Below are 57,671 nucleotides of genomic sequence, written 5' to 3' on the forward strand. Positions count from 1 at the left end.
CCGGAACGTCAGCGACTCCCAGTCCTCGGGCAGTCGCGGGTCGAAGCTCCACACCCCGAGGTAGTCGCGCATGCCGCCGAAGCCGCCCACCAGCGCGTTCCACACGCCGCCGAGCGAGGCGACGTGCACGCCGGCGTCGGCGTTGTGGTGCAGGTCGGCGAGGTCGACGTAGACCGCGGAGGAGAAGTACGCCGCCGCGAGCTCGGAGTAGCCGACCTCGGCCGCGACGATCGACTGCACCACGGCCGACAGCGTCGAGTCACCGGTCGTCAGCGGGTCGTAGTACTCGAAGTCGGCCAGCTTCTCCTCGGGCGTGAACTCGTCGCCCTGGAGGTAGAGCGCCAGCACGACGTCGGCCTGCTTGAGCACCTGGTGGCGGTAGATCACCAGGGGGTGGTAGTGCAGCAGCAGGGGCCTCTTGCCGGGCGGGGTGTTCGGCAGGTCCCACAGCTCCTTGGACAGGAAGTCGTCGTCCTGCGGGTGGATGCCGAGGTTCTCCTCGAACGGCACGTGCATGCCGTCGGCCACGCGGGCCATATCGAGGATCTCCTCCTCGGTGAGCGCGAGGCGGGTCAGCACGCGGGCGTACACCTCGCCGTCGCGCTCCGCCAGCGCGCGCAGCTCGCGGACGGCGGCGCGCAGGTTCGCGCGGGCCATCACGTTCGTGAACAGGTTGTCGTTGACGACGGCGGTGTACTCGTCCGGCCCGGTGACGCCGTGGATGTGGAACACCGGCTCGGTGTCGTCGCCCGTCTCGCGCCAGAAGCCGAGGTCGGCCCACAGCCGTGCGGTCTCCACCAGGATGTCGATCGCCTCGCGGTCGAGGAACCCGGTGTCGCCGGAGGCGGCCACGTACTGGGAGACGGCGTGGGAGATGTCGGCGTCGATGTGGTACTGCGCGGTCCCGGCGGCGTAGTAGGCCGAGGCCTCCTCGCCGTTGATCGTGCGCCAGGGGTAGAGGGCGCCGCGCTGGTTGAGCTCACCGGCCCGGCGGCGGGCGGCCTCGAGCAGCGAGTAGCGGAAGCGCAGCGCGTTCCGGGCGTAGGTCGGCGAGGTGTAGGTGAGGAACGGGAGCACGTAGATCTCGGTGTCCCAGAAGTAGTGCCCGTCGTACCCGGACCCCGTCACGCCCTTCGCGGGGACGCCCGTGCCCTCGGCGCGGGCCGAGGCCTGGATGAGGTGGAACAGGTTCCACCGCACGGCCTGCTGCAGCGCGGGCTGGCCGGCGATCTCGACGTCGCTGCGGTCCCAGAACTCGTCGAGCCACGCGCGCTGCTGCGCGACCACGGCCCCCACCCCGGTCTCCTTCACGCGGTCGAGCGTGCGGCGGCAGCGATCCACCAGCTCGACCGCGGGCACGCCGCGGGACGTGTGGTAGCTGACGACCTTGGTGATCCGCGTCGTCGTGCCCCGCGTGGCCGCGATCCGGAAGACCTGCTTGGCGAGGTCGTCCTCGACGGACGAGCGCACCTCGTAGGAGTCGGTCGTCTCGATGGTGTGGTCGGCGGCGACGGCGAGCGTCATGCCGGACGTGGTCACGCGGTAGCCGAGCACGCTGCGGCCGTCGCCCTCCCACGCCACCGACGGCTGCAGGATGCGGCCCTGGAGGTTGGCGGCGCGACGCGGGTCGAACCCGGACCCCATCGCGGCGGCCTTGACGAAGTACTCGTCCTGACCGTCCTGCCGGTTGAGGATCTGGCACGAGACGGCGACCGGGGCGTCGTGGTCGAGCATCGTGATCTCGTAGTCCATGACCGCGAGGTGTCGCTCGGCGAAGCTCACCATCCGGCGCGTGCGCAGGTGCACCCGCTTGCCCGACGGCGTGCGCCAGACGATCTCGCGGGTGAGCACGCCGTCGCGGAAGCTGAGGCTGCGCTCGTAGGACTCGAGGTCGGCGACCGTGAGCAGCAGCGGCTCGTCGTCGACGTACAGCCGCATGATCTTGGCGTCGGGGGCGTTGACGATCGTCTGCCCGACCTTGGCGAACCCGAACGCCTCCTCGGCGTGGTGGATCGGCCAGATCTCGTGGAAGCCGTTGACGAACGTGCCGTGCGCGTAGGAGTCGCGGCCCTCCTCGAGGTTGCCGCGCAGGCCGAGGTAGCCGTTGCCGACGGAGAAGAGCGTCTCGGTCTTGCCGAGGTCCTTCCCGTCGTAGCGCGTCTCGCGCAGCGCCCACTCGTCGATCGGGAACCGGGAGCGGTCGAGCGGGTCGGCCGTGGTGGCCGGCTTCACGCCTGGGCTCCGTCGGTGAGGTCGGCGACGAGCTCGTCGAGGTCGTCCACGACGACGTCGGCGCCGTGGTCCAGGAGATCCTGGGCGCCGGTGCCGCGGTTGACGCCGAGCACCAGGCCGAAGTCGCCCGCGCGGCCCGCGGCGACGCCGGAGGTGGCGTCCTCCACGACGACGGCGCGGCTCGGGTGCACGCCGAGCTGGGCCGCGGCGTCGAGGTAGGTGTCCGGAGCCGGCTTGCCGGCGATCCCGCGCTCGGCCGCCACGGCGCCGTCGACGATCACCTCGAACCGGTCGATGAGACCGGCGGCGGTGAGCACGGAGCGCGCGTTCTTCGAGGAGGAGACGACGGCGACCGCCACCGCGTCCTCGCCGGTGCGCGCGGCGAGCGCGTCGAGGAAGGCGACGGAGCCCGGGTACGGACTCACGCCGTCGGACTCGAGGACGCTGGTGAAGACGCTGTTCTTCCGGTTGCCCAGGCCGCAGACCGTCTCGAGGTCGGGGGAGTCGGACGCGTCGCCGTCGGGAAGCACGATGCCGCGCGAGGCGAGCAGCGTGCGGACGCCGTCGTAGCGCGGTTTGCCGTCGATGTGGTCGAAGTAGTCGGAGTCGCGGTACGGCGCGACGCCCTTGCTCCGGAGGTAGGGCTCGAACAGGCGGGCCCAGGCCAGCATGTGCACCTCGGCCGTCGGCGTCAGCACGCCGTCGAGATCGAAGAGCACGGCGTCACGTGGATCGAAGCGGGTCACGGCATCCCTCGCGGTCGGAAAAGTGGAGACGTTCGAGGCTAGCGCGCACCCGGGGCCCCCGACCGACTCCGGGCCGAACGGTTCGTGTGTGCGAGAGTTGGCGCGGCGAAGGGAGCCACGTGGCGAACCAGCACAGGGCCGCACTGGTCTACAACCCGGTGAAGATCGACGAGCAGGTGGTGCGGGCGTCGTTGACGGCGCTCGAGGAGGAGCTGGGGTGGGCGGAGACCCTCTGGCTCGAGACCTCGGTCGAGGACCCCGGACAGGGACCGGCCCGCGAGGCGCTGGAGGCCGGGGTCGACGTCGTGCTCGCCGCCGGTGGTGACGGCACCGTCCGTGCCGTGGCCGAGGCGCTGCGCGGCAGCGGGACCGCCCTGGGGCTGCTGCCCTCGGGCACCGGCAACCTCCTGGCGCGCAACCTCCAGCTCGGGCTCGCCGACGTCGACCACTCGCTGCGGGTGGCGCTGACCGGCCAGGACCGCGCGATCGACGCCGCCACCATGAAGATCCGGCGCGAGGACGGCTCCTCGAGCGAGCACACGTTCGTCGTGATGGCGGGCATGGGGCTCGACGCGCGGATGCTCTCCGAGACCGACGACGACCTCAAGAAGAAGGCCGGCTGGCTCGCCTACGTGCAGGCCATCGGCCGCGTGATGCGCGACCCGAACGAGCTGAAGGTGCGCTTCCGGCTCGACGAGAACGAGCCCAGGCAGGTGCGCGCGCACACGATCATCGTGGGCAACTGCGGGACGCTGCCGGCGAACATCCTGCTGCTGCCCGACGCCGCCGTCGACGACGGGGTGCTCGACATCGTCGTGCTCCGCCCCGAGACCGTCCTCGGCTGGATCCAGGCGCTGAGCAAGATCATCTGGGAGAACGGTGTGCTGCGGCGCCTGCCCGGCGGGAAGAACATCCCCAAGTCGAAGGTCCAGGCGCTCGTCTACTCCACGGGCAAGGAGCTCGACCTGCGGCTCAGCAAGCCCGAGGAGGTCGAGCTCGACGGCGACCCGTTCGGGCTCGCCGTCGGCGTCCGGGTGAAGGTCGACCCGGGCTCGCTCGTGGTGCGGGTGCCCCAGGACTGACCTGTCGCGAGGCCCTTCGGGCCGTTCGCGAGGCCGTTCGGGCCGTTCGCGAGGCCCTTCGGGCGCGTTCGCGAGGCCGTTGCGGTCACGCGAGCAGCGCGCGCAGCTCGCTCTCCGCCGACGGCGCGCGCCGCGGGTCCATCGTGACGCCGTCGGAGTACAGGTCCACGAGCCGCGGGTCGACGTAGCTCGCGCGGGCGATGCTCGGGGTGTTCCCGAGCTCGCCCGCCGCGGCCTCCATCGCGCGCACGACGGCGCGGCGGCGCGCCGTCCTCGTGGGCTGCGGTCCCTGCCGCGCCAGCTCGACGGCGGCCGCCACCGTCCCGTGCAGCGTGCGGAAGTCCTTGGCGGTGAAGTCCCCGCCCGTCCGACGGCGGACGTCCTCGTTGATCTCCTCGGCGCTCAGCGGGTGCCACGTGCCGTCGTCCTCGCGCCACGCGATGAGGCGTGCCCGCGGACCGCGGCGCTTGAGGCGGCCCACGAGGACAGCGAGGTCGGGGTCGGTCACCTCGCTCGACCACTCCTGACCGCTCTTCGCGGGGAACTGGAGGCTGACGACCTCGCCGCCGCTGACGGTCGCGTGCGAGCACAGCAGCGTCGTCAGCCCGAACGAGCCGTGCTTGGCGGCGTAGCGCTCCGAGCCGACGCGCAGGTTCGCGGAGTCGAGGATCCGGAACGCCCCGGCGAGCACGCGCTCCCGAGACAGGTCGTCGCGGCGCAGGTCGATCGTCACGCCGCGGCGGGCGGCGGGCAGCGTGGCCGCCAGCTCGAGCGCGCGGGCGTACTTCACGCGGTCCCGGCGCTCGCGCCAGGCCGGGTGGTAGAGGTACTGGCGGCGTCCGGCGTCGTCGATCCCGGTCGCCTGGACGTGGCCGTTGGGGTACGGGCAGATCCACACCTCGCGCCACGCGGGCGGGATCGCCAGGGCCCGGATCCGCTCGCGGGTCTCGGGGTCCTCCAGGCGCGAACCGTCGGGGTTGCGGTAGGTCCAGCCGGTGCCGGAGCGGGCACGCGTGAGTCCCGGACCGTTGGTGGTGCTGCGCCGCAACCTCATGCCTCCGAGCGTAGGGCGGCGCCACGCCGGTGCCCAGGACGGCGTCGCGCCGAGGATTCACGTGCGCGTCACCGTGGTGTCGCCCGCCGGCCGCCGCCGCGTCGGGCGCTGCTCGCCGGCCGGTCACCCGCGCCTCCTAGCGTGCCGACGTGACCTCCCTCCTGACGCCCTCCGGCGACCGCGCCCCCGCGGCCCGCCGTCGCGCCCTGCTTCTTCCGACCCCGTCGACCCGCCGTCGCACCGTCGCGGGCCTCGCCTGCGCCGGTGTCGCCGGCGCCCTCCTGCTCGTCGCCCCCGCGACCGCGACCGCCGAGCCGGCGACGAGCGCCGCCGTCGAGCCGATCGTCCACTCCGCCCCGGGCGCCGCGCTCGGGCTGACCCCCGTCGCCACGCACCTCGACGGCACGTTCGACGAGAGCGCGGCCGAGATCGTCGCGTTCCACGCCGCCACCCAGCAGGTGTTCGTCGTCAACGCGAAGGCCGGTGTCGTGGACGTGCTGTCCACGGCGGTCGAGGGCGAGCTGACGAAGGTCGCGACGCTCGATGCCACCGCCGTCGAGGGTGTCGAGCCCGGCGCCGTCGCCAACTCGATCGCCGTCCGCGCGGACGGCCTGATCGCCGTCGCCGTCGAGAACCCCGTCAAGACCGAGCCCGGCTGGGTCGCGTTCTTCGACGCCACCACGCGCGGGCCGCTCGGCGCCGTCGAGGTCGGCGCGCTGCCCGACATGGTGACGCTGACGCCCGACGGCACGAGCGCCGTCGTGGCGAACGAGGGCGAGCCCGCGGACGACTACAGCGTCGACCCCGAGGGCTCGATCGCCGTCGTCGCGCTGCCGAGCACCGTCGCCGCGCCCACCGCGGCCGACGTCCGCATCGCCACCTTCCACGCCTGGGAGGCCGACGGGACGCGCGAGCTGCCCGACGGCGTCCGGATCTTCGGCGAGACCCCGCACGGCGAGGACCACCCGATCTCGCGCAACCTCGAGCCGGAGTACGTCACGATCGCGGCCGACGGCGCCACCGCCTGGGTGACGCTGCAGGAGGCGAACGCCCTGGCCGTGCTCGACGTCGCGACCGCCGAGGTGACCGACCTGCTCCCGCTCGGCACGGTCGACCACTCCGTCGCGGGCTCCGGCATCGACCCGAGCGACCGCGACGGCCGCATCGACATCCGCACGGTGCCGGTGCACGGCCTGCCGATGCCCGATGCGATCACCTCGTACACCGCCGCCGGAGAGACCTACCTCGTGACCGCGAACGAGGGCGACGCGCGCGAGTGGGGCGACTACGTCGAGGCCGAGCGCGTCAAGGACCTCGGCAAGGGCGACCTGCCGCCCGTGTGCGCCACCTCGCCCGCCTTCGGGCTGCGCGGCGACGCCGACCTCGGCCGCCTCGAGGTGACCATCGCCGACGGCCTCTCGGCCGACGGCTCCTGCTACGAGCAGCTGCACTCCTTCGGCACCCGCTCGTTCTCGATCTGGACGGCCGACGGCGAGCGCGTCTTCGACTCCGGTCAGCAGATCGAGGAGATCGTCGCCGAGGCGATCCCGGAGTTCTTCAACTCCGGCCACACCACGAGCGACTTCGAGTCCCGCAGCGACGCCAAGGGCCCCGAGCCCGAGGGGGTCGCGGTCGGCACCATCGAGGGCCGCACGTACGCCTTCGTCGGGCTGGAGCGCGTGGGCGGCATCGTCGTCTTCGACGTGACCGAGCCGAGCGCGGCGTCGTTCGTCACCTACGTCAACAACCGCGACTTCTCGGTCTCGGCCGAGGACGCGATCGACGCCGGCGGCGACCCCGCCGAGGTGCTGGCCGCCGCGGGCGACCTCGGCCCCGAGGGCCTGACGTTCATCCCGGCCGGCGACTCGCCCACCGGCGGTCCGGCGCTCGTCGTCGGCAACGAGGTCTCCGGCACGACGACGCTGTTCGCGATCGACGTCCCGATCCGGTTCACGGACGTCGCGGACAACCAGTTCGCCGTCGAGATCGCGTGGCTCGCCGAGAAGCGCATCTCCACCGGCTGGGTGACCGCCGACGGCTCGCGCGAGTTCCGCCCGCTGTCCCCGGTGGCGCGCGACGCGATGGCCGCCTTCCTCTACCGCTGGGCCGGATCGCCCAGGTTCGAGGCCCCCGCGGTCTCCCCGTTCACCGACGTGGCCACCGACGACCTGTTCTACGAGGAGATCGCCTGGCTCGAGCACGAGGGCTACGCCACGGGGTGGGTGGCCGCCGACGGCACCGCCGAGTTCCGGCCCCTGGCGCCGATCGCGCGCGACGCGATGGCGGCCTTCCTGCACCGGGTCGCCGGGTCGCCCGAGGTGGACCTGCCGGCGACGCCGCGGTTCGTCGACGTCGCCCCGACGGACGCGTTCTACACCGAGATCACCTGGCTCGCGCAGTCCGGGATCGCGACCGGGTGGGAGGGCAACGACGGACGCGACCTGTTCCAGCCGGTCTCGCCGGTGGCCCGGGACGCGATGGCGGCGTTCCTGAACCGGTTCGGGACGCCGGGGGTCTGAGGTTCTGCCCGAGGTCCTCCGAGGCTCGCTGATCCACCGCGGGCCCACGAGGCCCTCCGACGCCCCGTCGTCGCCGCCCATCCGGCGGTGGCGGCGGGGCGTCGTCGTGGCTCCGGACTCGTAGGGTCGAGGGATGGAGACCGCGCTCGAGATCGCCGCCGCCGTCCGCGCCCGCCGGGTGTCCGCCGTCGAGATCACGACGGCGGCGCTGGAGCGGGCCGAACGGTTCGGCCCCGCGGTGGGGGCCTTCGCCGTCGTGACGCCGGGGCTCGCGCTGGACCAGGCGCGGGCGGTCGACGCCGCGGTCGCGCGGCTCGGTGCCGACGGCGCGGGGGCGCCGGGGCTGGCGCTCGCCGGGGTGCCCGTGCCGATCAAGGACCTCAACCAGGTGGCGGGGGTGCCGCTGCGGGCCGGCTCGCGCGTGCTCGCGGCCGAGCCGGTGGTGCCCGAGGTCGACGACGGCACGGTGGTCCGGCTGCGCGAGGCCGGCACCACGATGATCGGCAAGACGGCGACGCCGGAGTTCGGCTTCCCGCCGTACACGGAGCCGCGGACGGGCCCGGACGGCGCCGTCGTCGCGGCGCGCACGCCCTGGGACCTGGGCCGCGGCGCGGGTGGGTCGAGCGGGGGCGCGGCGGCCGCCGTCGGATGCGGGATTGTGCCGGTCGGGCACGCGTCCGACGGCGGGGGGTCCATCCGGATCCCGGCCGCGAGCTGCGGGATCGTCGGCTTCAAGCCGTCGCGCGGGCTGGTGAGCACGGGGCCGTGGGGTGTGGAGGGCAACGGGCTGGCGACGCAGGGCGTCGTCTCGCGCACGGTGCTCGACACAGCGCTCGCGCTCGACGTGCTGCGGGAGGGCTGGCCGGGGGACGGGCCGTCACCGTGGTCCGGTGAGCGAGGTTCGCTGCTGGACGCGGCGCGGGACGGCCAGCGGACGACGACGGCGCGCGGCCTGCGTATCGGGATCCTGACGGAGCCGGTGGTGGCGGGCGACGCCGTCGTGCACCCGGAGGCGGTGGCCGCCGCCGAGCGCGCGGCGCGGACGCTCGAGGAGGCCGGGGCCGTGGTCGAGCCGGCGCCGGTGCCGTTCACGCCGGAGGAGTGGCTGGCGTTCATGCCGCTGTGGGCGGTCGGGGCGCTGGGTCTGCCCGTGCCGGACGAGGCGGAGCCGCTGCTGGAGCCCCTCACCCGGTGGCTGCGCGAGGTGGGCCGCGGGGTGTCGGGGGCGGACTACGCGCGGGCGGTCGGCGATGCGCAGCGGGTGGCCCGGAAGGTGGCGACGGCGTGGGGCGCCTTCGACGCCGTCGTGACGCCGTCGCTGGCCGGGCCGCCGGCGCCGGTGGGGTCGATCCGGGACGACGCCGACCCCGCACGCGACTTCGAGGACCAGAAGCGCTTCACGCCGTGGACGTCGATCGCGAACATCGCTGGGGCGCCGTCGGTGTCGCTGCCGGTGCACCGCGCGGTGGTCGACGGCGTGGAGCTGCCGTTCGGGGCGATGCTCACGGCGCCGTTGGGGACGGACGGGGCGCTGCTGGCGCTCGCCCGTCACCTCGAGCTGGCCGACCCGTGGCCGGCGCCGCCGCTGCCGCAGGTCTGACGTCGGTCGCCGGGCCCGGGACCCCACACGCCGAACCCCAGACCGATGCTGCGGAGGTTGCGGATGGGGGTCAGTCATCCGCAACGAGCGCAGCGGCGGTGTGGGGGCCGGGAGCGGTGTGGGGGCCGGGGCCGGGGGCGACTGGCGCGTTCGGCGCGGATGGCGGGCCTTTCGCGCGCGAGTTGCGCCAGTCGTCCGGGTGATCCGCGCGAGGTGCGCCAGTCAGGGGCGGCGGCCTCGTCGATCAGGGCGAGCACCTGGGCCACGACGGCGTCCCGGTCCCCGCTCGCGTCGACGCGGCGGAACGTGGCGTGCTCGGGCAGGGCCCGGTAGGCGGCGTCGTAGGCCGTCAGGTGCGCGAGGGTCTCGGTGTCGCGACCCCGGAGCTCGACGCGGCGCTGCGCGAGGGCCGGCTCGACGTCGAGGAGGCAGGTCAGGTCGGGGCGGGGATGCCGCGGTACCGCGCACGCGCGGGTGCGGGGTCGGAGCCGCGGGCGGCCATCGCGGCGTACTGGCAGAACGTCCAGCGGTCGCCGACGGCGATGCGCCCCGGGCGTCTCGCCGCCCAGCGCAGCGTCCGCCGCATCGCCAGAGCGCGGATCCGCATCTCGACCGCTTCGAACCGCGCGCGGCCGAGGAGGGCGACGGCGTCCGGCCGACCCAGCAGGCGAGCCAGCGCGTTCAGCGGCGGGCGTCCGCCGGCGTTCTCGAGATAGCGGGCGTCGATCCCGCGCGCGCGAAGCTCGCGCGCCACGGCCCTGGCGGCCGTCGTCTTCCCCGCGCCGTCGACACCGAGCAGGGCGACGACGAGAAACGGGTCGGAGGCGGGTCTGGGCACCGGCGCAGGATGCCACGGCTGAGGCTTCGACCGGCGCGTTCGGCGCGGATCGCGAGCCGTTCGCGCGCCGGACGCGCCAGTCGGTCCGGTGATTCGCGCGAGCTGCGCCAGCCGTTCCCCAGACCGATGCTGCGGTGGTTGCGGATGACCGGCCGCCATCCGCAACGGGCGCAGCAGCGGTGTGGGGGTGGGTCGGTGAGTCGGGAGTCGGGGTCGACGGAGCCGAGACGGTCGGTGGGCCGGCCCGGCGGGTCCGCCCGGATCTGGGAGAGTTGCGGCATGGACATCCCCGTCACCGACCGCCTGCTGCACGCCTACGGCTTCGCCACCGACACGGGGGCGCACCTGGCCGCTCTCACGGGGGACGACGTCGAGGCCCAGGAGGCCGCCGTCGAGCACCTGGCGAGCGCGATCATGCACCAGGGCACCCCGTGGCCGGCCACCGGCCCCGTCGCCGCGTACGTCGCTCACCTCGTGACCACCTCGGCCACCGACGGCGCCCTGCACGAGGCCCTCCTCGACTTCCTGGTCGAGGTGGACGACGCGATCGCGACGGCGGAGGCGGACGGCGGCGAGGAGGTCCAGCGCGCGGATCTCGCCGAGCTGGGCCGGGACCTCGAGGCTGAGCTGAGCGCGATCTCCTCGACCAAGGACCTCGACATCCAGTTCGTCGACGAGGACTTCACCGACCTCGTCCTCACCCACGCCTACCTCGGCGTCCTCGCCGTCGCCCCGCAGGTTCGCGCGGCACTGGGGGACTGAGCCCCGCTGCCGTCCCTCGCTGTCAGGGGCGCTCGAGCACCAGCGTGACGCGCTCCGTGAGGTAGCGCCCCAGCGGCACGGCCGGGGCGCCGGCCGTCCACACGAGCCCGACCTCGCCGTCGAGCATCGTCAGCGGCTCCTCGCCCACGACGACGACGCGCCAGCCGAGGTGCACGACGACGCCCGGCGGGATCCCGCCCCGCCTCGCCTCCTCGCGCAGCCCGGCCCGGCGTCGCGCCGACTCGGCCGTGTAGCCGCGGGTGCTCTCCGCCTCGGTGCGCACGCTCTCGCCGGGGACGGCGAGGGTGCCGTTCGCCAGCAGCAGCAGTCCTCCCAGTCGCCAGGCCTCACCGACGGCCTCGATGCGTGCCCCGCGGCCGACGCCGAGGACCCGGCGCGGGATCCGCCGCTCGCCGAGCACCTCGGGGGCGACACCGCCCGCGCGGAGGCGCCCGACGGCGTCGCGAACCAGCTGCTCCATGCGGGAGATCGTCGCACGCGGGTCGCCGTCGGCCCCTGCCCGAACCCGAAGGTCGGGCCCGAACAGTCAGGCTCCGACGGCCCTGGCGTACACGACGCGGTTGTCGTCGTGGCGCTGGGTGTCGGTGTCGAACTCGCCGGTGCAGGTGATCAGGCGCAGCTCGTCGATCGGGATGGCGCCGAACACGCGCGCGGTCGGGTAGTCGTCCTTGGGGACGTCCTCGACCTGGTAGACCTCGTAGTCGTGCACGACGCCGTCGACGTCTGTGACTTGGACGGCGTCACCGACCTCGAGCTCCGTCAGGCGGAAGAACACGGCCGGGCCGGTCCGCGAGTCGACGTGGCCGGCGATGACGGTCGGGCCGCGGCCGCCGGGGCGTCCGCCGCCCGTGAACCAGCCGGCGCGGTCCCAGTCCTCCGGCGTCTCCATCGTGCCGTCGTCCTGCAGACCCAGGTCGACGAGATCCTCGGTGAGCTCGATGCGCGGGATGGTCACGGTGGCCGGGGCGATCCCCTCACCGATGACGGCCGGTGCGACCTCCGCGGCGGGGGGCTCGGCCGGGGCGGCCTCGGGGGCCACCGGCTCGACCGGGTCGACCGGCTCGGCCGGCGCCTCGGTCTCCTCGGGCAGCTCCGTCGCCGCCTTGGTGGCGGGGGAGGTGGGGGTGGCCGAGGACGTCGGGTCCTCGGCCGGGGCTCCGGCGCACGCGACGAGCAGCGCGGCCGCGGTCAGGACGACGGCGACCGCACGGCCCCGACGCGCCGGGCGGCGCGTCGGGGCGTGCGGCGTGCTCATGCCCGGGTCGAGCGGACGCGGTGGGCGGCGAAGCCCGCCGCGGCGACCGCGAGGACGCCCGCGCCGACGAACGGCAGGACCGGCGTGCCCTGCTGGGACGCGCCGCCGCCACCGGTCTCGAGACCGCCGACGGGGATCTGGGTCAGCTGACCGCGCACGACGCCGGCCGGGAAGTCGACCGTGTGGGAGTCGCCCGTGAAGCCGGCCGGGTTGGCCTCGATCTGCGCGAGCGTGAAGCCCTCGCCGGTGTCGGCGCCCGCGTCGCTGGTGACGCCGGTGGTGAAGGGACCCTGCATGCAGCCGGAGCTGGTGCGCGGCCCGTCACCGACGGGGGCCGGGTTCGGGAACGCCAGACGCGGCGGTCCGGGCTGGCCGATGGCGGCCTCGTGGATGTGCGTCGCCGTGCGCGCGGGGCTCTGGTAGTCGCCCGTGACGCCGGTGAGCGTGATGTCGTAGCAGATGATGTCGAGGTCGGAGTTGATGCGGAAGGTGAACTCGCCCATCGCGCCCTCCTCGCCCGGGACGGCCACGCCGTCGTTGTTGATGACGGCGCCGGGGGTCGCCATCACGGTGAACGCGCTGGTGAAGGAGTCGGGCTCGGCGACCTCGGTGTCGGCGGAGGCGGGCGCGGCGACCATGGCCAGCCCGAGGGCGGCGACGCCGGCAGCACCGGCGAGGGCGGTGCGGCGACGGGTCTGACGGCGGGAGGACATCTCGGTCATGGTTCGTACCTTCCGTGGGGGGCGGGGCGGGTACCCCGTCTGTCTCCAGGAGTTACGTGGCTCACACGGCCCGCGTTCACGCCGTCGTGAAGAAATTTTCGGAGCGACGAAATTTTCTGCTCGTGAACGCCGGCGGGGGTGAGGACGTACCCCCTCGTGACGGCTCCTTCGCGACGACGCCTTCGTCGCGACGACGGGCCGCGGGCACCGATAGCGGCGGGAGGGGAGGAGCATGCCTACGATGACGGTCCTGGACCGCCCACCACCGACGGGGAGCGTGATCACGCTGACCGGCCTGCACGACCCCCGGCCCCGGCCGCGGACGGTTCCCGCACCCCCGGGCGGCACGCGGCCCCGATCCCGCACGACGTGGACCCGACGGCGTTCGACGTCGCCGACGCCTACGACCGGTTCGGCGGTGAGCTCTTCGGGTTCTCCCTGAACGCGGTCCGCGACCGCGGAGCCGCCGAGGAGGTCGTGCAGGAAACCTTCCTGCGCGCGTGGCGCGCCCGCGAGCGCTTCGACGCGACGCGCGGCGGCGTCCGGACCTGGCTGTACGCGATCGCCCGCAACGTGGTGGCCGACAGCTTCCGACGCGGCGCACGGACGCCGGAGCCGGTGGACCTCGACCGGCTCCCGGAGCGGGCGGCCCCCGCGGACGACCCGGTCGAGCGGCTGGCGATGGTCGAGGCGCTCGCGACGCTCAGCCAGGAGCACCGGCAGGCCGTCGTGGCCATCCACGTCCTCGGGCTGGGCTACGCCGAGCTCGCCGACTCGCTCGGGGTGCCGGTGGCCACGCTCCGCACCCGCACGTACTACGGCCTCAGGGCCCTCCGGCGTCACCTGGAGAGCCAGCGGGAGACCGGATCGACGACGACATCGACGCACGGGGAGGTGGCGGGATGACCCCGCAGGAGGAGCAGCGGGCCGGGCTCATCGCCGGCGCGCTCGCGGACGACCTCGACGCGACCGAGCGGGACGAGCTGGCCGCGCTGATGGCCGCCGACCCCACGGTCGCGGCCGAGATCGCGGAGCTCGGCGGCACGGTCGCCGGGCTGCGGCGAGACATCCCCACCTGGGACGACGAGCCGCCGTCGCCCGAGCTGCGCGAGCGCGTGCTCGAGGCCGTGGCGCACGAGGAGTCGGCTGTGACGTCGGAGGTGCGGTTCGAGCCCGCCCCGCTGACGACGACGCCCCGCACGCCGTCGCGAGCCGTCCGTTCCGTGTGGGTGCCGGCCGCCTGCTTCGCGGCCGGCGTCGCCGTCGCGCTCGGCGGCGTGATGGCCACGCAGGAGCGTCCGGCCGGTGCGCCCGTCGGCCCGCCCGGGACGCTGGGCGCGGAGGAGGACGTCAGCTTCAGCGACCCCGCCGACGGCGTCCGGATCGACGGCGTGCTGGTCGCCCACACCTGGGGCACCGAGACCGTGCTGGAGATCGACGGCCTCCCGGCGGGCGAGGGCTACGTCGTCGTGCTGGTCGGTGAGGACGGCCAGGAGTACGACTCCGGCACCTTCCTCGGCAGCGACGTCGTGATCGACTGCCGGATGAACGCCGCCGTGATGCGGGCCGACGTCGAGCGGCTGGAGATCCGGTCGGACGACGGCGCCCTGGTCACCGCGGCCTCGCTCCCCGAGGCCGTGGACGACGGGGCCTGACGCCCGACCTACCGGCCCGGCGCAGGGGCCGGCGGCACGAGCGCCAGCAGGTGGTCGGCCGTCAGCGGGGCGAGCGGCAGCGCGCGGGCGTCCGCGACGCTCGCCCAGACCGCCTCGGCGATCTCGGCGGCCGGCGCGACGGCGTCGACCTCCGCCGGCGTGAGCAGCAGCGCGTAGGAGTGACCCAGCACGTGGTGGTCGGCCTCGTTGGCCGCGTCGGCCGTGAAGCTGCCGAGGGGCTCGAGCCGCTCGGGCGCGACGGCGATCCCCAGCTCCTCGGCGACCTCGCGCACGAGGGCGGCGTCCGGCGCCTCCCCGGGGTCGAGCTTGCCGCCCGGCTGCATGAACGCCGTCGTCCCCCGCTTGCGCACGAGGAGGAGGCGCCCGGCGCCGTCGTGGAGCAGTCCTGCTGCGACGACGATCGTCGGCACGCGCTCAGCCGTCGTGGCGGCTGCGGACCGCGACGGTGATGAGGCCGGCGATCGCCAGCACCACCACGCCGCCGACGCCGTAGACGAGCGCCTTCCAGATCCAGTCGGGGAACGCCGAGGAGGTGGCCGAGGCGGTGGCGTCGAGCGTCACGGGGACGTCGTAGGTCGTCTGCCACGTGACGGTCCGGCCGTCCACGACGGCGAGGTCCTCCGAGCCGCGCACGTCCTCCACGTTGCCGGGGAAGGTCAGCGAGAGGCTCACGCTCGACTCGGCGGCGCCCGCCGGTCGCTCGCCCTCGACGGCCGGGATCGGCGTCTCGGGCTGGGCCGCGGGGTCGATGGTTCCGGCCACGACGAAGTCGTCGCCGTCGCGCGTGACCAGCGGCGTCGTGCCGAGGAGCACCCACGCGATCGGGACGCCGTCGAGCGACAGCTCGGTGCCGTACCAGCCGGGCTCCGGCGTCACGGCCGAGGCGGTCACGCCCGGCAGGTCCCGCAGGCCCGGGAGGGCGCGGCTCTCGATCAGGGTGACCTGGTCGGCGACCGCCTGACGCGAGGCGTCGCTGTCGTCGGCGAGGGGGGCGACGATCTGGATCGTGCCGGTGATCGTGTCGTCCCTGGCGACCTCGAGGTCCGCCTCGGTGCGGACGCATCCGGTCAGGGTGAGCAGCGCCAGCGCGCCCGCGACGACAGCCTGCTTCCAACGCCTGTGCATGGGGTGATCGTGGCACACCGTTTGCCTCCCGGCCCAATGGCGCCGCGATGAGAGCGGCGACGAGCGCGCCGGCCAGGGTTGAGCGGAATAGACTCAACTTCGTCCGACGTTGACCCTGGCAGAAGAGTTCTCTACGACGGAGGAGAGTCGTGAACGACAAGCTGACCACCAAGTCGCAGGAGGCGATCGCCTCCGCGCTGCAGGCCGCGACGGCGGCCGGCAACCCCCACCTCGAGCCGACCCACCTGCTGGCCGCGCTGCTCGGGCAGGCGGACGGCATCGCCGTCGCGCTCCTGACGGCCGACGGCGTGGACGTCCCGGCGCTCGTGCAGCGGGCCGGTGGCGTGATCGCCGCGCTGCCCAGCGCGAGCGGGGCGACGGCGAGCCAGCCGCAGGCGTCGCGCCAGCTGCTCGGCGTGCTCACCCAGGCCGGCGAGGAGGCGCGGGCGCTCGGCGACGACTACGTCTCGACCGAGCACCTGCTGCTCGCGCTCGCGGCCGACCAGGGCAGCGCCGGGGAGATCCTGCGCGCCGCCGGCGGGTCGCGCGAGGCACTCGTCGCCGCGCTGCCGGGCGTGCGCCGGGGACGCGTCACCTCGCCCGATCCCGAGGGCACGTTCCAGGCGCTGGAGAAGTACGGCCAGGACCTCACCGCGCGGGCCCGCGAGGGCCGCATCGACCCCGTCATCGGGCGCGACTCCGAGATCCGGCGCGTGGTCCAGGTGCTGAGCCGTCGCACCAAGAACAACCCGGTGCTGATCGGCGAGCCCGGTGTCGGCAAGACGGCCGTCGTCGAGGGCCTCGCGCAGCGGATGGTGGACGGCGACGTCCCCGAGTCCCTGCGCGGCAAGCGCCTCATCTCGCTCGACCTCGGCTCGATGATCGCGGGCGCCAAGTACCGCGGCGAGTTCGAGGAGCGGCTCAAGGCCGTCCTCGAGGAGATCCGCGGGAGCGACGGCGAGGTCGTCACGTTCATCGACGAGCTGCACACCGTGGTGGGGGCCGGCGCGAGCGAGGGCGCGATGGACGCGTCCAACATGCTCAAGCCGATGCTCGCGCGCGGCGAGCTCCGCATGATCGGCGCGACGACGCTCGACGAGTTCCGCGAGAACATCGAGAAGGACCCCGCGCTGGAGCGCCGGTTCCAGCAGGTGTTCGTGGGGGAGCCGACGGTCGAGGACACCGTGGCGATCCTGCGCGGCATCGCGCCGCGGTACGAGGCGCACCACAAGGTGACGATCTCCGACGGCGCCCTCGTCGCCGCCGCGACGCTGTCCGACCGCTACATCACGGGGCGTCAGCTGCCCGACAAGGCCATCGACCTCGTGGACGAGGCGGCCTCCCGGCTGCGCATGGAGCTCGACTCCTCGCCCGTCGAGGTCGACGTGCTGCGCCGCGCCGTCGACCGGCTGCGGATGGAGGAGGCCTACCTCGCCGACGGCGGCTCCGACGACGACGCCACGACCGAGCGCCTGGAGAAGCTGCGCCGCGACCTCGCCGACCGCTCCGAGGAGCTCGCCGCGCTCACGGCGCGGTGGGAGGCCGAGAAGGCCGGCCACAACCGCGTGGGCGACCTGCGCGTCCGGCTGGACGAGCTCACGACCGAGTTCGAGAAGGCGATGCGCGAGGGCGACTACGAGCGCGCCGGGCGGCTGAAGAACGGCGAGATCCCGACGATCGAGCGAGAGATCGCCGCGGCCGAGGCCGAGGAGGACGACGCCGTCGAGGTCGCCGGGGACCCGGGGATGCCGCCGATGATCGCCGACAAGGTCGGCACCGACGAGATCGCCGAGGTCGTGGCGATGTGGACCGGCATCCCCGCCGGCCGCCTGCTCGAGGGCGAGACCGCCAAGCTGCTGCGGATGGAGGACGTGCTCGGCGAGCGGCTCATCGGACAGCGCGACGCCGTCGCGGCCGTCTCCGACGCCGTGCGGCGCTCGCGGGCCGGCGTCGCCGACCCCGACCGTCCGACGGGCTCGTTCCTGTTCCTCGGCCCGACCGGCGTCGGCAAGACCGAGCTCGCCAAGGCGCTCGCGGACTTCCTGTTCGACGACGAGCGCGCCATGGTGCGCATCGACATGTCGGAGTACTCCGAGAAGCACGCCGTCGCGCGGCTGGTCGGGGCGCCCCCGGGCTACGTCGGCTACGAGGAGGGCGGCCAGCTCACCGAGGCCGTCCGCCGCCGGCCGTACTCGGTCGTGCTGCTCGACGAGGTCGAGAAGGCTCACCCCGAGGTCTTCGACATCCTGCTCCAGGTGCTCGACGACGGTCGGCTCACCGACGGCCAGGGCCGCACGGTCGACTTCCGCAACGTCATCCTCGTGCTCACCTCGAACCTCGGTTCGCAGGCGCTCGTGGACCCGACGCTGGACGAGGCCGCCAAGCGCTCCTTCGTCATGGACACCGTGCGGGCGAGCTTCAAGCCGGAGTTCCTCAACCGGCTCGACGACGTCGTCATCTTCGACGCCCTCTCGCTCGAGGAGCTCGGCTCGATCGTCGACCTGCAGATCGACCGGCTCGGCGCCCGCCTGGCCGACCGCCGGCTCCGGCTCGACGTCTCCGCCGGCGCCCGCGAGTGGCTGGCGATCGAGGGTTTCGACCCGGCCTACGGTGCGCGGCCGCTGCGCCGCCTCGTGCAGCGCGAGATCGGCGACCGGCTCGCCCGGATGCTGCTCGGCGGCGAGGTGCGCGACGGCGACACGGTCGTCGTCGACCTGGGTGGCGGCGAGGGGAGCGGGAGCGACGGGCGGGGCGACGGGCGTACGGGACTCACGCTCGCCGTCGCGCGCTGACGCGAGGCCTCGCGGGGCTCTCGCGAGGAGCGGGACGAACGACGGCGCGGGCCGGGGAGATCGCTCTCCCCGGCCCGCGCCGTCGTGCTGCTGCTGCTGCCGGTGGGCAGGTCAGCCCATGTCGGGCATCTCGGTGATCTGGTCGGCCGGCGGGGCCGTGATCTCGACGGGCTCACCGAACGAGGTGAACGTCATCGAGGTGTTCACGGTCATGCCGCTCGCCTCGACCTCGTTGACCATCTTGACCGTGCGGCCCTCCTCGTCGAGCCAGAGGTCGTAGGTGAGGGTCGCCGGCAGGCCGGCGGCCGCGGCGGCCTCCATCGTCGAGGTGTCGACGGTGACGACGTAGTGGGTCGCCGGGCTGCCCTCGACGTCCTCGGAGCCGAGCTCCTCGACCGAGGTGATCGACTGCTGGAACGCGCGGAGCTGCTGCAGCGGGTCGGTGTTGGCTGGGACGCCCATGCCCTCCATGGCGGCCGGGTCGATCCGCATCCAACCGCCGCCGGCGGCGCCCATGGAGACGTACTGCTCGCCGTCCACGATGAGGCTCGTGACGGTGCCGGCGCCCGGCACCTCCATGTCCATCGTGAGGTTCGGCGGCTGCGTGGTGTTGTCCATCGCGCCCGTGGCGGTCATGGTCGTCCCCGCGGAGACGATGTCCATCGTGAAGGTCGCGGTCGTCATCATCTTCTCGATGCCGCCGGCGTAGCGGTCCACGAACTGGGCCGTGACGGCGTCGCCCGAGGGTGCCTCGGACGTCGCGTCGTCGGAGGCGGTCTCGGAGGCGGACTCCGTCGGCTCGGAGGTCGCGCTGCTGGTGGTCTCCGAGGCGCTGGGGCTCTCGGTGGAGTCGTCGCCACCGCCGCCGCAGGCGGCGAGCGTGAGGGCGAGAGCGGTCGTCATGATGGCGGCCTTGAAGGCGCGGTTCCTGGTGGTCGTCATAGCTCGACTCTAGTTGCGGGGCCGCCGGAGCGGGGTTCGGAGTCGTGGGCGAGGCGGGTGTCACAGCTCGTCGTTAGGTTGGAGCCATGCGCCTGTCGACCGTCATCCTGCCGATCCACGCCCGTGCCGCCGCCGTCGCCCACTGGCAGCGGGCCGAGCAGCTCGGCTTCCACACGGCCTACACCTACGACCACCTCTCGTGGCGCACGTTCCGCGACGGCCCGTGGTTCGACGCGCTCCTCACGCTGGCCCAGGCCGCCTCCGTCACCTCGACCCTGCGGCTCGGGACGCTGGTGACGACGCCGAACTTCCGTCACCCGGTCACCCTCGCCAAGGACCTGATGACGCTCGACGACATCTCCGACGGCCGCCTCACCGTCGGGCTCGGTGCCGGGACGGACGGCTTCGACGCCGCCGTGCTCGGCGAGCCGCCGCTCACCCCGAAGCGTCGCGCCGACCGGTTCGCCGAGCTGGTCACGCACCTCGACCTCCTGCTGCGCGAGGGCGACGTGTCGGTGGCGGGGGAGTTCTTCACGGCGTTCGAGGCCCGCACGATCCCGGGCTGCGTGCAGCGGCCGCGGATCCCGTTCGCCGTCGCCGCCACCGGACCGCGCGGGCTGCGGCTCGCGGCCCGGCACGGCCAGTCGTGGGTGACGACGGGCGACCCCACGCTCGAGGAGGATGCCACGGCGGAGCAGTCGCGGGCGTCGATCGCCCGTCAGGTCGCGCGGCTCGAGGCGGCGTGCGAGGCGGACAACCGCGACCCGGCGAGCATCGAGCGGGTCCTGCTGACGGGCTTCCTGCCCGACGACGCCTTCCGGTCGGTGGCGGCGTTCGAGGACGTCGCCCGCGCCCACGCCGAGCTCGGGATCACCGAGATCGTGGTGCACGCGCCCATCCCCGACACCCAGTTCGCGATGGACGAGGCCGTCTACGAGGGGATCGCCGGGCTCGCGCCGTCGCTCGCGGACGTCTGAGCGTGCCTCAGCGGTAGCCGTCCCACACCGGGGAGGGGAAGAGGACCTGCTCGTACCGTGCCCACTCCGTCACCAGGTCGATCGGCGGGTCGCGGAACAGGCGGACCTGCAGCCCGTCCATCGAGGCGAGGGTCATCTCCACGAGGGGACGGAGGCTCGAGAACCCACCGGTCGACGGCGGGACGCGCCACCGGGTCGCCGAGTACAGCCCCCAGGCGGCGTCGGGACGCTGCCGGAAGTACTCGTGCGCGGGGTGCTCGGGGGAGGAGGACTCCGCCCCCAGCACCATGTAGAGCTTGATCAGCTGCGGGTCGCGCGCGTTGTTCGCCACCAGGTAGCGGAAGTAGCCGGGGAGCGAGGCGCCGTCGGGGTGGGTCGCAGCGGGGTCGCCGGTCGCCACGTAGTCCTCGGGGTCGAACCGCTGGTCGTAGGCCTGCTCCACCAGCAGCTGCAGCAGCCCCTCCTTGGTGTGCACGTAGTGCAGGAGGCCGGGCTGGGTGAGCCCGACGGCGTCGGCCACGTCCTTGAGCGACATCCCGTAGAAGCCCTGCTCGCCCACGAGGCGCGTGGCGGCCTCGACGATCTGGCGACGGCGTTCGGCGGGCGGGAGGCGGACGCGCGAGCGTGGCGCAGCCGGGGGCGTCGACGAGTTCGCGGGGGGCACGCAACCACGGTAGTGGGAAAGCGACCGGTCGTTCGTTCCGCGCCACAGCGCCGTTCGGGGCGTCAAGACCAACCGCACGGTCGGTATTGACACTCGCCGGGGGCGGGTCTACCGTCGACCCCGTTACCTAGTGGACGGTCGGTAGCCGCACCCGTGAGGGGCGAGGCGGCCTCGTGGTCCACGAGGTCTCCGTGCGGGAGCGGTTCAACGGTCCCGTCTCCCGTGGGACAGCCCGTCGCTGTCTCCTACCGAAGAAGGTGGACATGGACTACCCCCCGGCCTCGCGAACGGACGCCGCTCTGCTCGTCGACGAGCCCGTCGGCCTCGCTCCCGAGCTGGCTCCCGACACCGGCAAGCCGTTCGACCGCGCTCGCACGCTGCGGTTCGGCCTCGGCTTCCTCGCGTTCGGAGCGCTGTGGATCATCGGCCTCCAGGTGGTCGCCGCCGTGCTGCTGCCGCAGCGGCTGCGGGACATCGGCGTCGCCTCGCCCGAGACCCTGCTCGGCACGATCAGTGCCGTGACGGCCGTCGTCTCGCTGGTCTCCAACCTCGTCTTCGGCAACCTGTCCGACCGCACGCGCGGACGTTTCGGCCGCCGGGCCCCCTGGATCCTCGGTGGGGCCGTGCTCGGTGGCGTGGCGCTCGCCGCGATCGGGTTCCTCGAGAGCCCTCTCCTGATCACCGTCTCCTACTGCGTCAGCATGGTCGGCCTCAACATGATGCTGGCCCCCGCCGTCGCCGTCCTCGCCGACCGGGTGCCGATGCGCCTGCGCGGCACGATGTCCGCCTTCTACGGCGGTGGCCTGACCGCCGGCGCCCCGATCGGCGCCCTCGTCGGCGCCGCGTTCATCACGAACTCGCTGCCCGGCTTCGTGCTCGGCGGCGGACTGATGGTGGTCGGTGGCGTCGTGGCGCTCGTCGTGTGGCCGCGCGAGGCCTCCGCGGAAGCGCTGCCGGCCGCCGGATCGAGCCTGAAGGAGGTGCTCGCCTCCTTCCGCCCGCCGCGCCACGCGCCCGACTTCTACCTGGCGTTCGTCGGTCGCCTCTTCATGCTCGTCAGCTACCAGATGGTGATGGCCTACCAGCTGTACATCGTCCAGGACCACGTCGGCCAGACGGTGGCGGAGTCCGCGCGCACGATCGCCACGATGTCGGTCATCCTGCTGGTCGTGGGTCTGGTCGGCTCGGTCGTCTCCGGCCCGATCTCGGACCTCGTCGGGCGCCGCAAGCTGCCGGTCGTGATCTCCAGCGTGCTGTTCGCCGTCGGGATCGCGATGCCGTGGCTGATGCCGACGCCGATGGGCATGTTCCTGTTCGCCGGCATCGCGGGCTTCGGGTACGGCGTCTACACCTCGGTGGACCAGGCGCTGAACGTCGACGTGCTGCCGAACCAGGAGGAGGCGGGCAAGGACCTCGGCATCCTCAACCTCTCCACGACCGCCGGTCAGACGATCGGCCCGCTGGTCACCTCCGCCATCGTCGTCGCCACCGGGAGCTACTCGGTCGTGTTCATGGTGTCGATCTGCGCGGCCCTGCTCGGGGCCCTGGCGATCGCCCGGATCAGGAGCGTCCGATGAGGCTCGCGAGCTGGACCGTCACCACCGAGACCGCGCCCTGGCGCGCGGGCCCCGCCGTCGAGCCGTCGTCGGTCACCGCGATGCCGGACGTGTTCCTCCAGCTCGACACCGAGCTGCAGGAGATCACGGGCTTCGGGACCGCGTTCAACGAGATGGGGTGGACGTCGCTCGCACACCTGAGCGAGGAGCAGCGCGCCGAGATCCTGCACGAGCTGTACGCGCCCGGGGTGGGCGGGAGCTTCACCCTCGGTCGGATGCCGGTCGGCGCGAACGACTTCTCGCGCGACTGGTACTCCTACGACGAGGTGCCCGGTGACCTCGAGCTGGAGCACTTCTCGATCGCGAACGACCACGAGACGCTCATCCCGTTCATCCGGGCGGCGAAGGAGCACCAGCCGGAGCTGGCCGTCTGGGCCTCGCCGTGGAGCCCGCCGTCGTGGATGAAGACGAACGGGCACTACGCCGCCGCGCGCCCCGCGATCGCCTTCAGCCAGGTGGAGAACGGGCTCGAGGAGCACCAGGTCGGCGTCGAGGGCACGGACATGTTCATCCTCGAGGAGGCGTACCTCGCGGCGTACGCGGCCTACTTCGGGAAGTTCGTCGACGCCTACGCCGAGCAGGGCATCGCGATCGGCATGGTGATGCCGCAGAACGAGTTCAACTCCCCGCAGGTGTTCCCGAGCTGCACGTGGACGCCCGAGGGCCTCGCGGCCTTCCTCCGACACCTCGGTCCGGAGATGGCCTCGCGCGGCGTCGAGGTCTTCCTCGGCACGCTCGAGCGGGCGAACGGGGCGCTGGTCGACGGCGTGCTGGCCGACGCCGAGGCGGCCGCCGTCGTGCGCGGTGTCGGGGTGCAGTGGCACGGGAAGGGCGCCGTCCGGCTCCTGCACCGGGATCACCCTGAGCTGCCGATCTGGCAGACCGAGCAGGAGTGCGGCGACGGCAGGAACGACTGGCGCTTCGCGCGCTACTCGTGGGCGCTCATGCGCGACTTCCTCCTCGACGGCGCCTCCGCCTACCACTACTGGAACCTGTCGCTCGAGCAGGGTGGGGTGAGCCGCTGGGGCTGGTCGCAGAACTCGCTCGTGGTGGTCGACGCCGAGGCCGGGACCTACGAGTTCACGCACGAGTACCAGGTGCTCAAGCACGTGAGCCACTTCGTCAAGCCGGGCGCGCACCTCATCCAGGCACTCAGCTACACGGGGTTCGAGAACCAGCTGGCGTTCCGCAACCCCGACGGGTCGATCGTCGTGGTGATGCAGAACGACCTCGCGGTCGAGCAGCCGGTCTCGATCCTCGTGGGGGAGCAGGTGCTGACGCCGGTGCTGCCGGCGGACTCGCTGAGCACGTTCGTCATCGAGCTCTGACCGGGGCGCCGGCGCCCCCGGGCCGGACCCGCGAGGCGGAGGGCCGCCACCGCTTCGGCGGCGGCGGCCCTCCGCCGTCGCCCCCGTCGGCGAGGGGCTTCTGCACCGCCGGCGAGGGGTTTACGCCCCGCGGCGAGGGGCTTACGCACCACCCGCGAGGGCGACGCAACCGTGGTGGCGTCGACCCTGCCAGGATCGACGCCACGTCGGACAGATCGCCCTCGGCGGGAGCTGGTGCGTAAGCCCCTCGGCGGTGGTGCAGAAGGCCCTCGCGGAGGGTATGGGGGGCGGGGCGGGGCGCGGAGGGGCCGGGGCCCGTCAGGACTCCAGGATGACGAGGTCCCAGGGGGCGATCGTGAGCTCGTCGCCCTGCGTGACCGTGGCGCCGTCGGCCAGCACCGAGGTGCCGGAGACCGGGGCCGCGAGCGTCGCCGTCGTGGGCGAGTAGTTCAGCAGGTAGACGACGGCGTTGCCGCGTCCGTTCGTCCCGCGGCGGACGCGCACCCCGGGGGCCGAGGCGCCGGCCGCCGTCGTCGCGAGCTCCTGCGGCCACTCCCACGCGCCCGCGCCGCGCAGCGTCAGCGCGAGGACGTCGCGCAGCACCTCCGGCGTCGTCATCGTGCCGAGGTAGGTGGCGGTGCCCGTCCCGACGGCGTTGCGCGTGATCGCGGCGTAGGAGCCCCACGCGGGGTGGTCGTAGGTCGCGAGCACCTGCGTGCCCTCCGCCGCGTCCAGCAGCTCCAGGAGGTGGAGGGCCTCGGGGTGCTCCCCGGCCGAGGTGAGCTCACCGGCGAGGGCCAGCCGGGCGCCGTCGGGCCTGGTGAACTGGTTGTAGGTCATCCCGAACACCTCGGTGAGCGCGTGCGGCGCGCGGTCGTGCCACACCTTGACGTGCTCGTTCGTGACACCGAGGCGGAACGTGGAGACGAGGTGGCCGCCGTCGTGCACGTACTGCGCGAGGCGCTCGAGCGTGGCCTCGGGCGTGACGTAGAGCGCGGGCGTGAGGACCATCGCGTAGTCGGCGAGGTTCTCGGCGTCCACGGGCACGAAGTCGATCTCGACGTTGAGGTCGAAGAGTGCGTCGTAGACCCAGCGGAGCACGTCGTTGTAGCCGATCGACGTGCCGAAGACGCCGTTGATGAAGCCGGTCTCGATCGTCGACCACTCCAGGGCCGTCAGGGACTCGTTGCTCACCATGACCGCCACGCGGTTGGCCTTGTGCAGACCGGTGAGCGACGCGGCGTGCTCCTCCCACTCCGCCCCGATGACGCCGGACTCGAGGTAGGTCGGGTTCGGCTCGAAGTCGTGGCTGAGCAGACCCTTCCAGTACGTCTCGAAGGAGTTGTGGATGGAGTGCCAGTGCCAGTACATGACGCCGAGCGCACCACTGGCGAGGTGGCTGTAAGCCTGCAGCCGCAGCTGACCCGGGAACGGCAGCCAGCCCATCTGACCCTGCGCCTGCGTCTCGAGCACGAGGTAGTTCGCACCGTGCTTGATCGAGCGGGTCATGTCGCCGCCGAACGCGATCTCGCGGCCCGTCAGTCGCGACTGCGTCGGGTGGTAGATGTCGGTGCCCGCGAGGCTGACGGTCGACGCCGCTGTGAAGTGGTTGACCGAGGGCTGCAGCCCGTAGGACCAGCCGGGCGCCCAGTCGAAGTCGAAGTTCTGCGTGACGAACTGGTCGTCGCGGGCGTACTCGCGCACGATGCCGGCCTGCCAGCCGAGGAACTCGTCCACGAGCCCGCGCCGGAAGGTCTCGAAGGCACCCGCGAGAGAGGCGTTGATCGTGCCGCGGACGTCGGGGAAGTCCTCCCACGCGTCGATGCGGTTGGACCAGTAGTCCAGGCCGAACGCCTGGTTGAGGGCGACGAGGTCGCCGTCGAACTCCTGGCGCAGGTGCTTGACGAAGGCGCGCTGCAGGTCGGGGGAGGCGCTGCCGTAGTGCTTGGTCTCGTTGTCGATCTGGAAGCCGATGACGTTGCGGCGGTGCGCCGTGTGCTCCAGCAGCGTGCGGATCACGCGCTCGCCGTAGAAGCGGTAGGCGGGGTTGACGATGTCCATGTTCTGCCGGACGCCGTAGCGGCCGGGGCCGGCCTGCGTCTCCGCGATGACGTCCGGGTGCGAGGCGACGAGCCAGGCCGGGACGGCGTACGTGGGTGTGCCGACGATGACGTCGATGCCCGCGGCCTCCATCGCGTCGATCGCGCGATCGACGTGCGTGAAGTCGAAGACGCCGGGCTGCGGTTCGAGCGTGCTCCAGGTCGACTCGGCGATGCGCACGACCGTGTGGCGCGCTGCCGTCATCATCGCGACGTCGGCGTCGATCCGGTCGTAGGGCAGGTACTCGTCGTAGTACGCGGTGCCGTACAGCAGCTTGTCCATGTTTCGCAGTCCTCCTCGTGGCGAGAGCCGGGCGCCGACCCGCCTCCACCTTACCTACCAAGTGGTAGATAATGGGATGGGTCGGGGCGGCGGGGCCAGCCGCGTACGGTGGACGACATGGAGCGGGACCGATGAGTGCCACCACGGAGACGACGAGGACGACGAAGCCGACGCGCGGGGCCAGGGGTGGCTACGCGAAGGGCCGGGCGCGCCGCAACGACATCATCCAGTCCGCGATCGGGCTGTTCGGCGAGGTCGGGTTCCACGGCGCCTCGCTGCGCGACATCGCCGCGCGCTCCGGCGTCTCGCACCCGGGGCTGCTGCACCACTTCGCCACCAAGACGGCGCTGCTCGAGGCGGTGCTGGCCTACCGCGACGAGGCGGACGAGGCCGACCTCGACGCCGACGTCGAGCAGGGGCGCACCTGGCTCGAGGCGCTGGTGCGGCTCTCCCAGCGCAACCAGCTCCGCCGGCCGATCGTCGAGCTGTTCGCGGCACTCTCGGCCGAGGCGACCTCGGTCGACCACCCGGCGCACCAGTACTTCGTGGACCGGTACCTGACGAGCGTGGCCGCGGCCAGGGCCGATCTCGAGCGCTACGCCGAGGCGGGGCGCCTGCGGCCGGGGGTCGACATCGATGTCGCCGCCCGCGCGATCATCGCGCTGATGGACGGGCTCCAGATCCAGTGGCTGATGTCGCTGGGACGGCCGAAGCGGGCCCAGGTGAACATGGCGGCGGACCTCAGCGCCTACCTCGACCTGATCATCGAGCCGGCCTGATCATCGAGCCGGCCTGAACGACGACGACGGCGGGCCGGCCTCCCGAGGAGGCCGGCCCGCCGTCGTGCTCCGGTCGCTCAGCCGCGGGCGGCGTTCGACCGCTCGATCAGGTCCGCGAGGCCGACGTGCGTCAGCGGCGTCATCCCGAAGTCGGCCAGCACGATCGCGGGCATGTCGTCCGCCATCGACAGCAGCGCCGGGTCCATGTCGGCCGTCATCGGGCGCACCTCGGGCTCCGCGACGGGGTCGGCCAGCAGCTCGGCCAGCGTCGACATCTCGGTCAGCGGGGCCGAGACGTCCTCGCCCACGACGTCGAGGCTCACCGACGCCGCGAGGTCGCGCGAGGAGGTGCCCACCGAGACGACGAACTCGCCGCCCTCGACCGTCCAGCGGTGCAGCGCCGGGTGCCAGAACGCCAGGGCCCGCGAGTCCAGGTCGAACGTCACCGTGCGCGCCTCGCCGGGCTCCAGCGCGACCTTCGCGAACGCCTTGAGCTCGCGCTCCGGGCGGGTGACGACGGCGGCCGGGTCGCTCACGTAGACCTGCACCACCTCGGCGCCGGCCCGGTCGCCCGTGTTCGTCACGGTCGCGCTCACGGCGACGCGCGCCTCGGCGCCCGACCCGGTCACGGACGCCGTCACGCCGTCGATCGCGAACGTCGTGTAGCTGAGGCCGAACCCGAACGGGTGGGCGACCGCGACGTCGCGCGCGTCGTACCAGCGGTAGCCGACGAACAGCCCCTCGCCGTAGGTGACGTGCCCCAGCTCGCCCGGGAAGGATCCGTACGCAGGGACGTCCTGCAGGCGGACCGGCAGCGTCTCGGCGAGCTTGCCCGACGGCGAGACCGCGCCGGTCAGCACGTCGACGGCGCCCGAGGCGCCGGCCTGGCCGCCCAGCCACGACTCGAGGATGGCGGGCGCGTGCTGCTGCCACTCGCTCACCGACACGGCGCCGCCGTTGCTGAGCACGACGACGACGCGCGGGTTCACCGCGGCGACCGCCTCGAGCACACGCAGCTGCGCGGCGGGCAGCGAGATCGTCGTGCGGTCGTAGCCCTCGGACTCGTCCACCGCGGGCAGGCCCAGGAACGCGAGCACGGTGCCGGCCCCCTCCGCGAGGGCAACGGCCTCGGCGAGCAGCGCGTCGCCGTCGAGCGCGGAGTCCGGACCCTCCGGGATCGTGAAGCCGGGCGCGAACGGGACCGGGGCGCCGAGGGCGGCCTCGAGGGCGCCGAGCGCGTCGTCGAGCTGGGTCGGGGTCACCAGCGAGGAGCCGGCGCCCTGGTAGCGGGGGGTGCGGGCGAACTCGCCGATCGCGACGACGCCCGCGCCGTCCGCGCCGTTCGCGGAGCTCGCGGGCTGCAGCGGAAGGAGCGGCGCGCCGTCGACCGGCTCGTTGCGGAGCAGGACGGCGCTCGCGGCGGCGGCCTCGCGGGCGAGGGCGTGGTGGGCGGCGACGTCGACGGTCGCGGGGGTCGCGACGGCGTCGGCCGTGCGGTCCACGAGCCGGAGGACGTTGCGGACGGCGGCGTCGACGTGCGCCTCGTCCAGCGTGCCGGCGCGGACCGCGGCGACGACGGCCGCGTCGGTCCGCCCATCGCTCGCGGGCATCTCGAGGTCGAGACCGGCCTCGAGGGCGGCCACGCGGTCGCGCACGGCGCCCCAGTCGGAGACGACCAGCCCGTCCCAGCCCCACTCCTCGCGGAGCACCTGCGTGAGGAGGAAACGCTTCTGGGAGGCGTAGACGCCGTTGACCTTGTTGTACGCGCACATGACGGTCCACGGGTCGGCCTTCGTGACCGCGCGCTCGAAGCTGGCGAGGTAGATCTCGCGCAGGGGGCGCTCGTCGACGTCGGCGCTCACGCGCATCCGGTCGGACTCCTGGTTGTTCACCGCGAAGTGCTTCAGCGACGTGCCGACGCCCTGCGACTGGATGCCGGCGATGAGCGCCGCCGCGAGGTCGCCCGAGAGGACCGGGTCCTCCGACAGGTACTCGAAGTTGCGACCGCAGCGGGGGTCGCGCTTGATGTTCGCGCCCGGGCCGAGGATGACGGAGACGTCGGCGGCACGGGTCTCCAGGCCGAGGGCCGCGCCGACGCGCGTGAGCAGCTCGGGGTCCCACGTGGAGCCGAGGGCGGACGCCGTCGGGAAGCAGGTGGCGGGCACGGAGCTCGCGAGGCCGAGGTGGTCGCCGGCCGCGAGCTGCTTGCGCAGGCCGTGCGGGCCGTCGGTGAGCATCATGCTCGGCACGCTCACGCCGTCGCGCTCGATCGCCGTCGTGTGCCAGAAGTCGTGGCCGGACAGGAGCGACGCCTTCTCCTCGAGCGTGAGGGAGGCGATGAGCTGCTCGGTGGCGAGCGGGCTGCGGGAGGTGGGGGCGGTCATGGTGCTCCTTCGCGGGGGGCGGATGCAGCCACGGTAGCCCAAATGGTGACCGATCGGTAGGTGTTCGCGGGGTGCGCTGCGTGGGACGCGGCGGCGCGACCCCGTGGTTCGGGCGCACGGCGGGCGGGGGAGGCGCCCGAAGTGCGGGTTCGCGAGGGATGGCGACGTGACCCCGCGCTTCGGGCGCGACGAAGCCGGGGGAGGCGCCCGAACCGCGGGTTCGCGACGGCGGGCGCTCGCCGTCGCGCGAGTGGATCAGCTGACGGTGAGGTCGCCCGCCGTCGCGCTGCCCGTGAGGGTGACGCCGTCGCCGGACAGGATGCACGCGACGGTGCGGTCGCCGTCGGCCCAGCCGGTGGCGTCCGGGTACCAGAAGTCGTAGTAGAGGTTGGTCGGGTCGGTCGTCGGCGGGACGGCGCCGGTGACCTCGGCGAGGCAGACGTCGTTCGCCTCGTCGGTGATGGCGTCCTCGCCCGGGTAGGCGTCTCCGGCCGGCTCGTAGGTGTGGATGACCTCGGCCTCGTGACCGGTGGAGCACGGCACGTGGGTGAACGTCGGACCGTCGAGCGTCGCGAGGCAGTTGCCCTCGGCGAACTCGACGGCGGTGATCTCGCGCTCGGACGTCGTGTCGCCGGGGTTGTCCTGCAGGATGATCGGCCCGAAGACCCCCTGGAAGACGAGCACGAGCACCGTTGTCACCACGCCCACGATGGACAGCGACCCGACGACGACGGCGACCGTGCCCGGGGCCTTCGACGCGCGAGCCTTCTTCGAGCGCGAGATCGACATCACGCCCATGACGATCCCGAGCGGACCGAGGATCAGGCCGAGACCAGCCCCGAGCCAGCCGATCCCGGCGCCCGGGTTGGGCGACCTCGGGGGCCGACCCGCGCTCGGGGGCTGGGAGCCGCCGCCGAAGGAGTACGCCGGCGGAGCCGAGTAGTCGGGGCCGCCGGGACCGGGCTGTCCCGGCTGGGGGGACTGGGCCGGCGGCGTCGTGCCGTAGGGCGACGGCGACGCCGAGTACCCGGCGGGGGCGCCGGACGCCTGCGGCTGGGAAGGCGACTGCTGGTACGACGGCGGTGCGGCCTGTTGCGGGTAGCCCCCCTGCGGGTTGCCGCCCTGGGGGTAGCCCCCCTGCGGGTTGCCGCCCTGGGAGTAGCCCCCCTGCGAGTAACCCTGCTGCGAGTGGCCGCCCGGGGAGTGACCGCCCTGCGGCTGCTGCGCGGGGGAGGCCTGGCCGTAGCCCTGCGGCGGCTGGGCTGCCTGCGCAGGCGGGAACCCGTGGGACGCCTGCGGCGCCTGCCCCGGCTGCGGGTAGCTCGACGGCGGGGAGCCCTGCTGCCCGCCGCCCCAGGTCGGCGCGGGCTGTGGCGGCGCGGCGGTCGGCGCAGGCTGCGACGGCGCGGCGGGCTGCGAGGGCTGACCAGGCGCAGCGGGCTGAGCGGGCGCGGGCTGCGACGCCGACCCGGGCGCCGCCTGACCGAACGACGGCGCGACGTACTCCTGCGACGGTGACGGAGTGCCGGCCGCGGGCGGCTCGTCGGGGGTGGGCGTCGACGGGCCGGAGGGTTCGGTCATGCCACGAAAGTACACGCGCGCGACCGATCAGGCCGGGTCGGAGCAGGCGGTCCCGCCGAGCGGTCCCGCCAGGCAGACCTGCCCGGTGGTGCCGCCCTCGTCGGACGTGCAGCGCCGCCCGTCAGCCGACCAGGTCCACCGTGAGCAGCGAGCCCGACGAACGCACGAGGCAGGTGGCCGTCCGCTCGCCCTCGTCCCAGGCCGCCGGCGTCGGCACGAACCACCACGGCAGGTACTCGGCGCCGTCGAGCCCGCGCTCGGCGAGCTCGGCGGTGCAGATGTCCTCCGCCGTCTTCAGGGCGCCCTCGGGGCCGGGGTAGGAGGCGTCATCGAGCTCCCACGTGGTGAGCGCCTGTGCGACGTGGTCCTGCGCGCACGGGACGAGCGTCACCTCGCCGACCTCCTGCTGCGCGGGCAGGAGCTCCACGCAGTTGCCGGGGGCGACGAGACTCGGGTGCACGGTCCGCGGCTCGGCAACGTCGCCCGCCTCGGAGGTGCCGCCAGACGTCGTGAAACCACCGAGGGCGGCCACGACCCCCACGACGACCCAGCCGATGGTCCCGACCGCGCCGAGGGCGATGCCCGCCGTCGCGATCCGGGGGCTGCGGCGCCACGCCCGCGTGGTCCGGCGCAGGCCGACGATTCCGAGCGCCAGCGCGATCGGCCCCGTGCCCAGCGCCCCGGCCACGACCGAGGCGACGGCGACGCCGTCGAGCGGGGCCCGGGCCATCTGCGGCAGGGCGAACGGGACGTCGGGACCCGTCGACGCGGCCGGCGCCGGAGCGCCCTGGCCCGGCGCCGCCGGCCCGCCGAACCCTCCCGGCGGTGGATCCCAGGGTCGACCCGGCGCACCGGTCACCCCCGTCGTCCCTCCCGCCGTCGCAGCCGGCGTCACCGGACGCGGCGGCGCCGCGTACGGACTCCGCGACGCGCCGGGCTCCCACGCCGTCGGGGCGGCCGCACCGTTCGGCCCCGGCCCGGCCAGCGGGATGGCGGGGACGGCCGGGACGTCGTGCCCGCCGCTGCCCCCGTCGTCGCCCCCGCCGGGGTCCTTGGCCATCAGACGTCCGCCAGCTCGACGATCACGGGGGCGTGGTCGCTCGCGCCCTTGCCCTTGCGCTCCTCGCGGTCGATGCGCGCACCGGTGAGGCGAGCGGCGGCCGACGGCGACCCGAGCGCGAGGTCGATCCGCATGCCCTGCCGCTTGGGGAACCTCAGCTGGGTGTAGTCCCAGTAGGTGAACTCGTCGGGGGTGAACTGCCGTGTCATCTCGGTGAAGCCGGCGGCCTCGACGGCGGTCAGCGCGTCGCGCTCGGGCACGGTCACGTGGGTCGAGCCCTCGAAGAACGCACGGTCCCAGACGTCGGAGTCCAGCGGCGCGATGTTCCAGTCGCCCACGAGCATCGTCGGCGTGGGGGAGGCCGACCACTGCTCGGCGCTGTCGCGCAGGGCCTTCAGCCACTCGAGCTTGTAGGTGTAGTGCGGGTCGGTGATCGTGCGGCCGTTGGGCACGTACAGGCTCCAGACGCGCACCCCGCCGCACGTCGCGCCGATCGCGCGCGCCTCGGTGACCAGGGGGTCGCCGAACCCGGGCTGCTGCGGGAAGGCGGTCTCGACGTCGGTGATCCCCACCTTCGAGGCGATGGCGACGCCGTTCCACTGGTTCAGCCCGTGGTGGACGACCTCGTAGCCGATCGCCTCGAACGGCAGCATCGGGAACTGGGCGTCCTTGCACTTGGTCTCCTGCATCGCCAGCACGTCCACCCCGGTGCGCTCCAGCCAGGCGGTCACGCGGTCGACGCGCGCGCGGATGGAGTTCACGTTCCAGGTGGCGATCTGCATGGCTCCACGCTACCGGCGGGCTCCGACACCCACCGCGGACGACCTGCCCGACCACAGGGCCGCACGACAACCACCATCCCCTCTCGTGCACGGCCCTGACTGATCGGTTCTGACCAGACCTCCCACCCGTACTGATCGACTCTGCGCGGAACCGTTCACTTGTCTTGACCAAGTCATGACAATCGCTCAGGATGGCCACATCCACTACCCGAGTCGAGCGGTGCCGCTCGTCCCACCCTCGTGGCCCATCCCTGCACGAGTCCGCCCTCCCGTACCAACGAGATGACGATGCAATGACGCGAAAAGTCTCCATCCTTGCCCTGGCCGCCGCCGTGGCTGCCTCCCTGGCGGTCGTCCCGACGGCCGCCGCCGACACCTTCCCCGTCGAGACCAACAACTGGCGCGGTACGCCCGCCGTCTTCGAGGTGAACCGCCTCCCCGCCACCAGCAGGACCGTCCCGCTCGCCGACCTGGGCTCCGCGCTCGGGCCGGTGCTCGAGGCCGAGGCCGCCAGCCCCTGGCTGACCTCGCTCAACGGGACCTGGAAGTTCGCCTGGTCGCCGAACCCGTACGCCACCCCCGAGGGGTTCGAGGCGCCGTCGTTCGACACCTCCGCGTGGGACGAGATCGAGGTGCCGCACAACTGGCAGCTCGACGGCTTCGGCGCCGAGGACAACGGCGACATCGTCTACCTCAACCAGCGCCACCCGTGGCAGGGCTACGGGCGCATCGCGCCGCCGACCGTGCCGGTCGAGCACAACTCCGTCGGCTCCTACGTCCGCACCTTCGAGGTGCCGGCCGAGTGGGACGGCCGCCGCACGATCCTCGCGTTCCAGGGCGTGAAGTCCGCCCTGACCGTCTGGGTCAACGGCGAGGAGATCGGCTACAGCGAGGACAGCTACGGCCCCGCCGAGTTCGACGTCACCGACGCGCTCGTCGACGGCACCAACACCATCGCCGTCGAGGTCCTCCGCTGGTCGGACGGCTCCTGGCTGGAGAACCAGGACCAGCTCGACCTCTCGGGCATCTTCCGGGACGTCGAGCTCTACTCCGTCCCGCAGGTCCACCTCGAGGACCACACCGTCAAGGTCCACCTCGACGACGACTACGTCGACGGCGAGCTCGAGATCGCCGCCGTCGTCGCCCAGCAGGACGCCACGGCCGAGGCCGACGCCCTGCGCGTGCGCCTCTTCGAGGACGAGACCGCGGTCCTGGACACCTCGCTGCCGCTGACCTTCGACGCCGACGGCGTCGCCGAGATCGCGCTGACCGAGGACGTCGACAGCCCCGCGCTGTGGACCGCCGAGCACCCCAACCTCTACACGCTCGTCTACGAGGTCCTGGACGGGACCGACGTCGTGGAGACCATCTCCTCGCGCGTCGGCTTCCGCGAGATCGAGATCATCGACGGCATCCAGAAGCTCAACGGCCTCACGTTCGACATCAAGGGCGTCAACCGCGGCGAGCAGCACGGTGACTACGGCCAGGCCATGCCCGTCGAGGTCATCGAGTCCGACCTCGTGCTCATGAAGCAGAACAACATCGACGCCGTCCGCACCTCGCACTACCCGGCCCACCCCGCGCTGTACCACCTGGCCGACGAGCTCGGCGTGTACGTGATGGACGAGGCCAACCTCGAGACGCACGACATGCGGCCGTTCCCGGGCAACAACGCCGCCTGGTACGACACCGTCTTCGACCGCTTCACGACCATGTACGGCCGCGACAAGAACCACACCTCGGTGCTGTGGTGGTCGATGGGCAACGAGGTCGGCAGCGGAACCGTCTTCCAGGACGGCGCCGCGTGGTTCAAGGAGGTCGACCCCGAGCGGCTCATGCACTTCCAGCAGGACCGCGCGCTCGCCGACATCGACGGCACGTTCTACCCCGAGCTCGACGCCGTGCAGCGCCTCGCCGACCGCGGCAACGGCGGCAAGCCCTGGATGATGAGCGAGTACTCGCACGCCATGGGCAACAGCAACGGCAACCTCCTGGAGTACTGGGAGATCATGGACACCGCCGAGTGGCTCCAGGGCGGATTCATCTGGGAGTGGTCGGACCAGGCGGTCCGCGTGCCGAAGGACGGCGGCTTCAAGGCCCTGCCGATCCCCGAGGGCACGCCCGAGTCGGAGACCTACTTCAGCTACGCCGGTGACTGGGGCACGTACGCCAACGACGGGTTCTTCTCGCTCGACGGCATCGTCAACCCCGACCACACCCCGCACCCCGCGATGGACGAGATCGCCGCGGTCTACGCGCCGGTCGCCGTCGCCGAGCAGGACCTGGCCAACGGCCGGGTCGAGCTCCGCAACGAGTTCATGTCCACCGACCTCGCCGACGTCAACCTGACGTGGGAGCTGCGTCGCGACGACGTCGTCGTCGACGACGGCACGCTCGAGGTCCAGCTCGCCGCCGGCGAGACCGCGTGGGTCGACCTGCCCGTCACCGAGCCGGCCGACGCGCCGGCCGGCGCCGAGTACTGGCTCGACATCACGGTGGCCGCCCCGAGGCGCTGTCCTGGGCGCCCGCCGGCCACGTCTACGCGCTCATGCAGCTCGACCTGCCGTGGGGCGTCGAGCGCGCCCCCGTGCTCGACGCCGACACCGAGGCCCCCGAGGTCGTGGAGACCGACGCCGACGTCACCCTCACCGGCGACGACTTCGAGCTCGTCATCGACAAGATCACCGGCCTCATCACCTCGTTCGTCGCCGACGGCGAGGAGCTGCTGCTGGAGGGCCCGACGCCCGACTTCTGGCGTCCCTCCACCCAGAACGACGTGCGCAACTCCCTCGCCGCGCGCACCGCGCCGTGGCGCGAGGCGGGCCGCAACGTCGCGGTCGAGGAGGTCACGATCACCGAGACCGAGGCCGGCACCGTGAACGTCCAGCTCACAGGATCGCTCCCGACGCCGACCTCCCCGGAGTACCGGCTCGGCTACATCGTGACCAGCGACGGCGAGGTCGTCATCCGCTCCACGATGGCCGGGGAGTCCCAGCTCGCGGAGCTGCCCGCGATGGGTACCGCCCTCGTCCTCCCGGGCGAGTACGACAACGTCACCTGGCTCGGCCGCGGGCCGGGCGAGAACTGGAACGACCGCAACTTCGCCACGACGGTGGGGCTGTGGGAGAGCACGGTCGACGAGCAGGTCTACCCGTTCCCGATCCCGCAGGCCACGGGCCACCACACCGACGTCCGGTGGGCCACGCTGACCAACGAGGCCGGCAGCGGTCTCCTCGTGGGGGCCGTCGACGAGCCGATCCAGTTCGCGGCGCTCCCGTACTCCGAGGCGGAGATCACGGACACCAGCCACCACCACGACCTGGAGGCCGACGGCAACGTGCACCTCGCCGTCGACGGGGCCCAGCAGGGTCTCGGGCACCAGTGGGGCTCGCCGGCGCTGCCGAAGTACACCCTGCAGTCACGTGACGCGCACTCCTTCGAGTTCCTCCTGCGTCCGATCACCGCGGCCGACGACGTCAACGCGCTCGCCCGCCGCACGATCGACCTCGACCTGCTGAGCTCGATCACGGTCGACGGTCAGCCGATCGAGACGTTCCACACGGACGTCACCGACTACACGATCACGTTCTCCGGGGCCATCGAGCGCGACGTCCCGGTCGTGGCCGCGGCCCCGGCGTCCGACGGCGTCGAGATCACCGTGACCCAGTCCGAGGACATCCCCGGCACCGCCACGGTGACGGCGACGAGCGCCGACGGTGTCTCCTCCACCACCTACGAGATCCACTTCGAGGAGATCCAGGAGCTGTACCTCAGCGACATCGACTGGCTGAGCGCCACGATCGGCTTCGGCACGATCGGACGCGACGCCAACCTGGCGGGCCAGCCGATCCGCCTGCGGGCGGCACCGGGTGAGACCACCTACCCCAAGGGAATCGGGACGCACGCGAACTCCTCGATCGTCTACGACGTGAGCCAGTGGGACTTCAACCGGTTCAGCACGGTCGTGGGCATCGAGCAGTCGGCCAGCAGCGGCGGTCGTCCGTTCCAGTTCCGCATCTCGCTCGACGGCCAGGTGGCCTGGACCTCCCCGTCCATGACGAAGGAGACGCCGGGTCTGCCGGTCGAGCTCGACATCGAGGGCGTCAAGCAGGTCAAGCTCGACGTGACCTTCCTCGGCGCGAACAACGGTCACGGCCACGCCGCCTGGGCCGACGCGAAGCTGTGGAGCGTCGAGGAGCCGGAGGAGCCGGGCGAGGCCCTGCAGCTCTCGGACATCGGCTGGCAGTCCGCGTCCAGCGGGTACCTGACCACCAGTCGTGACCAGACGGTCGACGGCAAGCCGCTGCAGGTCGTCTCCAGCGGCACCGACACGGTGACGTTCGAGAAGGGCCTCGGCGTCCACGCCAACAGCTCGGTGGTCTACGACCTCACCAACCGCAGCTACGCCACCCTCGCCGGCACCGCCGGTGTGGGTCGCAACGCGAGCCAGGACGGCAACCTGTTCGTCTTCTCGATCCTGGTGGACGGCGAGGAGGTGTGGAGCTCCGGCCAGGTGCGCCGCAGCACCCCGGCCAAGCCGTTCGAGCTCGACATCGCCGGGGCCGCCCGGCTCGAGCTGAGGATGACCGCGGTGGCCAGCAACAGCCACGGCCACGGCGTCTGGGGCTCGGCCCGTCTGGAGGACCCGATCGACGTCGCCCCGACGGCGGTCACGGTCACCCCGGGCACGGCCACGCTCTCGCTCGGCGCGACGACGACGCTCGCCGCCGCCGTCGCCCCGGCCGAGGCCAACCAGGCCGTGACGTGGACCTCCTCGGACCCGACCGTCGCCACGGTCGGTCCGAACGGTCTCGTCACCGCCCGCAAGGCCGGCACGGCCGTCGTCACCGCGGCCTCCGCCGTCGACGGCGCGATCACCGGGACCGCCACCATCACGGTGACGGCCATCGTCCCGACGTCGCTGACGGTCACCCCGGCCAGCGCCTCGATCGTGGCCGGTACGACGACGACGCTCACCGCGCAGGCGCTCCCCGCCGAGGCGGTCCAGGCCGTCGAGTGGTCCTCGTCGGACACCTCGGTGCTCACCGTGAGCCCGACCGGCGTCGTCACCGGCCGCGAGCCGGGGACGGCGACCATCACGGCGTCCTCGCTCGCCGACCCGTCGCGCTACGCCGAGGCCACCGTGCGCGTCACGGGTCCGGTCCCGGCCACCGTGGCGATCACCCCGGCGTCCTCCCAGGTCGTCGTCGGCGCCACCGTCACCCTCGCGGCGACGGTCGCCCCGGCCACCGCCGAGCAGTCGGTGACCTGGTCGGTCTCCGACCCGGCCGTCGCCACGGTCAGCGCCGCGGGCGTCGTCAGCGGGCTCCGGGCGGGGACGGTGACGGTCACGGCCGCTTCCGACGCCGATCCGGCTCGCCGGGCGACGGCCACGGTCGTGGTCCGGGCTCCGGCCCCCACGGCGGTCACCGTCACCCCGACGGCGACGCAGCTCGAGGCCGGCGCGACCGCGCAGCTCTCGGCCTCGATCGCTCCGGCCGCGGCCGACCAGGCCGTCACGTGGCGGACCTCCGACGCGGCGGTCGCGACCGTCGACGCCGCAGGGCTCGTCACGGCGCTGGCTGCCGGCACGGCCGAGATCACCGCCACCTCGGTGGCGGACGGCACGAAGGCGGCCTCGGCCACCGTCACGGTCACCACGCAGGCGCCCCCGGCGCCGACCGCGGTCACCGTGACGCCGACGACGACCACGCTCGAGGAGGGGGACTCGACGGCGATCGTCGCGGCCGTGCTCCCCGCGGGTGCCGTGCAGACGGTCACCTGGAGCTCCTCGGACGCGGCCGTCGCCACGGTCGACGCCACCGGCGTCGTCACGGCCCTCCGGGCGGGCACGGCGACCGTGACGGCCACCTCGACCGCCGACGGCACCCGCTCGGCGGGCGTCGCGGTCACGGTGACCCGACCGGCCCCGACGTCCGTCGTCGTCGCCCCGACGAGCCTCGATCTGACGGTCGGTGCGCAGGCGCCGCTGACGGCGACGGTCCTCCCGGCCGCCGCCGACCAGGCCGTCACGTGGGTCTCCTCCGACGAGACGGTCGCCACCGTCACCGCGGCGGGGGTCGTCACGGCCCGTGCCGCCGGCACGGCCACCGTCACGGCGCGCTCCGTCGCGACCGGCGTGGTGGGCGACGTCGCGGTCACCGTGACCGAGGCCGCCTCGCCGTTCCTGGACGTCGCGTCGGACAACCTGTTCTACGCGGAGATCGTGTGGCTCTTCCGGAGCAACATCAGCACCGGGTGGGTCGACGGTCAGGGCAACGCCGAGTTCCGTCCGCTCTCCCCGGTCAACCGGGACGCGATGGCGGCGTTCCTCTACCGCCTCGCGGGTTCGCCGACGTTCGTGGAGCCCGAGACCTCGCCGTTCGTGGACGTGGCCAAGGACAACCTCTTCTACAAGGAGATCTCGTGGCTGCACGCCGAGGGCATCTCCACCGGATGGTCCCTGCCGGGTCAGCCGGGTCGGAGCGAGTTCCGTCCGCTGGCTCCCGTGGCGCGCGACGCCATGGCGGCCTTCCTGGCCCGGTTCGCCGACGGCGTGCTGAACAGGGACGTCGAGGGGTTCGACCCGCCCGCGGTGTCGCCGTTCGTCGACGTCACGACGGACAACCTGTACTACCGCGAGATCGCGTGGCTGGCCCACGAGGGGATCTCGAGCGGTTGGGACGTGGAGGGTCAGGACGGGCTCAAGGAGTTCCGTCCCCTGAGCTCCATCAACCGTGACGCGATGGCGAAGTTCATGTTCGAGCTGATGGTCGAGGCGCCGTAGTCGATCCGCCGTCGAGCACGACGGAGGCCGGGACCCCCTGCAGTGCACCGGGGTCCCGGCCTTCGCCGTTCCCGGGGGCCCGTCGGGGCGATGATGGAGCCATGGGAACAGCACTGGTCACCGGCGCGAGCGCCGGCCTCGGACGTGAGTTCGCCTGGCAGCTCGCCGAGGCGCACCACGATCTCGTCCTCGTGGCGCGCGACGCCGAGCGGCTCGAGACGCTCGCGGCCCAGCTGCGCGCCGTCGGTGGCATCCACGTCGAGGTGCTGCCGGCCGACCTCGGGGTGGACGACGACGTGCAGCGCGTCGCCGCCCGGCTCCGCGCCGTCGAGCGCCCGGTCGGGCTGCTCGTCAACAACGCCGGCTACGGCCTGGGGGAGCCGTTCACCCGCGGCGACCTCGCCGTCGAGGAGGCGGCGCTCGCCGTCATGGTCCGGGCGGTCCTGGTGCTCTCGCGGGCCGCGACGGACGCGATGATCCCGCGCGGCCGCGGCGCGATCCTCAACGTCGGCTCGATCGCCGCGCTGATGGCGTCGGGCACGTACTCGGCGCACAAGGCGTGGGTGAACACGTTCACGCAGTCGCTGGCGCGCACGCTGCGCGGCACCGGTGTCACGGCCACGGTGGTCAACCCCGGCCTCACCCGGACCGAGTTCCACCAGCGGGCGGGCTGGGGGAGCGGGCAGTTCCCCGACCTCGCGTGGCTGAGCGCCGAGCAGGTCGTGGCCGAGTCGCTGACCGCGGTGCGCCGGGGCGCGGTCGAGGTCACGCCGTCGCTCCGCTACCGCCTCGGCGCCGCGCTCCTGCGCGCGACACCGCCCTCGCTGGTGCGCGTCATCAGCCGGTCGTTCTGATGGTGGCGGCCGTGCCGATCGCCGACGGCGACCGCTGCCCGTGCCGCAGCAGGCTCACCTTCGGGGAGTGCTGCGGTCCGTACCTCGCGGGCGGGACCCCGCCCACCGCCGTCGCGCTGATGCGCTCGCGGTTCACCGCCTACGCGCTGCGCGACGCCGACCACCTCCTGCGCACGTGGCACGCCAGCACGCGGCCCGAGGCGCTCGAGCTGGACGACGACGTGGCGTGGGTCGGGCTGCAGATCGTGGACTCGGCGGGCGGCCGGGAGAACGACGGCACGGGGACCGTGCACTTCCGCGCCAGCTACCGCACACCGACCGACCGCTCGGTGATGCAGGAGGTCAGCACGTTCGTGAAGCTGGCGGGCGCGTGGTTCTACGTCGCGGGTAACGTGCGCTGAGACGGCCGAGCGAGCCGGCGCGGTCGCGCGTCGGCGCTCGCGAACTAGGCTGAGGTTCCGTGAGCACCCCGAAGCAGCGCCTGGCCACCCTCGTCTCCGACCTCGCCGTCGTGCACGGCAGGGTCACCCTCGCCTCGGGACGGGAGGCCGACTACTACGTCGACATGCGTCGCGCGACGCTGCACCACGAGGCCGCGCCGCTGATCGGCCACCTGCTGCTCGACAAGCTCGAGGAGTCGGGCTTCGGCCCCGACGACATCGACGCCGTCGGCGGTCTCACGATGGGCGCCGACCCGGTCGCCGCCGCGATGCTGCACGCCGCCGCCTCCCGCGGGCTCGAGCTCGACGCGTTCGTGGTCCGCAAGTCCGCCAAGACGCACGGCATGGGTCGCCAGGTCGAGGGCCCCGACGTCGCCGGCAAGCGGGTCGTCGCGCTCGACGACACCTCCACCACCGGCGGCAGCGTGCTCGCCGCCGTCGAGGCGCTGCGCGAGGCCGGGGCCGAGGTCGTGGCGTGCGCCGTCGTCGTCGACCGCGACACGGGCGCCCGCGAGAAGGTCGCCGAGAGCGGCCTGCCGTACTTCTGGATCCTCGACACGGACGACCTCGGGCTTCCCGCCACCCGCTGAGACACCTCATCCGCCGGCTGGGACGGCGGCGGACGGACCGCCGCGAGGAGGCCGCGTCCGTTCGCCGCGCGCGCGGGGCGTGTCGCTAGTACGTTGGCGACGCCTTCACGCGCCCCGGGGCAGGCGCGTCGCCGCACGCCCCTGTCACCCGTCGTAGAGGACCCCCGTGAACGTGCTGAACCGTTGGACGGCGCGCGTCGTCCCGCTCGTGCTGGTCCTGGCCGGAGCCGTCGCCGGTGTCGTGGCCACCGCTCCCGCCGCGGAGGCCGCCGTCGTGCGGCCCTTCACGCTCAACTACAACCAGGCCGTCTACGGCGACCTGATCCACGTGGGCAACGGGAGCTCGGTGTGCCCCGGCGCCTCGGCACCGACCGACCCCTTCGGCACGGCGAAGTCGGAGTGCGCGACCGCCCAGGCGCGAACCAACACGCAGGCGACCGGGATCAACGACTCGTTCTACATGCAGTGGGCCGACGTGGACGCGAGCGCCGCCACCTACAACTCCAGCCAGGCCACCGTGACGATCCCGACCGGCGCCACCGTCGCCTTCGCCCGCCTCGCATGGAGCGGCGACACCGGCACGATCCGCCTCGCCGACGGCACCGTCTCCGCGCTCCCGGGGTGCAACACGCGCCAGTTCCTGGCCGGGGCCGGAACCTCGGTGCTGCCGGCCGGGACGCCGGAGAGCACGTCGGTCCGTCTCACCGTCGGCGCCAACCCCACCACCACGGTCGCCCCCCGGGTCATCTCGCGCGACGCGCTGGCCTCCGTGCCCGCGTCCCAGCCGCAGTTCTACGCGGCGCACGCGGACGTCACGACCCAGCTCGGCGCCGCCCCCACCGGAACCCCCACGACGGTGACCGTCGGCAACGTCTGGAGCCCGCAGGGCTTCGGCTGCTACTCCGGCTGGTCGCTGTCCGTGGTCTACAGCTACCCCACCGCGAACGTCAACGCCCCGACGGCACGCCAGGTCCAGATCTGGGACGGGCACGTCCGACAGTCCTCGATCGATCCGGCCACCACGGTCACCGCCTCCGGCTTCACCGCCAACGCGACCGGTGCCCGGGTGGCGGTCACCGCCTTCGAGGGTGACTTCAACATCACCGGGGACCGGTTCGCGATCAACGGCACGAACGTCGCCGAACCGCAGACGGGCGCGACGACGAACTTCTTCAACAGCGCCACGGACGGCGCCGCCGCCCCCGCGGTGGCCAACAACATGAGCGTCGACGCCAAGTCGCTCCCTGCGGCCGTCGCGGTCGGCGCGACGTCCCTGCCGCTGACCTTCTCCACGAGCGGCGACACGTTCCTCGCCACCACGATCGGGCTGTCCGTCCCCGTCGCACCGCCCCCGACGCCGGCCCTGGACGTCGCGTTGTCGTCGCCCGTGTCGACCTACTCGTCCGCCGGACAGTCCGTCGTCTCCACCGCGCTCGTCACGAACACCGGGAACGTCGCACTGTCCGACGTGACGACCGTGATGAGCGCGGGAGCGACGCCCGTCGCGGTCCTGACCTGTCCCCACGGAACCCTCCAGCCGGACGCCCAGGTGACGTGCCAGGCGACCGCGACCGTCTCCCAGGCGGACCTCGACACCGGCAGCCTCCAGCTCTCGGCCGTCGCGACCGGGTCGTCCGCGTCCGGCGTGACGACGTCGCCGCGGCGCACCATCTCCCTCTCCGCCGTCCAGGCGCCGTCGCTCGCCCTCATCGTCACGCCCAGCCCCGTGGTGGCCACGGCCGCCGGGCAGCTGATCACCTACACGTCCGTGATCACCAACACCGGCAACGTGACGCTGACCGGAGCGACCGTCGTCCCCGTCGGCTTCTCGGGTTCGGGACCGCGCCCGGCCGCCTCGTGCCCGGTCGAGCCGCTCGCGCCGACCGCGTCACTCACCTGCACGGCGACGTACACGCTGACCCAGGCGGACGTCGACGCCGGCGGTGTGCAGGCCTTCGACCTCGCCCGGGCGGCGGGCCCGAACGGCGCGCCGGTGAGCGCTCCGATCGCCCCGAGCCGCGTCGACGTCGCGCCGACGGGCTCGCTGACCACCGACGTCACGCTCTCCCCGTCCGTCGCCACGACGGCGGGCGCCCCGATCACCATCTCGTTCGCCGTCACCAACACCGGCAACGTCACACTCGGTGGCGTCACGCCCCGGATCGACGCGTTCGGCGGCACCGGAGCGGTCCCCGCGATCAGCTGCCCGGCAGCGGCCGGCTCGCTCGCCCCGTCGTCGTCCGTCACCTGCACCGCGAGCTACTCGCTCACCCAGGACGACGTGGACGACGGCGGGATCGACGTCGTCGGGTCAGGCGTCGCCTCGACCCCCGCCGGCGTCCCGGTCACGTCGGCCGCCGACTCCGGGTCGGTCACCGTGGCCGCCGCCCCGTCCGTCTCCTCCGCCGTCTCGGTCGACCCGACCGTCGTGGAGGCCGCCGGCACCACCGTCACGTTCGCCGTCGACATCACCAACACGGGCAACGTCACGCTCACGGACGTGGCCCCGTCCGACGTCGTCGTCACGGGGACGGGGACGCCCCTCGCCCTCAGCTGCCCGGCGGCCGCCGAGAGCGTCGCGCCGACGGAGTCCGTCACGTGCGAGGCGACCTACACGATCACCCAGGCGGACGTCGACGCGGGGTCGGTCACGGCCACCGTCGTCTCGCGCGGCACCGCGCCGTCCGGGACGTCCGTGCTCTCGCCCGCGAGCAGCGCGACGGTCACCTCGCCCCCGGCGGCCGCCCTCGCGATCGGAGCGACGGCGACGCCGACGGCCGCCGCCCTCGCCGGCGAGGAGGTCACCTTCGACCTCGTCCTGACGAACACGGGCAACGTGACGCTCACCGGAGCGACCGCCGTCGCGGCCACGTTCACCGGCAGCGACCCGCTCGGCGCGATCACGTGCGAGCCCGGGGCCGCCTCGTTGGCCCCGACGGCGGAGGCCGCGTGCAGCGCGACCTACACGCTGACGCAGGCCGACGTGGACGCGGGCGGCGTCAGCCTCACCGCGACCGGTCGGGCGACCGCCGGCGGCGCCGCCGTCGAGACGACGCCGGCCACCGCCGTCGTCACGGTGGCCGCGGCCCCCGCGATCGGCCTGGCGGTGACGGCCACCCCGACCGTCGCCGACGGGGCCGAGGAGGAGGTCAGCTTCTCGCTCGTCCTCACCAACACCGGGAACGTCACGCTGACCGGCGCGACCGCCGCCGTCGACACCTTCACCGGCAGCGGCGCGGCACCGACGATCACCTGCCCGGCCGGGGCCACGCTCGCCCCGCAGGCCGAGGTCGCGTGCACCGCCGGCTACGTGCTGACCCAGGCGGACGCGGACGCGGGCGGCGTCAGCCTCACCGCGACGGCGTCGGGCACCCCGTCCGGCGGCGAGGCCGTCGGCTCCGGTCCCGAGTCGGTCGCGGTGGTCGTGACGGCCGCGCCCGCCCTCACCCTGACGGCGACGGCGACCCCGGCCACGATCGCCGCCGCCGGCGAGCCCGTGACGTTCGCCTTCACGGTCTCCAACGCCGGCAACGTCACGCTGACCGACGTCGACCTGACGCCGGGTGCCTTCACCGGCGGGGGCGACCTGTCCGCCGTCGCCTGCCCGGCCGCAGCCTCCTCGCTCGCTCCCGGCGACGAGGTCACCTGCACGACGACGACGACGAGCACGCAGGCCGACCTCGACGCCGGCGGCCTCGCCGCCGGCGCGACGGCGACCGGCACCCCGCCGTCGGGCGAGGCGATCAGCTCGACCGGGGCCACGGCCGCGGTCGCCGCGGACGCCCGTCCCGCGATCGAGGTCGCCGCGTCCGCGACGCCGGCCGAGCCGGAGTCCTTCGCCGTCGGGCAGGAGATCTCCTACGAGCTCGTGGTGACCAACACCGGCAACGTGACCCTCGCGGGGACCTCGGCGATCGCCGCCACGTTCTCGGGCAGCGACGCGCTGTCGGCGATCACGTGCCCGGCGGACGTCACCGTCGCCCCGGACGCCGCCGTCACCTGCACCGCGACGTACACGATCACGCAGGCCGACGTCGACGCCCGCGAGCTCACGCTCGAGGTGGTCGCGAGCGCGACGGCACCGTCCGGTTCCGGCGTCCTCTCCGACCCGGTGAGGGTCACGCTCTCCTCGGTCCCGCGCCCGGCGCTCGCGCTAGTCACGACCGCGGACCGCACGACCATCGACGCCGCCGGCCAGGAGGTCGGGTACACGTTCGTCGCCGAGAACACGGGAACGCTGACCCTCACCGGCCTCGAGCTGGCCGGGACGGCCTTCTCCGGCACCGGTGCGACGCCGGAGATCGTCTGCCCGACGGACAGCGGCCCGCTGGCCCCCGGGGCCGAGGTCACCTGCACGGCGGACTACGTCGTCACGCAGGCGGACGTCGACAGCGGCGCGCTGACGCACAGCGCCGTCGCGACCGCGACGCCGTCCGGCGGCATCCTCGTCGTCCTGGCCGCGGTGCTCCGCGCCCCGGGCGACGTCAGCTCGGAGGCCTCGACGCTCGAGATCCTCAGCGAGCGCGCCCCGGCGCTGACCGTCCAGGTGTCGAGCTCCGGCGTCGTGACCGCCGCTGGTGACGTCGTCACGGCGACGGCGGTCGTCGCCAACGCCGGCAACGTGACGCTCACCGACGTCGGCGCGCTCATCACGGTCGAGGGTGGGAGCGGCGCCGTCTCGCCGATCGTCTGCGGCGAGGGGGCGGCGTCGCTCGCCCCGGGGGCCGAGGTCACCTGCACCGTGACCTACACCGCCGCGGAGGGGGACCTGTCGCTCGACGGGCTCGTGCTCGAGGCGGTCGGCGTCGGTACCGCGCCCGACGGCGAGCCGCTCGCCGTCCGGTCGCTGCCGGTGACCGCGGCGATCGCCGTCGACCCGGTGGAGGAGGCGACCACGCCGCCGCCGACGACCGAGCCGCCGACGACGCCGGGGCCGACCTCGCCCGGGCCGACGACGCCGGGGCCGACGACGCCCGGTGTGCCGCCGACCGCGGGACCGGGTCGGCCGATGGCCGAGACCGGCGCCGACCTGCGCGTGCCGGCCGGCATCGCGCTGAGCGCGCTGCTGCTGGGGGCGGGCGCGGTGCTGACGGCCCGTCGCCGTCGGGCCTGATCGGACGCACGAACGGGGCGCCTGCTGCGGCAGGCGCCCCGTTCGTGCGCTCGGGCCCGGGTCGTTCGCGTGGCAGCCGCTGCGGCGGTGCCGGATCCTCGCTCAGCGGTCGGCCGGCGGGTCCTCCGCGAGGGCCTGGCCGGTCGCGACGTCGAGCGCCGCGGCGCCGGGGTTGTGCTTCGCCTCGCGGCGGGCGCGCCAGATCTCCCACACCATCGGCAGCACCGAGATGACGACGATCGCGACGAGCATCGCCTCGATGTTCTCCTTGACGAACGTCAGGTTCCCGAGGCCGTAGCCCAGCAGGGTCACGCCGACCGCCCAGACGAGCGCGCCGACCACGTTGTACGACACGAAGTGGCGGTAGTTCATCTTGCTCATGCCGGCGGCGACGGGCGCGTAGGTGCGGACGATCGGCACGAAGCGCGCCAGGATGATCGTGCGGCCGCCGTACTTCTCGAAGTAGTCGTGCGCCTGCTTGATGTACTGCGGCTTGAGGACCTTGGCGTCCGGGTTCCGGAACAGCCGGACGCCGAAGCGCCGCCCGATGAAGTAGGCGAGCTGGTCGCCCAGGAACGCGGCTGCGAACAGGAGCACCAGCAGCAGCGGCAGGTTGATGCTGAGGTTGCCCTGCGCCACGAGCGCGCCGGCAGTGAAGAGCAGCGAGTCACCGGGCAGGAACGGGAACAGCATCCCGGTCTCGATGAAGATGACCGCGACGATCCCGATGAGCGCGGCGTCGCCGAAGCGCTCGATGAGGCTCTCGGCGTTCAGCCAGTCGGGTCCGAGGGCGACGACGTCGCCGTAGCTGGAGGAGGCTGCGACGAGATCGGGCAGCGCGACGGCGAGGTCCATGGTGGGCACGACGGATACCGTATCCGGCCGAACCCCCGAAACCTGTGGAGGCGCGGTGCAGACGCTGGGGGGATGACCGGACGCGATCGGCGCGCCGGTTACGGTGGATCCGGCGCCGCTGCGCCGTCGATACCGACCCCGGACCACGAGACCGATACCGACCAGAACGGCTTCCCCGTGACCTCGCCCTCGCCCCAGAGACCTGCTCGACCCACGACGACCGACCCCGAGGACGAGGCCCCCGCCGTCGCTCGCGCCACCTGGCGGGACGCCCCCGGGCTGATGCTGCGCGGAGGCTTCGTCGGGATGGCGGAGGGCGTGCCCGGCATCTCCGGCGGAACCATCGCCCTGGTGGTCGGCCTGTTCGACCGCCTCATCGACTCCGCCGGGCAGCTCGTGCACGCGCTTCGCGTGACCGTCAGCGCCGCGCTGCGTCGCAGCGAGGGCCGCGAGGTCCGGGCGGCGTTCGGCGTCATCGACTGGCGCTTCCTCGCCCCCGTGCTGCTCGGCATGGCGGTCGTGCTGGTCGCGACGCTCAGCCTGCTCGCGCCGCTGCTCGAGGCGCACCCCGTACAGGTCAGCTCGGTCTTCCTCGGCATGATCGCCGTCTCGATCCTCGTGCCGCTGCGGATGATGCCGCACCGTCCGAGCCCGCGGGACCTGCTGCTGATCGCCGGCGGCGCCGTGGTCGCGTTCGGCCTGACGTCGCTGCCGCGCGTCGACGTCGCGCAGCCGCCGCTGTGGCTCGTCTTCGTCGGGGCCGCGATCGCCATCAACGCCCTCGTGGTGCCCGGCGTCTCCGGATCGTTCGTGCTGCTCACGCTCGGCCTCTACATCCCGGTGCAGGCCGCCCTGGCCGACCGCGACCTCGTGTTCATCCTGACGTTCGCGGCGGGCGCCGCCGTCGGGCTCGGCTCGTTCGTCAAGGTGCTGCAGTGGCTGCTGCACCACCGTCGGCAGGTGTTCCTCGCCGTCGTCACCGGCCTGATGATCGGGTCGCTCCGCTCGCTGTGGCCGTGGCAGGACGGCACGACCCTGCTCGCGCCGCCGAGCGCGAGCGCCGTGGGCGTCTCCGCGCTGCTGGCGCTCGCGGGCGGCGCGGTGGTGTGGCTCGCGCTGGCGTGGGAGCGCCGGCACGGGAGCCCCGCCGTCGTGCACGCCTGAGGCTCACCGGCACCGGGCCCCATCGCCCCAGCGCCTCACCGCCCCCGCGGCTCGCCCTCAGCCGCGACCCATCCCGTGGTAGGTCCAGCCGGCCTCGCGCCACGCGGCCGACGTCAGCGCGCCGCGTCCGTCGATGACCTGGCGACCGGCGACGAGGGCGCCGGTCTCGACGGGGTCGAGCCCCGCGTACTCGGGCCACTCGGTCACGAGCACCACGAGGTCGGCGTCCTGCAGCGCCGCCCGGGTGTCCTCGACGTAGGTCAGCTGCGGGTGCCGCAGGCGCGCGTTCGCGATGCCCTGCGGGTCCGTGGCGCGCACGTCGGCGCCGAGACCCTTGAGCCGGACGGCGATGTCGAGGGCGGGGGAGTCCCGCACGTCGTCGGAGTGCGGCTTGAAGGACAGGCCGAGCACGGCGATCCGCCTCTCGTGGACGTGTCCGCCGAGCGCCTCCTGGGCGATCGTGACCACGCGGTCGCGACGCCTGAGGTTGATCGCGTCGACCTCCTTGAGGAAGGCGAGGGACTCGCCGCGGCCCAGCTCCTCGGCCCGGGCCGCGAACGCCCGGATGTCCTTGGGCAGGCAGCCGCCGCCGAAGCCGACGCCGGCGTTGAGGAACCGGCGGCCGATCCGGGCGTCGTGCCCCAGGGCGTCGGCGAGCTCACCGACGTCGGCCCCGGTGGCCTCCGCGATCTCGGCCATCGCGTTGATGAACGAGATCTTCGTGGCCAGGAAGGCGTTGGCCGAGACCTTGACGAGCTCCGCCGTCGCGAAGTCGGTGACGATCCGGGGGATCGCCAGCGAGAGCGCGTGCGCGTAGACCTCGTCGAGCAGCTCGCGCGCGCGGTCGCTCGTGACGCCGTAGACGAGCCGGTCGGGCTCGACCGTGTCGCGCACCGCGTAGCCCTCGCGCAGGAACTCGGGGTTCCAGGCCAGCTCGGCCCCCGTGCCCGACGCCTCCAGGCGCGCCGCGAGCCCGGCGGCCGTGCCGACGGGCACGGTGCTCTTCCCGACGACGAGATCGCCGGCGGCCAGGTGGGGCAGGAGGCCGTCGAAGGCCGCGTCCACGTGGGTCAGGTCGGCGGCGGTGGAGTCCTTGCGCTGCGGGGTCCCGACGGCGAGGAAGTGGACGCGCGCACCGGCGGCGTCCGCGATGTCGGTGGAGAACCGCAGCCGCCCGGTGGCGACGGACTCCGCCAGCAGCGGCCCGAGCCCGGGCTCGTAGAAGTGGGGTTCCGCGGCGGTGAGCGAGGCGATCTTGGCCGGGTCGACGTCGATGCCGACGACGTCGTGGCCGAGGCTCGTCATGGCGGCCGCGTGGACCGCGCCGAGGTAACCGCATCCGATGACGGACAGGCGCATCGCGTGTCTCCTTCAGGGTGGGGGGCGAGGGGGAGAGGCGTGGTGCGAAGCCCGCCCAGTCTGTGCGGTGGATCCGCCGAGGGGAAGTCCGCGGCCGTCGCGCGGGGGAGGATGGGGCCCGTGGAGGACGAGCGGGAGACGCGCGACGGCGGGGGCGTCGACGACGGGCGCGAGATCGGTGTCGGCCCGTGGCCCGGGGGCGAGGCGGCCTGGCCCGACGACCCGCGGTACGACCCCGAGCTGCTGGCGCAGGGCGACCGGCGCAACGTCGTGGACGCCTACCGCTACTGGCGGCTGGAGGCGATCGTCGCCGACCTCGACACCCGGCGCAGCCCGCTGCACGTGGCGATCGAGAACCTCGCCCACGACCTCAACATCGGGTCGATCGTGCGCACCGCGAACGCCTACAACGTGGCGGGCGTCCACGTCGTCGGGCGACGGCGGTGGAACCGTCGCGGGGCGATGGTCACCGACCGCTACCTGCACGTGCACCACCACCCCGACGCCGCGGCCTTCGCGGCCTGGGCGCGCGAGGCGGGGGTCGCCGTCGTCGGCATCGACAACGTGCCGGGGTCGACGGCGATCGAGACCGCCGGCCTGCCGCGCGCCGCGGTGCTGGTGTTCGGCTCCGAGGGCCCGGGTCTGAGCCCGGAGCTGCTGGCGGCGTGCGCGCAGCTCAGGCACATCACGCAGCACGGCTCGACCCGGTCGATCAACGCGGGGGCCGCGGCCGCCGTCGCCATGTACGCCTGGGCGAGCGAGCACCTGCCGCCGCCCGCCCCCTGAGCGCACGCGGGACGGACGTCCCGACGGGCCGGTCGCCGCATCTGACAGACTTGGCACGACCTGGTGAGTTCTTATCCCGAGGAGCAAACACGCATGCCCATCGCAACCCCTGAGGTTTACGCCGAGATGATCGACCGGGCCAAGGCCGGCTCGTTCGCCTACCCGGCGGTCAACATCACGTCCTCCCAGACCGTCACGGCGGCCATCCAGGGCTTCGCCGAGGCCGAGAGCGACGGGATCATCCAGGTCTCGGTCGGTGGCGCGGAGTACGCGTCCGGCTCGACGATCAAGGACCGCGTCTCCGGTTCGCTCGCGCTCGCCGCGTACGCGACCGAGGTCGCCAAGAACTACGGCGTGACCATCGCGCTGCACACGGACCACTGCGTCAAGAAGAACCTGGACTCCTGGGTCCGTCCGCTCCTGGCCCACGAGGCCGAGCAGGTCAAGCGCGGCGAGAACCCGACGTTCCAGTCCCACATGTTCGACGGCAGCGACATCCCGCTGGACGAGAACCTCGTGATCGCCGCCGAGCTCCTCGAGCTCTCTCAGGCTGCACGGACCATTCTCGAGATCGAGGTGGGCGTCGTCGGTGGTGAGGAGGACGGCCACGAGGCCGAGATCAACGACAAGCTGTACACGACGCCTCAGGACGGTCTCGCGACGGTCCGCGCCCTCGGCGCCGGCGAGAAGGGCCGCTACCTGACGGCCCTCACGTTCGGCAACGTGCACGGCGTCTACAAGCCGGGCGCGGTCAAGCTCCGTCCGGCCATCCTCAAGGAGATCCAGGACTCCGTCGGCGCCGAGCTCGGCAAGGCGAACCCGTTCGACCTCGTCTTCCACGGCGGCTCGGGCTCGACGGCGGAGGAGATCTCGGAGGCCGTCGACAACGGCGTCATCAAGATGAACATCGACACCGACACCCAGTACGCGTTCACGCGTCCCGTGGTCGGTCACATGTTCGGCAACTACGACGGCGTGCTCAAGATCGACGGCGAGGTGGGCAACAAGAAGGCCTACGACCCGCGCGCCTGGGGCAAGCTGGCCGAGGCCGGCATGGCCGCCCGCATCGTCGAGGCGTGCCAGCAGCTGCGCAGCGCCGGTCACAAGCTCTGAGCCGACCGGCGGACTGACCGACACGAAGGGCGGGTGGCCGACGGCCACCCGCCCTTCGTGCTGCCGGCGCCTCAGGCGGCGGAGAACGGTTCGGTGTCGGGGTCCGGCGCGCCGCCCTCGACGATCTCGACCATGTCGCCGATACGGGTGACGTCGAGGAGGAAGCGGACGACCTCGGGCGGGTCGATGACGCGGAGCGGGCCCGGTGTCCGGGTCGCCAGCCGCGCGAGCAGCGCGATGCCGCTGGAGTCCATGAAGGTGATGCCGGAGGCGTCCACCGAGGTGCGGCGCGAGGCCTTCTCGGCCTGGGCGACGGCGTCGGCCAGGTCCCCCGAGGCGCTGACGTCGATCTCGCCGGTCAGGGTGATGAACGTCCCCCGCCCGTCCTGGCTCACGTCGACCACCGGTCGCGCGATCAGCCCAGCATCGTCCATGGTGGCCTCCGAGCCATGGGTGAGCGATGTGGCACCGCTCTCAGCAGTGCAAGAGTACGCGAGGCGTCAAGGGACGGTTTGGGCCCGGTGAGGTGCTGCCGAGTCCACCCGTCGGGTCGGGTGCGCCACGCCCGCACACAGCGGGTCGAGGGAATGGGAGGATGGAACGGTGAGTCACGAGAGCCTGGGGACCGACGTCAGCGTCGGACCGCCGTCCACCCGTCTGCCCGCCGATCACCCTGACATCACCGTCGCGGCCCTGCTCGGGGACGACGGCGGAGTCGTCGACGTCCGCGACGTCGACGCGCTGCGGTCCGCGGCCGCCGCGCACCCCGACTCGAGCCTGGCCTGGGCGCTTCTGGCGCGCACCGAGCTCGACGGGATCGCGGAGGACGGCGACGCCGTCGCCGCGGACGCCGTCACGGCCTACGCCTACGCCCGCGTGGGCTACCACCGCGGCCTCGACGCGCTGCGTCGCGCCGGCTGGCGCGGCCAGGGCCCGATCCCGGTGTCCCACCCGGCCAACCGCGGCTTCCTCGCCGCCCTGCTCGCGCTCGGCGACGCCGCGCGTGCGCTGGGCGAGGTCGAGGAGGCGACGCGGATCGCGGAGTTCGTCGACCAGTCGGACCCGACCGCCCCCGCCGTCCTGGCGTCGGGCGTCCCGGTGGGCGAGGCGCCCGCCACCACAGGAGCGGAGTAGCCATGCCTGCAGTCGTCGTCGTCGGAGCCCAGTGGGGCGACGAGGGCAAGGGGAAGGCGACCGATCAGCTCGGCTCGCGCGTCGACTACGTCGTCAAGTTCAACGGCGGCAACAACGCCGGGCACACGGTGGTGATCGGCGACGAGAAGTACGCCCTCCACCTGCTGCCCTCGGGCATCCTGAGCCCGGGCGTCACGCCGGTGATCGGCAACGGCGTCGTCGTCGACCTCGAGGTCCTGTTCTCCGAGCTCGACCACCTCGAGACGCGCGGTGTGGACACCTCCCGCCTGCTCGTCAGCGGCAGCGCGCACGTCATCCCGCCCTACAACCGCACGCTCGACAAGGTGACGGAGCGGTTCCTCGGGAAGCGCCAGATCGGCACCACCGGTCGCGGCATCGGCCCGACGTACGCGGACAAGATGAACCGCGTCGGCGTCCGGATCCAGGACCTGTACGACGAGAAGATCCTGCGCGAGAAGATCGAGGGCGCGCTGGAGATGAAGAACCAGATCCTCCTCAAGGTCTACAACCGGCGCGCCGTCACGGTCGACGAGACGGTGGACGCCCTGCTGGCCTGGGCCGACCGGCTCCAGCCGATGGTCGCGGACTGCTCGCTCGTGCTGAACTCCGCGCTCGACCGCGGCGAGATCGTCCTGTTCGAGGCCGGCCAGGCCACGATGCTCGACGTCGACCACGGCACCTACCCGTTCGTCACGTCCTCCTCGGCCACGGCCGCGGGCGCGTGCACCGGTTCCGGCATCGGCCCGACCCGGATCGACCGCGTCGTCGGCGTCATCAAGGCCTACACGACGCGCGTCGGCGAGGGTCCGTTCCCGACCGAGCTGAACGACGAGATGGGTGAGTTCCTGCGCAAGACGGGCGGCGAGTTCGGTGTCACCACCGGCCGCTCGCGCCGCTGCGGCTGGTACGACGCCGTCATCGCCCGCTACTCCTCGCGCATCAACGGGCTCACGGACCTCGTGCTGACCAAGCTCGACGTGCTCACCGGCCTCGAGAAGATCCCGGTGTGCGTGGCCTACGACGTCGACGGCGTCCGCTACGACGAGATGCCCGTCGACCAGAGCGCGTTCCACCACGCGACGCCGATCTACGAGGAGCTCGACGGCTGGTACGAGGACATCTCCTCGGCCCGCACGTTCGAGGATCTCCCGGTCAACGCGCAGCGCTACGTCGAGCACCTCGAGTCGATCTCCGGCACGCGGATCTCCGCCGTCGGCGTCGGCCCGCAGCGCGAGGCGACGATCGCACGGCACGACATCCTGGGCTGAGCCCGGGCTGCGTTCGACCGGCGCGTTGCGCGCACCGATGGCCGCTTCCCGCGTGGGGAAGCGGCCATCGTCGTACGCAACGCCCTGGGGTGGCGGCAGGGTGGCGGCAGGTGCGGCGGGGTCAGGCGGGTGGTGGCCGCGAGTCCACGTCGGCGCCGTCCCACAGGTCCTCGCACGGGACCGGCAGGGCGGCATGGGTGCGGAGGTAGGGACCGGCCCCGACGTCCCCGGTGAGCGTGGCCGTGAGCGCGACGGCGTGGTCCCGGCCCACGAGGACCGGGTGGCCGGGGCGCCGTCGTAGGTCGCGCGGGCGAGCGCCGACGCCGGGGCCGCGCCCTCCGCCGTCGCCACGTCAACCACGCGCCGCACCGCCCGGGCCGGCAGCGTCGGGGTGTCGACCGTGAGGATCACGACGGCGTCGCCCCGCCCCGCGAACGCGGTCGCCAGGCCGGTGCGGAGCGTGGCTGACAGGCCGGTGGCCCAGTCCGCGACGACGACCGGCTCGACGGCGACCGGCTCGAGGGGGCTCGCGTGACCGTCGAGCCCGGCCAGCACCGCCGACGCCTCGTCCGCCCCCGCGCCCAGCGCGACCACGACCCGCTCGCAGCCGCCGGAGCGCAGCGCCCGCACCGCGAGGTGCAGCCAGGGGGTGCCGTCGGCCGCGCGCGCGAGCGCCTTGGGCCCCCCGAACCGCGTCCCGGCGCCGGCGGCGAGCACGAGTCCGACGAGCACTCCGCCTCCTCGGGCCGTGGGGATGGTCGGGGCCGTGACCCTGTCCGACACACGCCCGTCACTGCTGGTGACCGGGCGTCACGTGAGCGTAGCGCCGTCGTTACAGGGCCCTCGTACGGTCGGGTGATGCTCGAGCTCGCCCACGATCTGCTGCCCCTGCTGCGGGCCGGGCGGAGCGCTGCCGTCGTGACGGTGACCCGGGTGGCCCGCAGCGCGCCGCGCGGCGTGGGCACCTCGATGGTCGTGACGGCGGACGCCCGGGTCGTCGGGTCGCTCTCCAGCGGGTGCGTCGAGGGCGACGCCGTGCTGCTGGCCCTCGACGCCCTCGCGACGGGGGAGACCCGCCGCGCCACCTTCGGCGTCGTGGCGGTGCCCGACGGCGGGGGGCGGGTCAGGCGGGCCGCTCGCCCGAGCTCGTGGCCGGGCCCGGCCTCGCGTGCGGCGGTTCGATCGACGTGCTGGCCTACCGGGTCACTCCGCAGGACGGCGCGGTGATCGCCGCGCTGGAGGACGTCGTCGCGGACCGGCCCGCCGCCGTCGGGATCGTCCGGTCGGGGGAGGGCGCCGGACGCGTGGTCGCGCTCGACGTCGTCGCGCACCCCGCGCACGCCACCGCCCACCCGACCCGCGACCTCCTCGTCCTCACGCACACCCCCCGCCCGCGCCTGGTGGTGCTCGGGGCGGGGGAGCACGCCGTCGCGCTGTGCCGCCTCGCCGCCGCGGCCGGGTTCGCCGTCACGGTCGGGGACGCCTCGGCGCTGATGGCCACGCGGGAGCGGTTCCCGGACGCCGACCGGGTGGTGGTCGGCGAGGGCGTCGACGTCCTCGCCGCGCTGCCGTCGCACGCGCTCGGCCCGCGCACCGCCGTCTGCGTCCTCACGCACGACGTGCGCGTCGACGTCCCGGCCCTGGCCGCCGCGCTCGCGCTGCCGGTCGGCTTCGTCGGCGCGATGGGCTCGCGCTCGACCGTCGCGCGGCGCGCCCGGCTGCTGCGCGAGGCCGGCGTGGACGAGTCCGCCCTCGCACGCCTGCGGTCCCCGATCGGTCTCGACCTCGGCGGCACGTCCGAGCTCGAGACGGCGCTGTCGATCCTCGCGGAGATCGTCGCCGTCCGGCACACCGCCTCGGCCCGCCCGCTCAGCCGGACGGCCGGGCGGCTGCACGGCGCCCCGCCGTCGCCCACCGCCGTCACCCCCGCGTCCCACCCTGCGTCCCACCCCGCCTGCACCACGACGAACGGAGCGGTCGCATGAGCGCCGGACCCGCCACCACCGCCCGCACGATCATCGAGAACGGCTACGTCGCGACGGTCGACGGCGCGGGGAACGAGCACGCCCGCGGTCACGTCGTGATCGAGGGGTCGCGCATCGTCGCGGTGGGCGAGGGGCCGGCGCCGGCCGAGCTGCGCGTCGGGGCCGACGTCGTCGACGCGACCGGCTGCCTGGTGACGCCGGGCCTGGTCAACACCCACCACCACCTGTACCAGTGGCTGACGCGCGGCTACGCGCAGGACGCGATCCTGTTCGACTGGCTGACCTCGCTGTACCCGCTGTGGGCGCGGATCGACGCCGGCCTCACCGGGACCGCGGCGGCCGGCGCGATGGCCGTGCTCGCGCGCTCGGGCTGCACCACGGTGGGCGACCACCACTACGTCTTCCCGGCCGGGAGCGGCGACATCGTCGGCGCGATCGTCGAGGCGGCGCACCGCGTCGGCGTCCGGCTGCACGCCACGCGCGGCTCGATGGACCTCGGCGCCTCGCAGGGCGGGCTGCCGCCGGACTTCGCCGTCGAGACGACGGCGGCGGCGCTCGCGGCCTCGCAGGAGGCGGTCGAGCGTTACCACGACCCCGCGCCCGACGCCCTGGTGAAGGTCGCGATCGCGCCGTGCTCGCCGTTCTCCGTGACGAGCGACCTGCTGCGCGAGGCGGCCGTGCTGGCGCGCGACCTCGACGTCCGGCTGCACACGCACGCCTCGGAGACGGTCGAGGAGGACGCCTACTGCGCGGAGAGGTTCGGCCGCACGCCCACGCAGTACCTCGAGGACCTCGGCTGGCTGGGGCCCGACGTCTGGATGGCGCACTGCGTCCACCTCGACGCCCCCGCGATCGAGCGGTACGCGGCCACGGGCACCGGCGTCGCGCACTGCCCGTCCTCGAACGGGCGCCTGGCCGCCGGGATCGCCCCGGTGCGCGACCTGCTGGCGGCGGGCGTCGCCGTCGGGCTCGGGGTGGACGGCGCCGCGTCCAACGAGTCGGGCCAGCTCGGCGTCGAGATCCGCGAGTCCGTCCTGATGGGCCGGCTGCGGACCGGGGCCGACTCGCTCAGCGTCCGTTCCGCGCTCTGGATGGCGACGGCGGGCGGGGCCCGGGTGCTCGGCCGCGCCGCCGAGCTCGGCTCGCTCGAGGTGGGCAAGCTCGCCGACCTCGTGGTGTGGCGGGTCGACGGCGTCGAGCACGCCGGCATCATCGACCCGGTCGCCGCGCTCGGACTCGGCGCTCTGCCGGTCGTGGCCCGCAGCCTGGTCGGCGGGCGCCCG

Annotated in this window: 44 protein-coding genes and 2 pseudogenes (2 of these 46 cut by a window edge); 25 read left to right on the forward strand and 21 right to left on the reverse strand. The window is 73.5% G+C overall.

Going from position 1 to position 57,671, the window contains the following annotated elements; translation table 11 throughout:
* A protein-coding gene (locus tag C8046_RS14400; protein ID WP_109230033.1) for a glycoside hydrolase family 65 protein crosses the window boundary here: on the reverse strand, window positions 1–2,232 show its 5' portion. Its footprint begins 291 nt before the window's first position; the window shows 2,232 of its 2,523 coding nt (coding positions 1–2,232); the start codon lies at window positions 2,230–2,232; the stop codon falls past the left edge of the window.
* Window positions 2,229–2,978, reverse strand: coding sequence for an HAD family hydrolase (locus tag C8046_RS14405; RefSeq protein ID WP_109230034.1), 750 nt, complete (start codon window positions 2,976–2,978; stop codon window positions 2,229–2,231). Before C8046_RS14405 ends, C8046_RS14400 begins: the two co-directional genes overlap by 4 nt.
* Window positions 2,979–3,097: 119 nt before the next feature.
* Between C8046_RS14405 and C8046_RS14410 the strand changes: the two genes are divergently transcribed.
* A complete protein-coding gene (locus tag C8046_RS14410; protein ID WP_109230035.1) occupies window positions 3,098–4,060 on the forward strand; it encodes a diacylglycerol/lipid kinase family protein in 963 nt (320 codons plus the stop codon).
* An 85-nt stretch (window positions 4,061–4,145) separates the two neighbouring features.
* Here the strand turns inward: C8046_RS14410 and C8046_RS14415 are convergent, their stop codons facing one another.
* Window positions 4,146–5,114, reverse strand: a complete 969-nt coding sequence (locus C8046_RS14415; RefSeq protein ID WP_109230036.1) for a DNA topoisomerase IB — start codon at window positions 5,112–5,114, stop codon at window positions 4,146–4,148.
* A 149-nt stretch (window positions 5,115–5,263) separates the two neighbouring features.
* Between C8046_RS14415 and C8046_RS14420 the strand changes: the two genes are divergently transcribed.
* Both C8046_RS14420 and C8046_RS14425 read left to right on the forward strand, forming a co-directional pair.
* Window positions 5,264–7,633 carry a choice-of-anchor I family protein gene (locus tag C8046_RS14420; RefSeq protein ID WP_109230037.1) on the forward strand — a complete coding sequence of 790 codons (2,370 nt, stop codon included), beginning with the start codon at window positions 5,264–5,266 and terminating at the stop codon, window positions 7,631–7,633.
* Window positions 7,634–7,766: 133 nt separating this feature from the next.
* Window positions 7,767–9,233, forward strand: coding sequence for an amidase (locus C8046_RS14425; RefSeq protein ID WP_109230038.1), 1,467 nt, complete (start codon window positions 7,767–7,769; stop codon window positions 9,231–9,233).
* A gap of 433 nt (window positions 9,234–9,666) precedes the next feature.
* Here the strand turns inward: C8046_RS14425 and C8046_RS14430 are convergent, their stop codons facing one another.
* A complete protein-coding gene (locus C8046_RS14430) occupies window positions 9,667–10,071 on the reverse strand; it encodes a hypothetical protein (protein ID WP_109230039.1) in 405 nt (134 codons plus the stop codon).
* Window positions 10,072–10,350: 279 nt separating this feature from the next.
* On the opposite strand from C8046_RS14430, the gene C8046_RS18175 reads away from it, so the two are divergent.
* Complete coding sequence (locus C8046_RS18175) at window positions 10,351–10,833, forward strand: hypothetical protein (protein ID WP_146197176.1); 483 nt, start codon at window positions 10,351–10,353, stop codon at window positions 10,831–10,833.
* A 22-nt stretch (window positions 10,834–10,855) separates the two neighbouring features.
* On the opposite strand, the gene C8046_RS14440 is transcribed toward C8046_RS18175, so the two are convergent.
* The 3 genes from C8046_RS14440 to C8046_RS14450 form a co-directional block, all read right to left on the reverse strand.
* Window positions 10,856–11,314 carry a glutaminase gene (locus C8046_RS14440; RefSeq protein ID WP_109230040.1) on the reverse strand — a complete coding sequence of 153 codons (459 nt, stop codon included), beginning with the start codon at window positions 11,312–11,314 and terminating at the stop codon, window positions 10,856–10,858.
* A 66-nt stretch (window positions 11,315–11,380) separates the two neighbouring features.
* Complete coding sequence (locus tag C8046_RS14445; RefSeq protein WP_109230041.1) at window positions 11,381–12,109, reverse strand: class F sortase; 729 nt, start codon at window positions 12,107–12,109, stop codon at window positions 11,381–11,383.
* Window positions 12,106–12,831 carry a CHRD domain-containing protein gene (locus C8046_RS14450; protein WP_199224492.1) on the reverse strand — a complete coding sequence of 242 codons (726 nt, stop codon included), beginning with the start codon at window positions 12,829–12,831 and terminating at the stop codon, window positions 12,106–12,108. Before C8046_RS14450 ends, C8046_RS14445 begins: the two co-directional genes overlap by 4 nt.
* 369 nt (window positions 12,832–13,200) lie before the next feature.
* On the opposite strand from C8046_RS14450, the gene C8046_RS14455 reads away from it, so the two are divergent.
* Entirely contained in the window at window positions 13,201–13,737 is a 537-nt protein-coding gene (locus C8046_RS14455; RefSeq protein ID WP_199224493.1) for a sigma-70 family RNA polymerase sigma factor, read from the forward strand.
* Window positions 13,734–14,486 (forward strand): anti-sigma factor, encoded by a 753-nt coding sequence (locus C8046_RS14460; RefSeq protein ID WP_109230042.1) that lies wholly within the window; start codon window positions 13,734–13,736, stop codon window positions 14,484–14,486. The genes C8046_RS14455 and C8046_RS14460 overlap by 4 nt, the downstream gene beginning before the upstream one ends.
* Window positions 14,487–14,494: 8 nt before the next feature.
* Here C8046_RS14460 and C8046_RS14465 read toward each other — a convergent pair whose 3' ends face one another.
* Window positions 14,495–14,917 (reverse strand): NUDIX hydrolase, encoded by a 423-nt coding sequence (locus C8046_RS14465; protein ID WP_109230043.1) that lies wholly within the window; start codon window positions 14,915–14,917, stop codon window positions 14,495–14,497.
* 4 nt (window positions 14,918–14,921) lie between these two features.
* Window positions 14,922–15,632, reverse strand: a complete 711-nt coding sequence (locus C8046_RS14470) for an LppM family (lipo)protein (protein ID WP_109230044.1) — start codon at window positions 15,630–15,632, stop codon at window positions 14,922–14,924.
* A gap of 149 nt (window positions 15,633–15,781) precedes the next feature.
* Between C8046_RS14470 and clpB the strand changes: the two genes are divergently transcribed.
* The gene (gene clpB / locus C8046_RS14475; protein ID WP_109230045.1) at window positions 15,782–18,424 is read left to right on the forward strand and encodes an ATP-dependent chaperone ClpB; all 2,643 of its coding nucleotides are present in this window, start codon (window positions 15,782–15,784) and stop codon (window positions 18,422–18,424) included.
* A 111-nt stretch (window positions 18,425–18,535) separates the two neighbouring features.
* Here clpB and C8046_RS14480 read toward each other — a convergent pair whose 3' ends face one another.
* A complete protein-coding gene (locus C8046_RS14480) occupies window positions 18,536–19,366 on the reverse strand; it encodes a hypothetical protein (protein WP_109230046.1) in 831 nt (276 codons plus the stop codon).
* Window positions 19,367–19,452: 86 nt separating this feature from the next.
* On the opposite strand from C8046_RS14480, the gene C8046_RS14485 reads away from it, so the two are divergent.
* Window positions 19,453–20,343 (forward strand): LLM class flavin-dependent oxidoreductase, encoded by an 891-nt coding sequence (locus C8046_RS14485; RefSeq protein ID WP_109230047.1) that lies wholly within the window; start codon window positions 19,453–19,455, stop codon window positions 20,341–20,343.
* Window positions 20,344–20,350: 7 nt separating this feature from the next.
* Here C8046_RS14485 and C8046_RS14490 read toward each other — a convergent pair whose 3' ends face one another.
* Window positions 20,351–21,007: a TetR/AcrR family transcriptional regulator gene (locus C8046_RS14490; protein ID WP_109230048.1), complete on the reverse strand. Its 657-nt coding sequence runs from the start codon at window positions 21,005–21,007 to the stop codon at window positions 20,351–20,353.
* Window positions 21,008–21,270: 263 nt separating this feature from the next.
* Between C8046_RS14490 and C8046_RS14495 the strand changes: the two genes are divergently transcribed.
* Complete coding sequence (locus tag C8046_RS14495) at window positions 21,271–22,584, forward strand: MFS transporter (protein ID WP_109230049.1); 1,314 nt, start codon at window positions 21,271–21,273, stop codon at window positions 22,582–22,584.
* Window positions 22,581–23,951, forward strand: coding sequence for a glycoside hydrolase family 30 protein (locus C8046_RS14500; protein WP_109230050.1), 1,371 nt, complete (start codon window positions 22,581–22,583; stop codon window positions 23,949–23,951). The genes C8046_RS14495 and C8046_RS14500 overlap by 4 nt, the downstream gene beginning before the upstream one ends.
* Window positions 23,952–24,269: 318 nt before the next feature.
* Here the strand turns inward: C8046_RS14500 and C8046_RS14505 are convergent, their stop codons facing one another.
* Window positions 24,270–26,333, reverse strand: coding sequence for a beta-galactosidase (locus tag C8046_RS14505; RefSeq protein ID WP_109230051.1), 2,064 nt, complete (start codon window positions 26,331–26,333; stop codon window positions 24,270–24,272).
* A gap of 131 nt (window positions 26,334–26,464) precedes the next feature.
* Between C8046_RS14505 and C8046_RS14510 the strand changes: the two genes are divergently transcribed.
* Complete coding sequence (locus C8046_RS14510) at window positions 26,465–27,112, forward strand: TetR/AcrR family transcriptional regulator (protein WP_109230052.1); 648 nt, start codon at window positions 26,465–26,467, stop codon at window positions 27,110–27,112.
* Window positions 27,113–27,189: 77 nt separating this feature from the next.
* Here the strand turns inward: C8046_RS14510 and C8046_RS14515 are convergent, their stop codons facing one another.
* The 4 genes from C8046_RS14515 to C8046_RS14530 all read right to left on the reverse strand — a co-directional run bounded on the left by C8046_RS14515 (window position 27,190) and on the right by C8046_RS14530 (window position 32,919).
* On the reverse strand, window positions 27,190–29,496 hold the full coding sequence (locus C8046_RS14515) for a glycoside hydrolase family 3 N-terminal domain-containing protein (RefSeq protein WP_109230053.1): 2,307 nt from the start codon (window positions 29,494–29,496) through the stop codon (window positions 27,190–27,192).
* A 255-nt stretch (window positions 29,497–29,751) separates the two neighbouring features.
* Window positions 29,752–31,077 carry a septum formation family protein gene (locus C8046_RS14520; RefSeq protein ID WP_109230054.1) on the reverse strand — a complete coding sequence of 442 codons (1,326 nt, stop codon included), beginning with the start codon at window positions 31,075–31,077 and terminating at the stop codon, window positions 29,752–29,754.
* A 121-nt stretch (window positions 31,078–31,198) separates the two neighbouring features.
* Complete coding sequence (locus tag C8046_RS14525; RefSeq protein WP_109230055.1) at window positions 31,199–32,137, reverse strand: septum formation family protein; 939 nt, start codon at window positions 32,135–32,137, stop codon at window positions 31,199–31,201.
* A complete protein-coding gene (locus tag C8046_RS14530; protein WP_109230056.1) occupies window positions 32,137–32,919 on the reverse strand; it encodes an exodeoxyribonuclease III in 783 nt (260 codons plus the stop codon). Before C8046_RS14530 ends, C8046_RS14525 begins: the two co-directional genes overlap by 1 nt.
* Before the next feature lie 293 nt (window positions 32,920–33,212).
* On the opposite strand from C8046_RS14530, the pseudogene C8046_RS14535 reads away from it, so the two are divergent.
* The 6 genes and pseudogenes from C8046_RS14535 to C8046_RS14560 all read left to right on the forward strand — a co-directional run.
* Window positions 33,213–35,411, forward strand: a pseudogene (locus C8046_RS14535) (glycoside hydrolase family 2 TIM barrel-domain containing protein); the annotation flags it as partial.
* A gap of 56 nt (window positions 35,412–35,467) precedes the next feature.
* Window positions 35,468–39,706, forward strand: a complete 4,239-nt coding sequence (locus C8046_RS19555) for an Ig-like domain-containing protein (protein ID WP_109230058.1) — start codon at window positions 35,468–35,470, stop codon at window positions 39,704–39,706.
* A 101-nt stretch (window positions 39,707–39,807) separates the two neighbouring features.
* Window positions 39,808–40,560: an SDR family NAD(P)-dependent oxidoreductase gene (locus C8046_RS14545; RefSeq protein WP_109230059.1), complete on the forward strand. Its 753-nt coding sequence runs from the start codon at window positions 39,808–39,810 to the stop codon at window positions 40,558–40,560.
* Window positions 40,561–40,571: 11 nt separating this feature from the next.
* The gene (locus tag C8046_RS14550; RefSeq protein WP_235866339.1) at window positions 40,572–40,961 is read left to right on the forward strand and encodes a YchJ family protein; all 390 of its coding nucleotides are present in this window, start codon (window positions 40,572–40,574) and stop codon (window positions 40,959–40,961) included.
* 59 nt (window positions 40,962–41,020) lie between these two features.
* Entirely contained in the window at window positions 41,021–41,590 is a 570-nt protein-coding gene (gene pyrE, locus C8046_RS14555) for an orotate phosphoribosyltransferase (RefSeq protein WP_109230061.1), read from the forward strand.
* Between the two features lie 166 nt (window positions 41,591–41,756).
* Window positions 41,757–46,703 carry a beta strand repeat-containing protein gene (locus tag C8046_RS14560; protein ID WP_109230062.1) on the forward strand — a complete coding sequence of 1,649 codons (4,947 nt, stop codon included), beginning with the start codon at window positions 41,757–41,759 and terminating at the stop codon, window positions 46,701–46,703.
* A gap of 102 nt (window positions 46,704–46,805) precedes the next feature.
* Here the strand turns inward: C8046_RS14560 and C8046_RS14565 are convergent, their stop codons facing one another.
* Window positions 46,806–47,558 (reverse strand): VTT domain-containing protein, encoded by a 753-nt coding sequence (locus C8046_RS14565; protein ID WP_109230063.1) that lies wholly within the window; start codon window positions 47,556–47,558, stop codon window positions 46,806–46,808.
* A gap of 177 nt (window positions 47,559–47,735) precedes the next feature.
* Here C8046_RS14565 and C8046_RS14570 point away from each other — a divergent pair, with 177 nt between their 5' ends.
* Window positions 47,736–48,722 (forward strand): DUF368 domain-containing protein, encoded by a 987-nt coding sequence (locus tag C8046_RS14570; RefSeq protein ID WP_158277232.1) that lies wholly within the window; start codon window positions 47,736–47,738, stop codon window positions 48,720–48,722.
* A gap of 57 nt (window positions 48,723–48,779) precedes the next feature.
* Here C8046_RS14570 and C8046_RS14575 read toward each other — a convergent pair whose 3' ends face one another.
* Entirely contained in the window at window positions 48,780–50,081 is a 1,302-nt protein-coding gene (locus C8046_RS14575) for a UDP-glucose dehydrogenase family protein (protein WP_109230065.1), read from the reverse strand.
* A 111-nt stretch (window positions 50,082–50,192) separates the two neighbouring features.
* On the opposite strand from C8046_RS14575, the gene C8046_RS14580 reads away from it, so the two are divergent.
* On the forward strand, window positions 50,193–50,867 hold the full coding sequence (locus tag C8046_RS14580; protein ID WP_109230066.1) for a TrmH family RNA methyltransferase: 675 nt from the start codon (window positions 50,193–50,195) through the stop codon (window positions 50,865–50,867).
* Window positions 50,868–50,960: 93 nt separating this feature from the next.
* Window positions 50,961–51,980 carry a class II fructose-bisphosphate aldolase gene (gene fbaA, locus C8046_RS14585; protein ID WP_109230067.1) on the forward strand — a complete coding sequence of 340 codons (1,020 nt, stop codon included), beginning with the start codon at window positions 50,961–50,963 and terminating at the stop codon, window positions 51,978–51,980.
* Between the two features lie 71 nt (window positions 51,981–52,051).
* On the opposite strand, the gene C8046_RS14590 is transcribed toward fbaA, so the two are convergent.
* Window positions 52,052–52,414 (reverse strand): STAS domain-containing protein, encoded by a 363-nt coding sequence (locus C8046_RS14590; protein WP_109230068.1) that lies wholly within the window; start codon window positions 52,412–52,414, stop codon window positions 52,052–52,054.
* Between the two features lie 169 nt (window positions 52,415–52,583).
* On the opposite strand from C8046_RS14590, the gene C8046_RS14595 reads away from it, so the two are divergent.
* Both C8046_RS14595 and C8046_RS14600 read left to right on the forward strand, forming a co-directional pair.
* Window positions 52,584–53,114: a DUF3151 family protein gene (locus C8046_RS14595; protein ID WP_109230069.1), complete on the forward strand. Its 531-nt coding sequence runs from the start codon at window positions 52,584–52,586 to the stop codon at window positions 53,112–53,114.
* Window positions 53,115–53,116: 2 nt separating this feature from the next.
* On the forward strand, window positions 53,117–54,403 hold the full coding sequence (locus tag C8046_RS14600) for an adenylosuccinate synthase (protein ID WP_109230070.1): 1,287 nt from the start codon (window positions 53,117–53,119) through the stop codon (window positions 54,401–54,403).
* Between the two features lie 121 nt (window positions 54,404–54,524).
* Here the strand turns inward: C8046_RS14600 and C8046_RS20025 are convergent, their stop codons facing one another.
* Together C8046_RS20025 and C8046_RS20030 are read right to left on the reverse strand one after the other, a co-directional pair.
* A complete protein-coding gene (locus C8046_RS20025; protein ID WP_328587606.1) occupies window positions 54,525–54,674 on the reverse strand; it encodes a hypothetical protein in 150 nt (49 codons plus the stop codon).
* Window positions 54,675–54,784: 110 nt separating this feature from the next.
* Window positions 54,785–55,186 (reverse strand): annotated as a pseudogene (locus C8046_RS20030) (NTP transferase domain-containing protein); the annotation flags it as partial.
* A gap of 75 nt (window positions 55,187–55,261) precedes the next feature.
* On the opposite strand from C8046_RS20030, the gene C8046_RS14610 reads away from it, so the two are divergent.
* The 3 genes in view from C8046_RS14610 to C8046_RS14620 are tightly spaced (each overlapping or abutting the next) and all read left to right on the forward strand, a layout consistent with a single transcriptional unit that may run on beyond the window.
* A complete protein-coding gene (locus C8046_RS14610; protein WP_109230071.1) occupies window positions 55,262–55,630 on the forward strand; it encodes an XdhC family protein in 369 nt (122 codons plus the stop codon).
* Window positions 55,627–56,388 (forward strand): XdhC family protein, encoded by a 762-nt coding sequence (locus tag C8046_RS14615; protein ID WP_146197177.1) that lies wholly within the window; start codon window positions 55,627–55,629, stop codon window positions 56,386–56,388. Before C8046_RS14610 ends, C8046_RS14615 begins: the two co-directional genes overlap by 4 nt.
* A protein-coding gene (locus tag C8046_RS14620) for an 8-oxoguanine deaminase (RefSeq protein ID WP_109230073.1) crosses the window boundary here: on the forward strand, window positions 56,385–57,671 show its 5' portion. The gene runs 93 nt beyond the window's last position; 1,287 of the gene's 1,380 nt are visible here — the first part of the coding sequence; its start codon is at window positions 56,385–56,387; its stop codon lies beyond the right edge, outside the window. The genes C8046_RS14615 and C8046_RS14620 overlap by 4 nt, the downstream gene beginning before the upstream one ends.

It is taken from the genome of Serinibacter arcticus, assembly GCF_003121705.1.
Taxonomy (GTDB): Bacteria; Actinomycetota; Actinomycetes; order Actinomycetales; family Beutenbergiaceae; genus Litorihabitans.

Excerpts from the sequence above, each read along its gene's own strand:
- C8046_RS14590 (WP_109230068.1), bottom strand. The coding sequence starts at position 52,414 with ATGGACGATGCTGGGCTGATCGCGCGACCGGTGGTCGACGTGAGCCAG.
- C8046_RS14525 (WP_109230055.1), bottom strand. The coding sequence starts at position 32,137 with ATGGCCAAGGACCCCGGCGGGGGCGACGACGGGGGCAGCGGCGGGCAC.
- C8046_RS14545 (WP_109230059.1), top strand. The coding sequence starts at position 39,808 with ATGGGAACAGCACTGGTCACCGGCGCGAGCGCCGGCCTCGGACGTGAG.
- C8046_RS14565 (WP_109230063.1), bottom strand. The coding sequence starts at position 47,558 with ATGGACCTCGCCGTCGCGCTGCCCGATCTCGTCGCAGCCTCCTCCAGC.
- C8046_RS14470 (WP_109230044.1), bottom strand. The coding sequence starts at position 15,632 with ATGCACAGGCGTTGGAAGCAGGCTGTCGTCGCGGGCGCGCTGGCGCTG.
- C8046_RS14480 (WP_109230046.1), bottom strand. The coding sequence starts at position 19,366 with ATGACGACCACCAGGAACCGCGCCTTCAAGGCCGCCATCATGACGACC.
- C8046_RS14485 (WP_109230047.1), top strand. The coding sequence starts at position 19,453 with ATGCGCCTGTCGACCGTCATCCTGCCGATCCACGCCCGTGCCGCCGCC.
- C8046_RS14425 (WP_109230038.1), top strand. The coding sequence starts at position 7,767 with ATGGAGACCGCGCTCGAGATCGCCGCCGCCGTCCGCGCCCGCCGGGTG.
- C8046_RS14510 (WP_109230052.1), top strand. The coding sequence starts at position 26,465 with ATGAGTGCCACCACGGAGACGACGAGGACGACGAAGCCGACGCGCGGG.
- C8046_RS14530 (WP_109230056.1), bottom strand. The coding sequence starts at position 32,919 with ATGCAGATCGCCACCTGGAACGTGAACTCCATCCGCGCGCGCGTCGAC.
- C8046_RS14600 (WP_109230070.1), top strand. The coding sequence starts at position 53,117 with ATGCCTGCAGTCGTCGTCGTCGGAGCCCAGTGGGGCGACGAGGGCAAG.
- C8046_RS14445 (WP_109230041.1), bottom strand. The coding sequence starts at position 12,109 with ATGAGCACGCCGCACGCCCCGACGCGCCGCCCGGCGCGTCGGGGCCGT.
- C8046_RS14495 (WP_109230049.1), top strand. The coding sequence starts at position 21,271 with ATGGACTACCCCCCGGCCTCGCGAACGGACGCCGCTCTGCTCGTCGAC.
- C8046_RS18175 (WP_146197176.1), top strand. The coding sequence starts at position 10,351 with ATGGACATCCCCGTCACCGACCGCCTGCTGCACGCCTACGGCTTCGCC.
- C8046_RS14515 (WP_109230053.1), bottom strand. The coding sequence starts at position 29,496 with ATGACCGCCCCCACCTCCCGCAGCCCGCTCGCCACCGAGCAGCTCATC.
- C8046_RS14575 (WP_109230065.1), bottom strand. The coding sequence starts at position 50,081 with ATGCGCCTGTCCGTCATCGGATGCGGTTACCTCGGCGCGGTCCACGCG.
- C8046_RS14440 (WP_109230040.1), bottom strand. The coding sequence starts at position 11,314 with ATGGAGCAGCTGGTTCGCGACGCCGTCGGGCGCCTCCGCGCGGGCGGT.
- C8046_RS14520 (WP_109230054.1), bottom strand. The coding sequence starts at position 31,077 with ATGACCGAACCCTCCGGCCCGTCGACGCCCACCCCCGACGAGCCGCCC.
- fbaA (WP_109230067.1), top strand. The coding sequence starts at position 50,961 with ATGCCCATCGCAACCCCTGAGGTTTACGCCGAGATGATCGACCGGGCC.
- C8046_RS14460 (WP_109230042.1), top strand. The coding sequence starts at position 13,734 with ATGACCCCGCAGGAGGAGCAGCGGGCCGGGCTCATCGCCGGCGCGCTC.
- C8046_RS19555 (WP_109230058.1), top strand. The coding sequence starts at position 35,468 with ATGCAGCTCGACCTGCCGTGGGGCGTCGAGCGCGCCCCCGTGCTCGAC.
- C8046_RS14415 (WP_109230036.1), bottom strand. The coding sequence starts at position 5,114 with ATGAGGTTGCGGCGCAGCACCACCAACGGTCCGGGACTCACGCGTGCC.
- C8046_RS14505 (WP_109230051.1), bottom strand. The coding sequence starts at position 26,333 with ATGGACAAGCTGCTGTACGGCACCGCGTACTACGACGAGTACCTGCCC.
- C8046_RS14580 (WP_109230066.1), top strand. The coding sequence starts at position 50,193 with ATGGGGCCCGTGGAGGACGAGCGGGAGACGCGCGACGGCGGGGGCGTC.
- C8046_RS14450 (WP_199224492.1), bottom strand. The coding sequence starts at position 12,831 with ATGACCGAGATGTCCTCCCGCCGTCAGACCCGTCGCCGCACCGCCCTC.
- C8046_RS14610 (WP_109230071.1), top strand. The coding sequence starts at position 55,262 with ATGCTCGAGCTCGCCCACGATCTGCTGCCCCTGCTGCGGGCCGGGCGG.
- C8046_RS14500 (WP_109230050.1), top strand. The coding sequence starts at position 22,581 with ATGAGGCTCGCGAGCTGGACCGTCACCACCGAGACCGCGCCCTGGCGC.